50 protein-coding genes (2 of these 50 cut by a window edge) are annotated in these 56968 nt (G+C 68.2%); 23 read left to right on the top strand and 27 right to left on the bottom strand.

The window, feature by feature from the left end:
* The 10 genes from nirD to CY658_RS08340 all read left to right on the top strand — a co-directional run.
* A protein-coding gene (nirD, locus tag CY658_RS08385) for a nitrite reductase small subunit NirD (protein ID WP_101489683.1) crosses the window boundary here: on the top strand, positions 1 to 305 show its 3' portion. The gene continues 91 nt to the left of window position 1, outside the view; the window shows 305 of its 396 coding nt (coding positions 92-396); its start codon lies beyond the left edge, outside the window; the stop codon is at positions 303 to 305.
* Positions 306 to 380: 75 nt separating this feature from the next.
* Positions 381 to 3179, top strand: a complete 2799-nt coding sequence (locus tag CY658_RS08380) for a nitrate reductase (protein ID WP_101489682.1) — start codon at positions 381 to 383, stop codon at positions 3177 to 3179.
* A 47-nt stretch (positions 3180 to 3226) separates the two neighbouring features.
* Positions 3227 to 4132 carry a DNA-binding protein YbiB gene (gene ybiB / locus CY658_RS08375; RefSeq protein WP_101489681.1) on the top strand — a complete coding sequence of 302 codons (906 nt, stop codon included), beginning with the start codon at positions 3227 to 3229 and terminating at the stop codon, positions 4130 to 4132.
* Complete coding sequence (gene cobA, locus CY658_RS08370) at positions 4129 to 4932, top strand: uroporphyrinogen-III C-methyltransferase (RefSeq protein ID WP_101489680.1); 804 nt, start codon at positions 4129 to 4131, stop codon at positions 4930 to 4932. Before ybiB ends, cobA begins: the two co-directional genes overlap by 4 nt.
* A gap of 91 nt (positions 4933 to 5023) precedes the next feature.
* Positions 5024 to 6148 carry a sterol desaturase family protein gene (locus CY658_RS08365; RefSeq protein WP_101489679.1) on the top strand — a complete coding sequence of 375 codons (1125 nt, stop codon included), beginning with the start codon at positions 5024 to 5026 and terminating at the stop codon, positions 6146 to 6148.
* Positions 6149 to 6150: 2 nt separating this feature from the next.
* Entirely contained in the window at positions 6151 to 6936 is a 786-nt protein-coding gene (locus tag CY658_RS08360; protein WP_101489678.1) for a YaeF family permuted papain-like enzyme, read from the top strand.
* Positions 6933 to 8141 carry an NAD(P)/FAD-dependent oxidoreductase gene (locus CY658_RS08355; protein WP_101489677.1) on the top strand — a complete coding sequence of 403 codons (1209 nt, stop codon included), beginning with the start codon at positions 6933 to 6935 and terminating at the stop codon, positions 8139 to 8141. The genes CY658_RS08360 and CY658_RS08355 overlap by 4 nt, the downstream gene beginning before the upstream one ends.
* A gap of 110 nt (positions 8142 to 8251) precedes the next feature.
* On the top strand, positions 8252 to 8464 hold the full coding sequence (gene rpsU / locus CY658_RS08350; protein ID WP_007833691.1) for a 30S ribosomal protein S21: 213 nt from the start codon (positions 8252 to 8254) through the stop codon (positions 8462 to 8464).
* A gap of 111 nt (positions 8465 to 8575) precedes the next feature.
* Entirely contained in the window at positions 8576 to 9025 is a 450-nt protein-coding gene (locus tag CY658_RS08345) for a GatB/YqeY domain-containing protein (protein ID WP_101489676.1), read from the top strand.
* A 13-nt stretch (positions 9026 to 9038) separates the two neighbouring features.
* The gene (locus tag CY658_RS08340) at positions 9039 to 9530 is read left to right on the top strand and encodes an NUDIX domain-containing protein (RefSeq protein ID WP_101489675.1); all 492 of its coding nucleotides are present in this window, start codon (positions 9039 to 9041) and stop codon (positions 9528 to 9530) included.
* 4 nt (positions 9531 to 9534) lie between these two features.
* Here the strand turns inward: CY658_RS08340 and CY658_RS08335 are convergent, their stop codons facing one another.
* A complete protein-coding gene (locus CY658_RS08335; RefSeq protein ID WP_180838894.1) occupies positions 9535 to 10290 on the bottom strand; it encodes a sulfite exporter TauE/SafE family protein in 756 nt (251 codons plus the stop codon).
* A 101-nt stretch (positions 10291 to 10391) separates the two neighbouring features.
* Here CY658_RS08335 and CY658_RS08330 point away from each other — a divergent pair, with 101 nt between their 5' ends.
* Positions 10392 to 11303 carry a LysR family transcriptional regulator gene (locus CY658_RS08330; protein WP_101490286.1) on the top strand — a complete coding sequence of 304 codons (912 nt, stop codon included), beginning with the start codon at positions 10392 to 10394 and terminating at the stop codon, positions 11301 to 11303.
* Here the strand turns inward: CY658_RS08330 and CY658_RS08325 are convergent.
* From CY658_RS08325 to pmbA, 11 genes are all read right to left on the bottom strand, one after another.
* On the bottom strand, positions 11290 to 12288 hold the full coding sequence (locus tag CY658_RS08325) for an SDR family oxidoreductase (protein WP_101490285.1): 999 nt from the start codon (positions 12286 to 12288) through the stop codon (positions 11290 to 11292). The two genes, CY658_RS08330 and CY658_RS08325, sit on opposite strands and share 14 nt — an antisense overlap.
* Positions 12285 to 13187: a bile acid:sodium symporter family protein gene (locus CY658_RS08320; RefSeq protein ID WP_101489673.1), complete on the bottom strand. Its 903-nt coding sequence runs from the start codon at positions 13185 to 13187 to the stop codon at positions 12285 to 12287. Before CY658_RS08320 ends, CY658_RS08325 begins: the two co-directional genes overlap by 4 nt.
* A 32-nt stretch (positions 13188 to 13219) precedes the next feature.
* The gene (locus tag CY658_RS08315; RefSeq protein WP_101489672.1) at positions 13220 to 14548 is read right to left on the bottom strand and encodes a flavin-containing monooxygenase; all 1329 of its coding nucleotides are present in this window, start codon (positions 14546 to 14548) and stop codon (positions 13220 to 13222) included.
* Positions 14545 to 15378, bottom strand: coding sequence for an SDR family oxidoreductase (locus CY658_RS08310; protein WP_101489671.1), 834 nt, complete (start codon positions 15376 to 15378; stop codon positions 14545 to 14547). The genes CY658_RS08315 and CY658_RS08310 overlap by 4 nt, the downstream gene beginning before the upstream one ends.
* Positions 15379 to 15486: 108 nt before the next feature.
* Complete coding sequence (locus CY658_RS08305; protein WP_101489670.1) at positions 15487 to 16536, bottom strand: NAD(P)-dependent alcohol dehydrogenase; 1050 nt, start codon at positions 16534 to 16536, stop codon at positions 15487 to 15489.
* Positions 16537 to 16577: 41 nt separating this feature from the next.
* On the bottom strand, positions 16578 to 17684 hold the full coding sequence (locus tag CY658_RS08300) for an ABC transporter ATP-binding protein (RefSeq protein WP_101489669.1): 1107 nt from the start codon (positions 17682 to 17684) through the stop codon (positions 16578 to 16580).
* A gap of 35 nt (positions 17685 to 17719) precedes the next feature.
* Positions 17720 to 18532 carry a carbohydrate ABC transporter permease gene (locus CY658_RS08295; protein WP_101490284.1) on the bottom strand — a complete coding sequence of 271 codons (813 nt, stop codon included), beginning with the start codon at positions 18530 to 18532 and terminating at the stop codon, positions 17720 to 17722.
* 11 nt (positions 18533 to 18543) lie between these two features.
* The gene (locus CY658_RS08290) at positions 18544 to 19413 is read right to left on the bottom strand and encodes a carbohydrate ABC transporter permease (protein WP_101489668.1); all 870 of its coding nucleotides are present in this window, start codon (positions 19411 to 19413) and stop codon (positions 18544 to 18546) included.
* Between the two features lie 2 nt (positions 19414 to 19415).
* On the bottom strand, positions 19416 to 20687 hold the full coding sequence (locus CY658_RS08285; protein ID WP_101489667.1) for an ABC transporter substrate-binding protein: 1272 nt from the start codon (positions 20685 to 20687) through the stop codon (positions 19416 to 19418).
* A 175-nt stretch (positions 20688 to 20862) separates the two neighbouring features.
* Entirely contained in the window at positions 20863 to 21807 is a 945-nt protein-coding gene (locus CY658_RS08280) for a helix-turn-helix domain-containing protein (RefSeq protein WP_101489666.1), read from the bottom strand.
* 65 nt (positions 21808 to 21872) lie between these two features.
* Entirely contained in the window at positions 21873 to 23243 is a 1371-nt protein-coding gene (gene pmbA / locus CY658_RS08275) for a metalloprotease PmbA (protein ID WP_101489665.1), read from the bottom strand.
* A gap of 98 nt (positions 23244 to 23341) precedes the next feature.
* Between pmbA and yjgA the strand changes: the two genes are divergently transcribed.
* The 4 genes from yjgA (at position 23342) to CY658_RS08255 (ending at position 33728) form a co-directional block, all read left to right on the top strand.
* On the top strand, positions 23342 to 24001 hold the full coding sequence (gene yjgA / locus CY658_RS08270; RefSeq protein WP_101489664.1) for a ribosome biogenesis factor YjgA: 660 nt from the start codon (positions 23342 to 23344) through the stop codon (positions 23999 to 24001).
* 130 nt (positions 24002 to 24131) lie between these two features.
* Complete coding sequence (gene mog, locus CY658_RS08265; protein WP_101489663.1) at positions 24132 to 24722, top strand: molybdopterin adenylyltransferase; 591 nt, start codon at positions 24132 to 24134, stop codon at positions 24720 to 24722.
* A gap of 387 nt (positions 24723 to 25109) precedes the next feature.
* Positions 25110 to 29909 carry an Ig-like domain-containing protein gene (locus CY658_RS08260; protein ID WP_101489662.1) on the top strand — a complete coding sequence of 1600 codons (4800 nt, stop codon included), beginning with the start codon at positions 25110 to 25112 and terminating at the stop codon, positions 29907 to 29909.
* A gap of 303 nt (positions 29910 to 30212) precedes the next feature.
* Positions 30213 to 33728 (top strand): Ig-like domain-containing protein, encoded by a 3516-nt coding sequence (locus CY658_RS08255; protein WP_101489661.1) that lies wholly within the window; start codon positions 30213 to 30215, stop codon positions 33726 to 33728.
* Between the two features lie 100 nt (positions 33729 to 33828).
* Here CY658_RS08255 and CY658_RS08250 read toward each other — a convergent pair whose 3' ends face one another.
* The 5 genes from CY658_RS08250 to CY658_RS08230 form a co-directional block, all read right to left on the bottom strand.
* On the bottom strand, positions 33829 to 34749 hold the full coding sequence (locus CY658_RS08250; RefSeq protein ID WP_101489660.1) for a cation diffusion facilitator family transporter: 921 nt from the start codon (positions 34747 to 34749) through the stop codon (positions 33829 to 33831).
* Positions 34739 to 37957 (bottom strand): CusA/CzcA family heavy metal efflux RND transporter, encoded by a 3219-nt coding sequence (locus tag CY658_RS08245; RefSeq protein WP_101489659.1) that lies wholly within the window; start codon positions 37955 to 37957, stop codon positions 34739 to 34741. The genes CY658_RS08250 and CY658_RS08245 overlap by 11 nt, the downstream gene beginning before the upstream one ends.
* A gap of 12 nt (positions 37958 to 37969) precedes the next feature.
* Entirely contained in the window at positions 37970 to 39364 is a 1395-nt protein-coding gene (locus CY658_RS08240) for an efflux RND transporter periplasmic adaptor subunit (protein ID WP_101489658.1), read from the bottom strand.
* Positions 39365 to 39391: 27 nt separating this feature from the next.
* The gene (locus tag CY658_RS08235) at positions 39392 to 40735 is read right to left on the bottom strand and encodes a TolC family protein (protein ID WP_101489657.1); all 1344 of its coding nucleotides are present in this window, start codon (positions 40733 to 40735) and stop codon (positions 39392 to 39394) included.
* Positions 40736 to 40839: 104 nt separating this feature from the next.
* Positions 40840 to 41214, bottom strand: a complete 375-nt coding sequence (locus tag CY658_RS08230; protein ID WP_101489656.1) for a hypothetical protein — start codon at positions 41212 to 41214, stop codon at positions 40840 to 40842.
* 162 nt (positions 41215 to 41376) lie between these two features.
* On the opposite strand from CY658_RS08230, the gene CY658_RS08225 reads away from it, so the two are divergent.
* On the top strand, positions 41377 to 42054 hold the full coding sequence (locus tag CY658_RS08225) for a heavy metal response regulator transcription factor (protein ID WP_099791124.1): 678 nt from the start codon (positions 41377 to 41379) through the stop codon (positions 42052 to 42054).
* Positions 42051 to 43379, top strand: coding sequence for a heavy metal sensor histidine kinase (locus CY658_RS08220; RefSeq protein WP_101489655.1), 1329 nt, complete (start codon positions 42051 to 42053; stop codon positions 43377 to 43379). Before CY658_RS08225 ends, CY658_RS08220 begins: the two co-directional genes overlap by 4 nt.
* A 9-nt stretch (positions 43380 to 43388) precedes the next feature.
* Here CY658_RS08220 and CY658_RS08215 read toward each other — a convergent pair whose 3' ends face one another.
* Positions 43389 to 44639 carry a cation:proton antiporter gene (locus CY658_RS08215; RefSeq protein ID WP_101489654.1) on the bottom strand — a complete coding sequence of 417 codons (1251 nt, stop codon included), beginning with the start codon at positions 44637 to 44639 and terminating at the stop codon, positions 43389 to 43391.
* A gap of 39 nt (positions 44640 to 44678) precedes the next feature.
* A complete protein-coding gene (locus tag CY658_RS08210) occupies positions 44679 to 45002 on the bottom strand; it encodes a winged helix-turn-helix transcriptional regulator (protein ID WP_101489653.1) in 324 nt (107 codons plus the stop codon).
* Positions 45003 to 45113: 111 nt separating this feature from the next.
* On the opposite strand from CY658_RS08210, the gene CY658_RS08205 reads away from it, so the two are divergent.
* Positions 45114 to 45689 (top strand): carboxymuconolactone decarboxylase family protein, encoded by a 576-nt coding sequence (locus CY658_RS08205; RefSeq protein WP_257884785.1) that lies wholly within the window; start codon positions 45114 to 45116, stop codon positions 45687 to 45689.
* Positions 45690 to 45756: 67 nt separating this feature from the next.
* On the opposite strand, the gene CY658_RS32725 is transcribed toward CY658_RS08205, so the two are convergent.
* Entirely contained in the window at positions 45757 to 45978 is a 222-nt protein-coding gene (locus CY658_RS32725; RefSeq protein ID WP_180838892.1) for a hypothetical protein, read from the bottom strand.
* A 6-nt stretch (positions 45979 to 45984) separates the two neighbouring features.
* Here CY658_RS32725 and CY658_RS32720 point away from each other — a divergent pair, with 6 nt between their 5' ends.
* Positions 45985 to 46272 carry a hypothetical protein gene (locus CY658_RS32720; protein ID WP_180838891.1) on the top strand — a complete coding sequence of 96 codons (288 nt, stop codon included), beginning with the start codon at positions 45985 to 45987 and terminating at the stop codon, positions 46270 to 46272.
* An 11-nt stretch (positions 46273 to 46283) separates the two neighbouring features.
* Here the strand turns inward: CY658_RS32720 and CY658_RS08195 are convergent, their stop codons facing one another.
* Positions 46284 to 48611 carry a heavy metal translocating P-type ATPase gene (locus CY658_RS08195; RefSeq protein ID WP_101489650.1) on the bottom strand — a complete coding sequence of 776 codons (2328 nt, stop codon included), beginning with the start codon at positions 48609 to 48611 and terminating at the stop codon, positions 46284 to 46286.
* Positions 48612 to 48681: 70 nt separating this feature from the next.
* On the opposite strand from CY658_RS08195, the gene cadR reads away from it, so the two are divergent.
* The 4 genes from cadR to CY658_RS08175 all read left to right on the top strand — a co-directional run bounded on the left by cadR (position 48682) and on the right by CY658_RS08175 (position 50825).
* Positions 48682 to 49152, top strand: coding sequence for a Cd(II)/Pb(II)-responsive transcriptional regulator (gene cadR, locus CY658_RS08190; RefSeq protein WP_101489649.1), 471 nt, complete (start codon positions 48682 to 48684; stop codon positions 49150 to 49152).
* Positions 49153 to 49233: 81 nt separating this feature from the next.
* Positions 49234 to 49494 (top strand): ParD-like family protein, encoded by a 261-nt coding sequence (locus CY658_RS08185; RefSeq protein ID WP_062482851.1) that lies wholly within the window; start codon positions 49234 to 49236, stop codon positions 49492 to 49494.
* Entirely contained in the window at positions 49494 to 50285 is a 792-nt protein-coding gene (map, locus tag CY658_RS08180; RefSeq protein ID WP_101489648.1) for a type I methionyl aminopeptidase, read from the top strand. The genes CY658_RS08185 and map overlap by 1 nt, the downstream gene beginning before the upstream one ends.
* 102 nt (positions 50286 to 50387) lie before the next feature.
* A complete protein-coding gene (locus CY658_RS08175; protein ID WP_101489647.1) occupies positions 50388 to 50825 on the top strand; it encodes an SRPBCC family protein in 438 nt (145 codons plus the stop codon).
* Between the two features lie 6 nt (positions 50826 to 50831).
* Here the strand turns inward: CY658_RS08175 and CY658_RS08170 are convergent, their stop codons facing one another.
* From CY658_RS08170 to CY658_RS08145, 6 genes are all read right to left on the bottom strand, one after another.
* Positions 50832 to 51812: a Csu type fimbrial protein gene (locus CY658_RS08170; protein ID WP_101489646.1), complete on the bottom strand. Its 981-nt coding sequence runs from the start codon at positions 51810 to 51812 to the stop codon at positions 50832 to 50834.
* Positions 51800 to 54208, bottom strand: coding sequence for a fimbria/pilus outer membrane usher protein (locus CY658_RS08165; protein ID WP_101489645.1), 2409 nt, complete (start codon positions 54206 to 54208; stop codon positions 51800 to 51802). The genes CY658_RS08170 and CY658_RS08165 overlap by 13 nt, the downstream gene beginning before the upstream one ends.
* On the bottom strand, positions 54165 to 54914 hold the full coding sequence (locus CY658_RS08160; RefSeq protein ID WP_101489644.1) for a fimbrial biogenesis chaperone: 750 nt from the start codon (positions 54912 to 54914) through the stop codon (positions 54165 to 54167). Before CY658_RS08160 ends, CY658_RS08165 begins: the two co-directional genes overlap by 44 nt.
* A gap of 33 nt (positions 54915 to 54947) precedes the next feature.
* Positions 54948 to 55472, bottom strand: a complete 525-nt coding sequence (locus CY658_RS08155) for a Csu type fimbrial protein (RefSeq protein ID WP_101489643.1) — start codon at positions 55470 to 55472, stop codon at positions 54948 to 54950.
* A 379-nt stretch (positions 55473 to 55851) separates the two neighbouring features.
* Positions 55852 to 56214, bottom strand: a complete 363-nt coding sequence (locus CY658_RS08150) for a nuclear transport factor 2 family protein (protein WP_101489642.1) — start codon at positions 56212 to 56214, stop codon at positions 55852 to 55854.
* A 72-nt stretch (positions 56215 to 56286) separates the two neighbouring features.
* Positions 56287 to 56968, bottom strand: partial view of a 3-deoxy-7-phosphoheptulonate synthase gene (locus tag CY658_RS08145; RefSeq protein ID WP_101489641.1) — the 3' portion only. It continues 443 nt past the right edge of the window; 682 of the gene's 1125 nt are visible here — the last part of the coding sequence; the start codon falls outside the window, past its right edge; its stop codon occupies positions 56287 to 56289.

Genomic DNA, 56968 nt, shown 5'->3' with positions numbered 1-56968 from the left:
TGTTCCGCAATGCCGAGGACCAGGTCTTTGCGCTGCTCGACCGCTGCCCGCACAAGGGCGGTCCGTTGAGCCAGGGCATCGTGTTCGGCACCAGCGTGGCCTGCCCGCTGCACAACTGGGCCATCGGCCTGGACGACGGCTGCGCCCGCTCGCCCGACGAAGGCTGCACGCCGAAGTTCGTGGTGAAGCTCGAAGACGGCGTGGTGCACCTCGACGCCGGCGAGCTGGCCACGCATGCGCTCGACCTCGAGCGCCCAGTCGCAGGGCCGAAGGTGTTGTCCCCTCTCCCTCTGGGAGAGGGCTAGGGTGAGGGCAGCAGCGTGCGCATGAACAACGTCGTCACCATCGCCAAGGCCGCTAGCCCCCAGAGAGAGGGAGTCATGCGGGAAACGAAATCCACCTGCCCGTACTGCGGCGTGGGGTGCGGCGTCATCATCGAATCCGCCGGTGCGCAGATCACCGGCGTGCGCGGCGACCCCGACCACCCCGCGAACTTCGGCCGCCTGTGCAGCAAGGGCTCGACCCTGCACCTCACGGCCAGTGCGACCGTCACGCGCCAGACGCGCTTGCTGCAGCCGATGCAGCGTGCGGTGCGCGGCGAAGCGCCTGCGGTCGTCGGCTGGGACACCGCACTCGACAACGCCGCCGGCAAGTTCGCGCAAGTGATCCGCGACCACGGCCCCGACGCCGTCGGCTTCTACGTGTCGGGCCAGCTGCTCACCGAGGACTACTACGTCTTCAACAAGCTGGCCAAGGGCCTGGTCGGCACCAACAACATCGACACCAACTCGCGCCTGTGCATGAGCAGCGCCGTGGCCGGCTACAAGCAGACGCTGGGCGCCGACGCGCCGCCGGCCTGCTACGACGACCTGAAGCACGCCGAGTGCCTGTTCATCGTGGGCAGCAACACGGCGTGGGCGCACCCGATTCTTTTCCGACGCATCGAGGACGCGAAGGCCGCGAACCCCGCGCTGAAGATCGTCGTGGCCGACCCGCGCCGCACCGACACGGTCGAGATCGCCGACCTGTTCCTGCCGATCCAGCCCGGCACCGACGTGATGCTGTTCCACGGCATGCTGCACCTGATGCTGTGGGAAGGCTGGACCGACACCGCCTACATCGCGGCCCGCACCAACGGCTTCGATGCACTGAAGGCCACCGTGCGCGACTGCACACCCGACACGGTCGCGCAGATCTGCGGCATTCCGAAGGACGACCTGCTCGCGGCGGCGCGGATGTTCGCCACCTCGCCCGCCACGCTGAGCCTGTATTGCCAGGGCCTGAACCAGTCGTCAAGCGGCACGGCGAAGAACGCCGCGCTCATCAACCTGCACTTGGCCACGGGCCAGATCGGCAAGCCCGGCGCGGGCCCGTTCTCGCTCACGGGCCAGCCCAATGCGATGGGCGGGCGCGAAGTGGGCGGCCTCGCGAATCTGCTCAGTGCGCACCGCGACCTGGCCAACCCCGAGCACCGCGCCGAAGTGGCCGCGCTGTGGGGCGTGCCCTCAGTACCCGAGAAGCCCGGCAAGACGGCGGTCGAGATGTTCCAGGCCGCGGCCGACGGCGAGATCCGCGCGCTGTGGATCGCCTGCACCAACCCCGCCCAGTCGATGCCCGACCAGGCCACGGTGCGCCGCGCGCTCGAACGCGCCGAGTTCGTCGTGGTGCAGGAAGCCTTCGCCACCACCGCCACCTGCGCCTTTGCCGACCTGCTGCTGCCCGCCACCACCTGGGGCGAGAAGGAAGGCACCGTGACCAACAGCGAGCGCCGCATCTCGCGCGTGCGCCCGGCTGTGCCGGCGCCGGGCGAAGCGCGCAACGACTGGTCGATTGCCATGGCCTTCGCGCACCGGCTCGAACGGCAGCTGGGCCGCACGTTCACGCTGTTCCCGTACGAGAACGCCGAGTCGGTCTGGAACGAGCACCGCGAATCCACGCGCGGGCGCGACCTCGACATCACCGGCCTGAGCTACGCGATGCTCGAGAGCGCCGGCCCTCAGCAATGGCCGTTGAAGGAAGGCGACCGCACCGGCCGCGTGCGCCTGTACGAAGACGGCGTGTTCCCCACGCCCGACGGCCGCGCGCGCTTTGTCGACACGCCCTACAAGCCCGTGGCCGAAGCGCGCGAGGCACGCTTTCCCTTCTCGCTCAACACCGGCCGGCTGCGCGACCAGTGGCACGGCATGAGCCGCACCGGCACGGTCGGCAAGCTGTTCGGCCACGTGGCCGAGCCCATGGTGCAGATGAACGCGCAGGACATGGCGCGCCGCCAGATCGCAGAGGGCGACCTGGTGCATCTCACGTCCAAGCGCGGTTCGATCCTGCTGCCGGCGCGCGCCAGCGCCGAGATCGGCCTGAGCCAGGCCTTCGTCGCCATGCACTGGGGCGAGGAGTACCTGAGCGGCTGCTCGTCGACCGGCGTGCGGCTCGCGGGCATCAACGCACTCACCACACCGGCCTACTGCCCGACCTCGAAGCAGCCCGAGCTCAAGCACACGCCCGTGAAGATCCTCAAGGCCGAGCTGCCGTGGTCGCTGCTGGCCATGGCCTGGCTGCCCGCCGGTGATGCGCTCACGGCGCAGCGCGCACTGCAGCCGCTGATGGCGCTGTTCCCCTTCGCCACCTGCGTGCCGTTCGCGAGCAACGCGCCGGGCGAAGAAGAGCGCAGCGGCGTGCTCTTTCGCGCCGCCGCGCACGACGCGCCCGATGCCGCGCTGGTCGACAAGATCGAAGCCCTGCTCGGCCTGCAGACCGCCGACACGCTGCGCTACGCCGACCACCGCCGCGGCCAGCGCCGCGCCGCGCGGCTGGTGCGCCGCGCCGACGGCAGCGCCGGGCTCGAAGCCTTTTTGCTGGGCGGTGACACCAGCGCCGAAGCCTGGATCGCTACCCTGCTGCGCGAGGAACTTCCCGCGCAGAGCTACGGCCGCCTGCTGCTGTCGCCGGGCGCCCGCGCGCCGGTGGCCGTGCAGTCGCGCGGCAAGCCGGTGTGCGCCTGCTTCAACGTGACCGACCGCGCCATCGAGGCCGAGCTGGTGCGCTGCACCGGCAGCCCCGACGAGCGGCTGACGGCGCTGCAGGGAGCGCTGAAATGCGGGACGAACTGCGGGTCGTGCGTGCCGGAGTTGAAACGGATGATCCGCGTGACGCCTGCGGAGGCACTGGCCGTGGGGGCATAAGCCGACTCGCATTCCGGCATAAGCGTTGCAGGACAATCCGCCTACCCATGGGAATCAGCCACTACATCAAGGAAATCGGCCGCGGCGCGCGAGGCGCCCGTCCGCTCACGCGCGAGCAGGCCGCAGACCTGTTCGGCCAGGTGCTGGACGGCACGGTCACCGACCTGGAAATCGGCGGCTTTTGCCTCGCGATGCGCATCAAGGGCGAGACGCCCGAGGAGATGGCCGGCTTTCTCGACGCCACGCACGCGCGGCTGAACCCCGTGACGACCCGCGGCGGCCCGCTGATCGCGCTGCCCAGCTACAACGGCGCGCGCAAACTGCCGGTGCTCACGCCGCTCTTGGCGCTGCTGCTGGCGCGCGAAGGCCTGGCGGTGCTGGTGCACGGCAGCGCGAGCGAAACCTCGCGCGTACTGGCATCGAACGTGCTTTCAGCCCTGGACATGCCCCCGATGACCACGCTCACCCCGCTCGCCGCCGGCCAGGTGGGCTTTGCCCCGACCGAGTTGCTGAACCCCGCGCTCAAGCGCCTGCTCGACGTGCGCCGCGTGGTGGGTCTGCGCAACCCCGGCCACAGCGTGGTCAAGCTCCTGCGCCCGACCACCGGCCCCTGCGTGGTGGTGGCCAGCTACACGCACCCCGAATACGCCCGCACGATGGGCGAGACCTTCGAGCTCACCGGCATGACCGCCCTGCTCTCGCGCGGCCTCGAAGGCGAGGTGGTCTCCGACCCGCGCCGCACCGCGCAGATCGACGGCTTCGTGCGCGGCGTGCGCAGCGAACTCCAGGCCCAGGCCGCCGGCACCGCCGCCGACGTGCCCGGGCTGCCGAAAGAAATCGACGTCGCCACCACGGCCGAGTACACGCGGCGCGTGCTGGCCGGCGAGCTTCCCGTGCCCGAAGCCATCGCGACGCAAGTCAGGCACATCACCGAACTGGCCTCCCACGCATGAACCACGCACTTCCCCTCATCACCGGCCGCTGCACGCTGGTGGGCGCCGGCCCCGGCGACCCTGAACTGCTGACCGTCAAGGCCGTCAAGGCGATCCAGGCCGCCACGGTGCTGCTGGTCGACGACCTCGTGAACGACGCCGTGCTCCAGGCCTATGCCCGGCCCGGCGCGCGCATCGTGCACGTGGGCAAGCGCGGCGGCTGCAAGAGCACGCCGCAGGCGTTCATCGAGCGCCTCATGATCACGGCCGTGCGCGAGGGCGAGACCGTGGTCCGCCTCAAGGGCGGCGACCCGTTCATCTTCGGGCGCGGCGGCGAAGAGGTGGAGCACCTGCGCGAAGCCGGCATCGAATGCGCGGTGGTCAACGGCATCACCGCCGGCCTGGCCGCCGTGACCTCGCTGGGCGTGCCGCTCACCCACCGCGACCACGCACAGGGCGTGGTGTTCGTCACCGGCCACGCCAAGACCGGCGCGGGCGCGGGCGAAGACCCGACCGACTGGCGCGCGCTGGCCGCCACGGCACACAACGCCCGCCTCACGCTGGTGATCTACATGGGCGTCTCGGGCGCCGGCCACATCGAGCGTGAACTGCTGCACGGCCTGCCGGGCGACACGCCCGTGGCCGTGGTGCAGCACGCAAGCCTGCCGCAGCAGCGCCACCTCGTGACCACACTGCAGGGCCTGCAGGCCCGCATCGCCGATGCCGGGCTGGCCAGTCCGGCGGTGATCGTGGTCGGCGATGTGCTGCAGGGGCTGGCCGCCGCTTCGCTGCCGGCGGATGCCGGCCGCTTCGGTACATAGGTACCGGCCCCGGCCGGAAACGGCCATGGCGCCGCCCTGAGCGACGCCTAAAATCCCGCCCGATCCAACGAACAAGAAGGAAGAGGCAGGGATGCTCGACAAACTCAACGAATTCACCGAAAGCCACGGCGAGCTGCGCCGCGGGCGCGGGCTGGTCACGGGCACCATCGCCTTCAGCCTCGCGGCCCTGTGCTTTCTGGGCGTGCTGGCCTTCCACTTCCCGCAGTACCTGACGACGCCCGAGCTGCGCAAGAGCTACAACGTCGACGTGATGCGCGTCATTCTGCTGACGGCGCTGGTCATTGCGGGCGGGCTCTCGCTGGTCAACATCATCTTCAACCGCTCGCGCTGGCTGTCGTCGGCCGCGTTCCTGCTGGTGGTGGTGTCGGCGCTGCTCGGCGGGCACAAGGTGCCGGTGCACGACTTTGCCGACCACACGCCGTACATCGGCCTGGACTGGTTCATCCTCGACCTGCTGGGCTCGTCGCTGATCTTCATCTTCATCGAGAAGCTGTTTGCCTTGCGCAAAGACCAGCCGGTGTTCCGCGAAGAGTGGCAGACCGACTTCCATCACTTCGTGGTGAACCACATGATCGTGGGCTTCGTGCTGCTGGCCACCAACCTCATGGTGCACAAGCTCTTCGGCTGGGCCGCCAACGACGGCATCCGCGGCTGGGTGGGCAACCTGCCGTTCTGGGCCGGCATTTTGCTGATCATTCTGGTGGCCGACCTCGTGCAGTACTGGACGCACCGCGCGTACCACGAGGTGCCCGTGCTGTGGCGCCTGCACGCCGTGCACCACAGCGTGAAGAGCATGGACTGGATGGCGGGCTCGCGCCAGCACATCCTGGAACTGCTGATCACGCGCACGCTGGTGCTGGCGCCCATCTACGTGCTGGGCTTCAGCAAGGACGTGATCGACGCCTACATCGTGGTGGTCGGCTTCCAGGCGGTGTTCAACCACTGCAACGTGAGCGTGCGGCTCGGGCCGCTGCGCTACCTCATCGTGACGCCCAACTTCCACCACTGGCACCACAGCCAGGACCAGGAAGCGCTCGACAAGAACTACGCGGCGCACTACGCCTTCCTCGACTACCTCTTCGGCACGGCCGTGAAGACCACCAAGCTCTGGCCGGAGAAGTACGGCGTGCTGGGCGACTACGTGCCCAACGGTTTCTTCAAGCAGCTGAAGTTCCCTTTCATCTGGAAGGGATGAGCATGGCCTCCCTTCTTCGCGCTGCCGCGCTCGCGGCCGCGCTGCCACTGCTGCTTTCGGCCTGCGCCACGCGCATCGAGATGCCTTCCGAAACCTCGGGCCTGCGCCTGCGCGTGCAGAGCTCGGTGATCGCTCCCGGCAACGGCGGCGAGCTGATCGGCGCCGAGGTGCTGGAGCCCGGCGACATCCTGCTGACCTCGATTGCCACGGTGAATTCGTTCGGCATCCGCCTGGGCACCTTCTCGCCGGTGAGCCATGCCGTGCTGTACCTGGGCGACGGGCTCATCGCCGAGGCCGTGGGCACCGGCGTGCGCGCACGCCGGCTGGCCGACGTGGTCGACGAAGAGCAGATGGTCGTGGCCTTCCGCGTGCCGGGCCTTGAGTCGGCCCACATCGAGAAGATGCGCGACTGGGCGAACTCCAAGGTCGGCACCCGGTACAACACGGCCGGCGTGCTGCTGAATGCCCCCTTCGTGCTGAACCGCCGGTTGTGCGAGCTGCCGCTGATTCCTTCGGCCGTCAGCTCGTACTGCATCACCGGCATGGCGATGGTGCAGCTCGGCGCCAGCCGCAACGACCAGTTCTTCTGCTCGCAGTTCGTGCTGGAGGCCTACCGCCAGGCCGGCGCGCCGATCACCGACGCCGACCCGCGCTGGGTGAGCCCGGCCGACTTGCTCCACATGCGCGAGGGCGACGTGCCCTCGATTGCCGCCACGCAGCCGCTGCGCTACGTGGGCCACCTCAAATACAACCCGCCGCCGGTGCTGGCGGCGGACGGACCCGCTTGATCTCTTCTTCTTCCTTTGACGTCGTAGTCGTCGGTGCCGGCGCAGCCGGTCTCTTGTGCGCCGCACTGGCGGGCCAACGCGGGCTGCGCGTGCTGCTGGTCGACCACAGCGAGAAGGTCGGCGAAAAGATCCGCATCTCGGGCGGCGGCCGCGCCAACTTCACCAACCGCGACCTCGACGTGCGCGCCCCGCAGCGCCATTTCGTCGGCGACAACCCGAATTTCTGCCGCTCGGCGCTCTCGCGCTATGCGCCGCAGCAGTTCATCGACATGGTGCAGCGCCACGGCATCGCGTACCACGAGAAGCACAAGGGCCAGCTGTTCTGCGACGGCTCCTCGCAGCAGATCGTCGACATGCTGCTGGCCGAATGCGCCACCGGCAATGTCGAGCGCTGGCAGCCGTGCAAGCTCGGCGACATTTCCTTTGCCGACGGCCGCTACCAAATCAGTAGCACGCGCGGCCCGATCGACACGCCCAAGCTCGTGGTGGCGACCGGCGGCCTGTCGATTCCCCAGATTGGTGCGAGCGATTTCGGCTACCGGCTCGCCGAGCAGTTCGGCCTGCGGCTGGTCACGCCCCGCCCGGCGCTGGTGCCGTTGACCTTCGGCGGCGACGCCTGGGCGCCCTACGCCAGCCTGGCCGGGCTGGCGCTGCCGGTGCGCATCGAGACCGGCGGCAAGAAGGACAAGATGACCTTCCTGGAAGACCTGCTGTTCACGCACCGCGGCCTGTCGGGCCCGGCGGTGCTGCAGATTTCGAGCTACTGGAAGCCCGGCGCCCCGCTGACGCTGGACTTCGCGCCCGGCGTGGACGTGGCCGAATCCCTGGCCGACGCCAAGCTGCGCTCCAAGAAGCGCATTGCCAACGAACTGGCCGCGCTGGTGCCCTCGCGGCTGGCCGACGCCTGGGTCGGCGAAGACCCGGCGCTGCAGCGCCCCGTCAACGAAGCGACCGACAAGGCGCTGACGGTGCTGTCCGAGCGCATCGCCCGCTGGCAGATCACCCCCAGCGGCACCGAGGGCTACAAGAAGGCCGAGGTGACGGCGGGCGGCGTCGACACCCGCGATTTGTCGTCGCAGACCATGGAATCGAAGCAGCCGGGCCTGTATTTCATCGGCGAAGTGGTCGATGTGACGGGCTGGTTGGGCGGATACAACTTTCAGTGGGCCTGGGCGAGCGCACATGCCTGCGCAACCGCGCTATAATCGCGGGCTAACTTTTGGCCTTCCCTCAACGGCCACAAAATTGTTCAGTTGAGGAACCCCGGCTTGGGGCCTCGATCTCCCCCGGCCAAATCCATTTCAACGATTCATCAATGACCACCATCCGCGTTAAAGAAAACGAGCCCTTCGACGTCGCCCTGCGCCGCTTCAAGCGCACCATCGAAAAGCTCGGCCTGCTGACCGACCTGCGCGCCCGCGAGTTCTACGAGAAGCCGACGGCCGAGCGCAAGCGCAAGAAGGCAGCTGCGGTCAAGCGCCACTACAAGCGCGTGCGCAGCATGCAGCTCCCCAAGAAGCTGTACTAAGCAACGCCCAGGGCAGCTGGCCCCGACGAAAGTCCTCGCCAGCGCCCCGTTGCACCAGCCGCGCCAGGGAAACCTGCCGCGGCTTTTGTTTTTTCCGAAAGGTTGCGAAGAATGACTCTCAAAGAACAAATCACCGAAGACATGAAGACGGCGATGCGCGCCAAGGATTCGGAACGCCTGGGCACCATCCGCCTGCTGCTCGCGGCCCTGAAGCAGAAGGAAGTCGATGAGCGCGTGGAGCTCGACGACGCCATGGTCATCGCCATCGTCGACAAGATGGTCAAGCAGCGCAAGGACTCGATCGCCGCGTTCACCACCGGCGGTCGCATCGACCTGGCCGACAAGGAAGCCGCCGAGATCAAGGTGCTCGAGGTCTACCAGCCCCAGCGCATGAGCGCCGACGAAGTCGCCACCGCGGTGAAAGCCATCGTGGCCGAGCTCGGCGCGGCCGGCCCCGGCGACATGGGCAAGGTGATGGGCGTGGTCAAGACGCGCCTGGCCGGCAAGGCCGACATGGGCCAGGTCAGCGCCGCAGTCAAGGCCGCCCTCACGGGCGCCTGAGGCGGCCACCGCCATGAAGAACGGCAGCAGCAGCGCGCTCGGCGCCGCGCCCGTCGCCACGATCCCGAAGGCCTGCGCCTGCCTGGTCGATGCGCGGGGCCGGCTGCTGGTGTTCCGTCACCCCGAAGACGGCAACATGCAGCTGCCCAAGGGCACCATTGAGCCCGGCGAGTCGCCCGAGGCCGCCGTGCGGCGCGAGCTCCTCGAAGAATCGGGCCTGGTGTTCGCCGGCCGGCTGGAGTCGCTGGGCACGCTGGAGCGCGAATGCGAAGCCGGCGTCGAAGGCAACACGCACCGCCATCCGCAGCGCTGGCACATCTTCCTGATGCGCGACCCGCGCGACCTGCCCGAGACCTTCGAGCACATGGCCACGGGCAGCCCTGAAGAAGAAGGCCTGGTGTTCTCGTTCTATTGGCTCGAAGCCGACGCGGACATCGAAGACTTCGCCCTGCCCTACCGCCAGACCATCGAGCGCGTGCGCGAAGCCCTGCTGGCCGCCGGCTGACCGATCACATGGCGGCACGCAGCGCCATGTACGCCCCCAGCAGCGCCAGCCCGATCAGAAAGCAGCGCCGGAACACGGCCACCGGCAACCGCTGCCGCAGCCAGGTGCCCAGCACCATGCCGCCGACGGCCGGCACCAGCATCGCGACCGACCCGCCCAGCACCGCCGCCGGGTAGCTCCCGTTCGCCGCCAGCCCCAGGGCCAGCACCACGGTCGAGGTGGTGAACGAGATGCCCATCGCCTGGATCAGCCCATCACGCTGGAAACCGAGCGCTTGCAGGTACGGCACGGCCGGCACCGCGAACACGCCGGTCACGGCCGTCACCAGCCCCGTCGCAGCGCCCACCACGGGCCCGAGCCAGCGCGCCTGTGCGTCGCTCACGTGCAGTTGCCGCCCGGTCAGCCCCCACAGCGCATAGATCACCAGCGCCACGCCGAGCGCCAGCGAGGCCCAGGCCCCAGCCGGTACGCCCAGCCACCACGCCCCGGCGAGCGTGCCCACCACGACGCCGGCCTGCATGCGACCGATGCGGCGGAACACCGCGCCGAAGCTTGCGCGCGGCCCGGTCTGCCAGAGGTTGGTGACCAGCGACGGCACGATCAACAACGCCGCCGCCTGCGCGGGCGACATCCACAGCGCGAGCAGCGCCATCGCCACGGTCGGCAGGCCGAGGCCGATCACGCCCTTGATCAGGCCGGCCAGCACAAACACCGCGGCAGCCGCCGCCCACAGGCCCATCGCTTCATTGGAAATCGTCATCGCCGCGGAGTCTGCCGACCGGTGCATCGGCTGGAAATGCGGCTTTCGCGCAGCCAGCCTCAGGCACAGGCTGAGGCTGGCGTGCTACCTTGCGGCTCACCATGCGATTCGATCTGACCGACCTGCGGCTCTTTCTTCACGTCGTCGAAGCCGGCAGCCTCACGGCCGGCGCCGGCCGCTCGCACATGACGCTGGCCTCGGCCAGCCAGCGTGTGCGCGGCATGGAAGACGCGCTCGGCACGCCGCTGCTCACGCGCCACGCTCAGGGCGTGCGCCCCACCGAGGCCGGCCGCACGCTGCTGCACCATGCGCGCGTCGTGCTGCAGCAGATGGAGCGGCTGCGCGGCGAACTCGGCGAGTACGGCCAGGGCCTGAAAGGCCACGTGCGCTTCATGTGCGGCACCTCGGCGCTCACCGAGCACCTGCCCGAGGTGCTGAGCCGCTTCCTGGCCGAGCATCCGCGCATCTCGGTCGACCTCGAGGAGCGCGCCAGCCCCGACACCGTGGAAGCCCTGCGCAGCGGCCTGTGCGACATCGGCATCGTCTCCGACGCCATCGAGAGCGACGGCCTCGAATGCCACCCCTTCCGCCGCGACGACCTCGTGCTCGTGATGCCGCGCGGCCACGCGCTGGCCAGCCGGCGCCGCGTGCACCTGGCCGAAGTGGTCGACAGCGAGTTCGTCGGCCTGCCCGCCGACAGCGCGCTGCAGCAGCTGATCACCGGGCATGCGCGCGCGCTGGCCAAGCATCTGGCCTACCGCGTGCGGGTGCGCAACTTCGAAGCCGTGTGCCGCATGGTCGAGTACGGCATCGGCGTGGGCATCGTGCCGCAGACCGCAGCCGAGCGCTGCGCCCGTTCGATGAAGATCGCGCGCGCCTCGCTCGCCGACCCGTGGGCCGAACGCACGCTGATGGCCTGCGTGCGCTCGTCGGAAGACCTGCCGCTCAATGCGCGGCGCATGCTCGACTACCTGATCGCGCCACCGCCGGCAGCGGACGCTACGCGGAAGTGACCGGCCGCCCCTGCTGCGCACGCGCCGCAACGAAAGCCTCGAAGGCCTCGCGGCTGGTCTTGCGCGGCACGTAGCCGAACTGGGTCTTCAGCGCGGTGTTCAGCAGCACCGGCCGGTAGCGCAGAAAGTCGAGCTGCTCGGGCCCGTAGCGGCTCACGCCCAAGGCCGAGCCCGCAGCCAGCGCCGCCTGCAGCACGCCGGCCGGCCAGGCGATGGCGCGCTTGCCCAGGCGCGCGGCAATCTCGTGGATCGTGAGCGCGCCGTCGCCCGCGAGGTTGTAGCAACCGGGCGGCGCGCCGCCGAGCGCATGGGCGATGGCGCCGGTCACGTCTTCGTCCCACACGAACACGAAGGGGCTGTCGCTGCCGCGGATGGCGATCAGCCGTTTCTTCTCGAACAGCGCGGTGATCTGGTTGTCGACCCGCTCGCCGAGGATGGTGCCGATGCGCAGCACCGTCTGCGCCAGCGCGGGATGTTGTACGCGGCAGTCGGCCAGCATTTCTTCCACCTGCCGCTTGTGGTCGGCATAGGCGAACACTGGGTTGCCGCGCAGCGGTTGCGACTCGGTGATCCAGGCCGGGTTGTCCGCGTGGTAGCCGTAGGCCGCGCCACTCGACGACACCACGATGTGCCCCACGCCGCGCGCCACGCAGGCGTCGAGCACGTTGCGCGTGCCGCCCACGTCGACCGAATGCTCGAAGGCGCGGTTCGAGTCCTTGCCGGGCGTGACGATCGACGCGAGGTGCACCACCGTGTCGATCGCGTGTTCGGCCAGCACGTCGGCGATGCCGTCGTCGCGCACGTCCTGCTGCAGGTAGACCACGCCGGGCAACCGCCGCGCTGCGGGCACCTCGCGCACGTCGAGTGCCACCAGGGTTTCGAAGGTGCCTTGCGCGGCCAATGCGGCGAGCACGCTGCGCCCGAGAAAACCATCGCCACCGGTGATCAACACGCGTCGCGCGGACGCCTTCCAGACATCGCTCATGGCGTCGCAGGCTTGCGCCCCCACCAGCTCGCCAGCGCGAGGCCCGCGATGATGTCCCAGAAGCCCCACACGCCGGCCACCACGGCCATGCCGCCGAGCCCGCCGAAGAAGCTGAAGATCAGCACCAGCCCGAGCCCCGCGTTGCGGATGCCCACTTCGATGGACACCGCACGCCGGTCGTAGTCGCCCAGCCCCGAGAGCCGCGCGCACAGGTAACCGGTGCCGAAGGCCAGCGCGTCGTGAATGACGACCGCCAGCAGCACCAGTCCCACGTAGTCGAGAAAGTAGCGCCAGTTGCCCGCGATGGCGCCGACGATGAAAGCGATCAGCGCCAGGAAGCTCAGGATGCGCGCCGGCTTCTTGATGCGCGCCGTGAACCTCGGCAGCTGGTGCGCGCAGGCCACGCCCAGCACGAAGGGAATGCCGATGATCATCACGATGTGGCCCAGCATGTCGAGCGGGTCGAGCGCGATGGTCTTCAGCAGCACCGAGGCCGTCGGATGCAGCCCGCCCCAGAACGCGAAGTTCAGCGGCATCACCACGATGGAGAGCGCATTCGAGATCGCCGTCATCGACACCGACAGCGCCACGTTGCCGCCCGCGCGGTGCGTGAGGATCTGCGAGATGTTCCCCGGCGGGCAGCAGGCCACGAGGATCATGCCCAGCGCGATGCTCGGGCCCGGCTGCAGGATCAGCGTGAGCACGAAGGTCACGGCCGGCAGCACCACGAACTGCGCGCCGATGCCCACCGCCATCGCGCCAGGCATGCGCGCGACGCGCTTGAAGTCGTCGATGCGCGTGTCCAGCGCAATGCCGAACATCAGGAAGCCCAGCACCACGTTGAGCAGCACCAGCGAGGCCGGGTTGAAGTGCAGGCGGATCTCGTCGACAGGCAGCATGCGGAGAACCTCGTGAAGAAGGAATCGATCGATCAGTCAGCCAACGCAGCTGCGGCCTGGCGCACGGCCGCGCGGTAGGTGTCCTTGTGGACGTAGTACGCCATGCGCTCCAGCTGCAGGTACTTGAAGCCGCCCGACAGATCGGGCGGCGGCCCCTGCACTGCTGTACGCAAGGCCACAGCTTTGGGCGAGCCCGCTGCGTGTGCGCGGAAGTAGCGCGCCAGCAGCTCGGCCTGTTCGTAGCGCCCCTGCCAGCCGATGCCGCTCGCCTCGATCATGCCGAGCACGCCCAGCGTCTCGAAGCGCGGCGAAAAGATGTTGAGGTACAGGCGCGGCGCCATGCCCTGCCAGTTGAGCAACTCGCGGTCGATGAACGGGTAGTGCAGCGCGTAGCCCGTGGCCGTGAGGATCAGGTCGTAGTCGCGCGCGCTGCCGTCCTTGAAATGCACGGTGCGCCCCGCGAGCCGCGCGATGTCGGCGCGCACGCCGATGTCGCCATGGCCGACGTGGTGCAGCACCAGCGAGTTCACCACCGGGTGCGACTCGTACATCTTGTAGTCGGGCTTCGGAAAGCCGAAGCGCACCGGGTCGCCGGTGAACCACTGCAGCACGGTGGCATCGACCTTCTGCTTGAGCCACGGCGGCAGCGGGCGCTTGCCGCCCAGCGTGTCGGCCGGCTTGCCGAACACGTACTTGGGCACGAAGTAGTAGCCGCGCCGCACCGAGATGTCGACGCTCTGCGCGTAGTGCACCGCATCGACCGCGATGTCGCAGCCCGAGTTGCCCGCGCCGACGATCAGCACGCGCTTGTCCTTGAAGAGCTCGGCGTGCTTGTAGCTGCTGGTGTGCAGCAACTCGCCGTCGAAGTGGCCTTCGAACTGCGGATGCTTGGGCTCCGAGAGCGTGCCGTTGGCAATCACCACGCCCTTGTACTCGTCGGTCTCGACCGTGCCGTCGGGCGCCTCGACGCTCACGCGCCAGCGCGTGTCGGGCGCGTCGCTCACCGGCTCCACGCGCAGCACGCGCGTGCCGAAGCGAAAGTGCGCGCGCAGGCCGAAGCGGTCGGCAAAGTCGCTGAAGTAGCGGCGCAGCTCGCGGTGGCTCGGGTAGTCGGCCACGGTGTCGGCCATCGGGAACTCGGCAAACTCGGTCGTGCGCTTGCTCGAGATCAGGTGGGCCGAGTGGTAGACCGTGGAGCGCGGGTTGTCGATGTCCCAGAGGCCGCCCACGTCGCTGTGCGCCTCGAAGCCCTGGAACGGAACGCCGAGCTTCTGCAGATTGCGGGCGCCCGCGAGGCCCGAGGGGCCGGCGCCGATGAGAGCGATCTGTTCGTGCGTGGGAACGGTGGCGGAAGGCGTCATCGGCGGGGAGGTTCTTTCTCTTTCTGGGAATTCAAACCGGGGATGGCGGTGGCACCCGCCTCGCCCACGCGCGGCTTGCGCGGCTGGCCACGCAACAGGCGGTCATGCAACGGCGCGGGCAACAGGTCGAGCGCTTTCGACAGCCACCCGATGCGCCGCGGCAGCACGATCTTTTCGCGCCGCACGGCCAAGCCCGCCAGCAGCTGGCGCGCCGCCGCGTCAGCTTCGAGCAGCCCCGGCATCGCGAAGCGGTTGCCGGCCGTGAGCGCGGTGCGGATGTAGCCCGGGCTCACCGTGTGCACCGTGAGCCCCGTGCCGCGCAGTTCGGCTCGCAGGCTTTCGAGGTAACGGATCAGACCGCCCTTGCTCGCGCAGTAGGCGCCGTTGCCCGGCATGCCGTGCCAGCCCGCGATGCTGGCCACGCCGACGAGCGCCCCGCGGCCCTGCTCGCGCATCGGCTGCACGAAAGGCTGGAAGGTGGTGGCCGCGCCGAGCAGGTTGATCTCGAGCATGCGGCGGAACACGGCGAGGTCGTCGGCCTCGGCGGTGTCGTAGCCGCCGGCCACGCCCGCGTTGGCGATCACGAGGTCGGGTGGGCCGAAGCGCCGCATCCAGTCGGCGGCCATCGCCTGCATGGCGGGGCCGTCGGACACGTCGGGCGTGTAGACCTTGCAGCGCGCCTCGGCCGGCGCGGCGAGCGCCGCGAGGCGCTCGGTGTCGAGCCCCACCAGCGCCACGCGCGCGCCCTGGCCGATCAGCTCACGCGCCAGCGCCTGCCCGAGGCCGCCGCAGGCACCGGTGAGAACGACATTGCGAAACGGCAAGAGCATGGGCAAGGGAGCGCGCAAGGCTGCGAGTGGCAAAACGCAGCCACTTTAGCTGCGCCCTGCCGCTGCAATCCCCAGCGTTTCCCCTTGCCCCGTGCCCTCGCGGGGCGTTCAGGCCGCTTCGGCGGCGGGAAATTCGATCTGGATCTTCACATCCGTGACGCGCCCGGCCGCGGCTTCTTCGAACGCGGCGATGCCGTCCTCGAACGCGAAGGTGCGCGAGATGAAGGGCTTCACATCGACCTGCCCCGACGCGATGAGCGCCAGCGCGCGCGGGAAGATGTTGGCGTAGCGGAACACCGACTCGATGCGCGCCTCTTTCGCCTGGATCGCCACGATGTCGAAAGCCACCTTGGCGGCGGGTATGCCCACCAGCACGAGGCAGCCGCCGGGGCACAGCAGGTCGAACACGTTGTCGAAGGCGCGCGTGCTGCCGCTGGCTTCGAAGACCACGTTCGCGCCCCAGCCGTCGGTCAGTGCCTGCACGGTGTCGGCGAGGCTCGTGCTGCGCACGTCGACCGTCGTCACCGCCGGGTTGTCGGCGAACAGCGCCAGCTTCTCGGGCACGAGGTCGGCCAGGATCACGCGCGCCGCGCCGCCCGCGAGCGCAGCCAGCGCCGTCATCGCGCCGATGGTGCCGGCGCCGATGACCACCGCCACGTCGCCCGGCTTCAGCGCCGCCTTCTTCGCGGCCTGCAGGCCGATGGCCAGCGGCTCGACGATGGCGCCTTCGCCGAAGCTCACGTTGTCGGGCAGGCGGAAGGTGAAGGCCGCCGGGTGCACCACGTAGGGCGTGAGGCAGCCGTGGATCGGCGGCGTGGCCCAGAAGCGCACCGCAGGGTCGAGGTTGTAGAAGCCTTCGCGCACGGCGCGCGAGTCCATGTCGGGAACACCGGGCTCCATGCAGACGCGGTCGCCGGGCTTCAGGTGCGTGACTTCCGCGCCCACCTCTGCCACCACGCCCGAGGCCTCGTGCCCGAGGATCATGGGCGCATCGACAACATAGGGGCCGATGCCGCCGTGCTGGTAGTAGTGAACATCGCTGCCGCACACACCCACGGTGTGCATGCGGATCTTCACATCGCGCGGGCCGACGTGCAGCGCCACGTCGATGTCGCGCAGCGTGATCTCGTGCGCCTTTTCCAGAACCAGTGCTTTCATTGAATCTTTCCGGGAGGTGTGTGTGAAGGGGGTGCTGCAACTCAGTGCAGCGCAGGGTCCGAACGCAGCAGCGAGGCGCCCGTCGCGATATCGAACAGGTGCACCTGCTGCGCATCGGCGACCACCTGCAGGCGCTCGCCCAAGCGCGGGCTGCCCGCGGAGGGCAGGAGCACGGCGATTTCTTCGTTGCCCTGGCCGATGCTCACGAGCACTTCGTTGCCGAGGTATTCGACGAGCAGCACCTCGCCCGCGAAGCCGCCCTCGCGCCCGCCGTCGGTGTCGATGTGCAGGTGCGCGGGGCGCACGCCCAGCGTCACGCGCTCGCGGCCGTCGAGCGCAAAGCGGCGCGCGTCCACGCGCACCGAGCCGCCACCGCCGCGCAGCTCGCACCGGCCGTCGTCCAGGTAGTTCACCGCCATCTCCATCAGGTTCATCGGCGGTGTGCCGATGAAGCCGGCCACGAAGGCCGAGCGCGGGCGCTCGAAGATTTCCTGCGGCGAACCGACCTGCTCGATGCGCCCGTCGCGCAGCAGCACGATGCGGTCGGCCAGCGTCATGGCCTCGTGCTGGTCGTGCGTGACGTACACGGTGGTGGTCTTCAGCGTCTGGTGCAGCTTCGCGATCTCGATGCGCATGTGGTTGCGCAGCTTGGCGTCCAGGTTCGACAAGGGCTCATCGAACAAAAACACCTTCGGCGTCTTGATCATGGCGCGCGCAATCGCCACGCGCTGCTGCTGGCCGCCCGACAGCTCGGTCGGCTTGCGCTCGAGGTAACGCTCCAGGCCCAGCGTGTCCGACACCTCGCGCACGCGCAGGTCGATCTCGTGCCTGGGCACCTTCTGGCGCTTGAGGCCGAAGGCGATGTTGTCGCGCACCGTCATGTGCGGGTACAGCGCGTAGTTCTGGAACACCATCGCGATGCCGCGCTCCTGCGGCGGCAGGTCGTTCACGCGTTGGCCGCCGATGTGCAGGTCGCCGCCGCTGATGTCTTCCAGGCCCGCGAGCATGCGCAGGATGGTCGACTTGCCGCAGCCCGAAGGGCCGAGGAACACGACGAACTCGTTCTGCGCGACTTCCAGGTCGAATTCGTGAACGACCTGTGTTTCCCCGTAGCGCTTGATGAGGTGGTGACAGCGTATTGCAGACATTTTTTGTTCTGGAGAGAAAGGAGTGGCGGCGGCGCTCATGCAGCCTCCCGCTTGCGCTTGAACGCGGCATTGAGAAAGCCACTGAGCACGCCCACCATGAGCAGCGGCGGCAGCGACAGCAGGATGACCGAGGCGTTCAAGATGCCCCACGGCACATCGCGCCCGAGCTGGCTGAGTTCCGACGCCACGATGGGCAGCGTCTTGGCCTCCGAGGTCGTGAGCATCAGCGCGATGAGGAACTCGTTCCACACCAGCACGAAGCCGAAGGCGATGGCACCCACCAGCGAGCGCGCGGCAATCGGCAGCGCGATGCGAAAGAAGATCGCGTACGGCCCGTAGCCGTCGACCCGGCCGGCCTCTTCCACTTCTTTGGGCACCGCCTTGAAGGCCGGAATGGCAAGCCAGATCACGGTCGACAGCGTGAGCAGCGTGTAGGTGGCGATGAGCGCGACGCGCGTGTCGTACAGCTCCAGCTGCAGCCAGATCACCATGAGCGGAATCGCCACTGCCACCGGTGGCAAAAAGCGCATCGACAGCACGAAGAACTGGATGTCGTTGCCCCAGCGCAGCGGGTAGCGCGCCAGCGCGTAAGCGGCGGGCAGGCCCAGCAGCGCGCCGATGATCACCGCCGCGCCGACCACCACGATCGAATTGACCAGCCCCGCGCCCACGGCCTCGCGGTTCAGCACGTAGAGGTAGTTGTCGAGCGTGGGCGTGAAGAAGAACTTCGGCACCGACGAGACGATGTCGACCCGGTTCTTGAACGAGTTGAGAAAGGTCCACAGCACGGGCACGAATGCCGAGAGCCCGGCTGCGATGAGTGCCAGCCGCGCCAGCAAGGTTCCGATGGCAAAGTTCTTCATGACGGCTTGGTCCATTTCCAGATGTAGGTGAACGCGACCGTCGAGGCGACCATCATCAGCACCGCCATGCTCGACGCGTACGAGATGCGGCCCGACTCGATGAAGCCCTGCGAGAAGGCGTACATGTCGAGCGTCTCGGTCGAAATGCCGGGGCCGCCGCGCGTCATCACGTAGATGAGGTCGAAGGCGCGCAACGACTCGACCATCTTCACGAAGGTCAGGCTGATGAGCGGCGCCTTCAGCATCGGCAGCGCCACGTAGGCATACACCTCCCACGTCTTCGCGTGGTCCAGGCGCGCGGCCTCGAAGGGCTGCGGCGGCAAGGTCTCGAGCAGCTTCAGCACGATGACGGCGAAGAACAGGCCCCACTGCCACACGTCGACGAAGGCCACCGTCAGCAGCGCCAGCACCGGGTCGGCGAACAGGTCGAGCGGCTCGCCGGTGATCGCCTTGTACGGCCAGGTCACGAGGCCGAACAGCGGGTGGAAGGCGAACTTCCAGACGAAGGCCGCCGACACGCGCGGCAGCAGCACCGGCACGATGAACAGCATCGACAGCACCTGGCGCCAGCGCGGCGTGGCGCAGCGGTGCATGAGCGTGCCCATGAGCACGGCCAGCGCCATGGTGGCGCTGACGGTCAGCACCTCCCACACCAGCGACACGCGCACCGAGTTCAGAAAGCGCCGGTCCGAGAACAGCTGCACGTAGTTGCTGAACCAGACCCAGGCCGTGTCGGTCTGGCCCAGCTCGCGGTCCTGCAGCGAGATGGCGATGGCGAACACCGTCGGCACCAGCGCCAGGACTGCCAGCACGAGCAGCCCCGGCCCGATGAACACGGCCGGCAGCCGTGTTTTGTGGGAACGCATGCTCACTTCTTGCGACGCGCGATCAGTTGCTTGGCGTAGGCGTCGAGTTCGTCGAGCCCGCCCTGGATGTCGGTGCGCGAACCGGTGATCAGCTCTTCCAGAATGATGCCCCAGCGGTCGCCCAGGTCGGGCCAGGCCGGGTCTTGCCAGAAGTTCACGGCCGTGACCTTGCCGGTGTCGGCCAGCGCCTTGCCCAGGTCGGCGCCGTAGCGCTTGGCGAAGGCCGGGCTGCCCAGCACGCTGGTGCGGTTGAGTTCGCCGAACTGGCCTTCCGCCAGCCGGCGCTGCTCGTTCTCCTTGGACGTGGCCCAGGCGATGAACAGGCCCGCGCACTTCTTCGCCTCTTCGGTCTTGTTGGCGCGCGCGCCGATGGCCAGGCCGTGGCCGTAGCCACCGCCGGTGAGCGGCGTGGGCGGCACGGCGTAGGCGATCTTGCCGACCACGGTCGACATCTTGGGGTCGAGCGCGTTGCCCGCGAGCGGCGTCGATTCGACCAAAATCGCGACCTTGCCGGCCAGGAAGGCGCCGGTGGATTCGTCCCATCCGCCCGTCTTGGTGCCGGGCGCGGAGTACTTGAAGAGATCGAGGTAGGTCTGCGTCGCCTTCACGGCGGCGGGCGAGTTGAAGACCGGCTTGTCGCCATCGAACCACTGGCCGCCATAGCCGCGGAAGAACGGCATCCAGCGCCACACGTTGGCCCCCGAGCCGCGCTGGCCGCGCAGGGCCACGCCGTAGACGCCGTGGGCCGGGTCGTTGAGCTTCTTCACGGCCGCCACAAACTCGTCGAGCGTGGCCGGCGGCTTGATGCCCGCCTTCTCGAGCAAATCTTTGCGGTAGACCATGAGGTCGCCGCCGCCCGTGAGGGGCGCGAACCAGGTCTGGCCCGCGAAGCTCGCGACCTTCTGGCGGCCGACATCGAAGTCGGCGTAGTCGTAGCTGGCCGGGTAGTACGGCGTGAGCGGCACGATCCACTTCGACTGGACGAACTGCGCCACGTTGGCCTCGTCCACGTAGTACACGTGGTACTTGCCGACCGTGGACGCATCGGCGCGCGACTTGGCGCGGCGATCGTTCTCGTTGAGGTTGTCCACGCTGAACGAGGCACCGCTCAAGCGCTTGAACTCGTCCTTCGACTTTTCGAGCAGCGTCAGGCCTTCACGCGGCTGCGACAGGACGCGCACGTCCTCCTTGCAGACCTGGGCCAGCGCGGCGGGCGCCAGCGTGGCGAGCGCCAGCGCGAGGCCGGCCAGACGGGACGTGGGGGGAAGCGGCATGTCGTGTCTCCTTCGTTGTCGGTGCAAATTGCCGGCGAAATGTCGGCAAATGCAACGAAACGAAGGTTAGGCGGCCGGTCCGGCGAGCCGCGTACATGCCCACCGGGCACCTGATACTTTGACGCCAAGCCCTCTCGGGGTTTAGCCCGAGAGGCAAACTCGTATCAGGGCAGGATCAGGCGGCCAGCGGCGTGTTGTGCGCGCTGCGCAGGCCGAAACGGCCCTGCGCCTGCTGCCTGTAAGCCGAGGGCGTCATGCCCTTGAGCTGCAGGAAGCGGCGGTTGAAGTTGGCCAGGTTCGCAAAACCCACCTCGTAGCAGATCTCGCTCACCAGGCGGTCGGACACCTGCAGCATCTCGCAGGCCTTGGTGATGCGCAGCCGCGTGACGAAGTCGGTGAAGGTGCTGCCCATGTGCTTGTGGAAGTAGCGCGAGAAGCTGCTTTCGGCCATGTTGGCGATGGCGGACACGGCGGGCAGCGACAGCTCTTCGGCCAGGTGGGCGTGCAGGTGGTCGAGCACGCGGCGCATGCGGGTGTTGGCCGTGGGGTCTTCGTCGGTGGGCTCGGCGTTGCTGGAAATCTGGCGCCAGTCGCTCCAGTTCGCGAGTTCGTGCAGCAGGCCGATGAACTCCGACAGCCGGGCCATGCCCTCCTGCTTCTGCACGCGTTTGAAGCGCTCGCGCACGATCTCGCCGATACCGAAGAACTCGATGCCCAGCCTGGCGCGGTCGAGCATCGGCAGCACGGTTTCGAGTTCGGGGAACAGGTCGACGCCCTTGCGCAGCGGCTCGTCGCGGAAATGGATCACCATGCTGCGGTTCGGCACGCCCTCGGGCGGCACGTCGTGCGAGATCCAGGTGTGGGGCAAGCGCGCGCCCACCAGGGCCACGTAGCCGGGCTCGAAATGGCCGATGTGGTTGCCGACGAAGGCGTCGCCGCTGGTGCGGTTGATGCACTGCAGCTCGAACTCGTCGTGGTAATGCCAGCAGTCGAAGGGCCAGGGCACGCCGTGCTGCAGGCAACGCACCGAGCTGCTGCCCGCCGGCTCGAAGCCCAGGCGCGGGTCACGCAAGAGTTCGTGCTCGAGAGCCGGCTTGCGCACGGCGCTGTTTTTGCTCATGTCCAGTCCCCCTGTATTTGAAATGGGAGGCCGTCGAGCCAGCACCGTTGCCGGGGCGGCGCCTGTCAGGCGCCGGCCACCTTCATGCGGTTGACAAGGATCGACCCCGTGGTTTTTGCGCCGAAAGTGTAAGCATCTGCGCCAATCGCCTCGATTCCCATCAGCATGTCGCGCAAATTGCCGGCAATTGTGATTTCTTCCACCGGAAAGGCGATGCGGCCCTTTTCCACCCAGAACCCGCTCGCGCCGCGCGAGTAGTCGCCGGTCACGTAGTTCACGCCCTGCCCCATCAGCTCGATGACGAACAGGCCCGTGCCGAGCTTGGCGAGCATGGCGTCGAGGTCGTCGCCGTGCTTCGTGAGGCGCGAGCTCAGCGTCAGGTTGTGCGAGCCGCCGGCGTTGCCGGTGGTTTTCATGCCCAGCTTGCGTGCCGAGTAGGTCGAGAGAAAGTAGCCTTCGAGGCGGCCGGCATCGACCACCTTGCGGGCGCGGGTGACCACGCCTTCGTCGTCGAAGGGCGAGCTGCCCTTGCCGCGCATCACGTGCGGGTCTTCGGCAATGTCGACGTGCTTGGGCAGCACCGGCTTGCCCAGCGAATCGAGCAGGAAGGTGCTCTTGCGGTACAGCGCCCCGCCGCTCACGGCCTGCACCAGCCCGCCCAGCAGGCCCACGGCCAACGGCGACTCGAACAGCACCGGGCATTCGACCGTCTTGATCTTGCGCGACTTCAGGCGGCTCAGCGCCCGTTCGGCGGCGTAGCGGCCCACGGCCTGCGGGCTGGCGAGTTCGTCGGCCGAGCGCATCGAGCTGTACCAGGCGTCGCGCTGCATGCCGTCGCCCTTGCCGGCGATGGGCGCCACCGAAATCGAGTGCCGCGAGCTCGCGTAGCCGCCGCGGAAGCCGTGCGTGTGGGCGCTGAAGAAGTGGCTCTGCTGCGCCGAGACGCCGGCGCCTTCGCTGTTGGTGATGCGCTTGTCGGTCGACAGCGCCGCCGCCTCGCACTCCAGCGCCATGGCCGCGGCCTGCTCGCTGGTCACGGCCCAGGGGTGGAACAGGTCGAGCTCGGGGTGGACCTTGGCGATGTCTGCCTCGTCGGGCAGGCCGCTCACCGGGTCTTCGGCCGTGAATCGGGCGATGTCGAAGGCGGCTGCGGCGGTCTGCTGGATGGCCGCCTCGGAGAAGTCGGAGGTGCTGGCGTTGCCGCGGCGGTGGCCCACGTAGACCGTGATGCCCAGCGACTTGTCGCGGTTGCGCTCGACATTCTCGAGTTCGCCCTTGCGCACCGAGACGCTCAGGCCGCAGCCCTCGGAGGCCTCGGCGCCGGCGTCGGTGGCTCCGAGCTTTTTGGCGTGGGCCAGGGCCGAATCGACCAGGTTTTCGAAGAAGGAACGGCTGTAGGCGAAGCCAGAATCGGCGCGCGAGGATGATGTCGTCATGTGGTGGCTATGATACTTGCGCCCCCTGTTTCACGTTTTCCCTTCCGCGCCCCCTGTGCGCGTTGCAGCGCCGCACGGCGCAGCCCAGAATCCACCCCATGTCCCGCAAACCCAAAAAAGGCTATTTCGTCCGTGGCCACTTCGTTGCCGAAGGCAGCGAACTCGACCTTGAGCTCAAGCGCGAGCTCAAGGGCGGCACCGACGAAGCCAGCCGTACCGAACTCAAGCGCGAGAGCGACGAACTACAAAAGCTCGGCGAGGAGCTGCTCGGCCTGCGCGCGGCCCTGTTCGATGCGCTGCCGCTGGGCGAAAAGCTCGTCGATGCCATCACCGAGGCCAAGCGCATCACCAATTTCGAGGGCAAACGCCGCCAGATGCAGTTCATCGGCAAGCTGATGCGCAAGCTCGACGAGCCCACGCTCGAGGCCGTCAAGCTCGCGCTGGTCGAGCAGAACACCGTGCCGGCCGCCGAAGCCGCCGCGCTGCACGAGGCCGAACGCTGGCGCGAACGCCTCATCGCCGACGACGACGCCCTCGGCGGCTGGATCGAAACCCACCCCGCCACCGACTCGCAACAACTGCGCGCCCTCGTGCGCCAGGCCCGCAAGGACCTGAAGTCCGGCCCCGCCGGCGAAGCGCCGCGCCAGGGCAAGGCGTATCGCGAGATCTTCCAGCTCGTGCGCGCGCAGCTGGCGGTGCATGGCGGCGCCGACCACGCCGAAGCGGCTGCGGCGCAGGACCGCGAAGAAGACGCATGAGCCCGCGGCCTCTGCCTTTCTCCCGCCCCTCCCGGGCGAGGGCCGGGGTGGGGGCAAGCGGCGTATCCATCGGGCGCTCTGCCCGCCCCCATCCCAACCTTCCCCCAGCGGGGGAAGGAGCAAGAACACCATGAGCGCACCTGACTCCGTCCGCATCGGCATCGTCTCCATCAGCGACCGCGCCTCCAGCGGCACCTACGAAGACAAGGGCCTGCCCGCGCTCAAGGAGTGGCTGGGCCGGGCGCTGAAAAACCCCCTCGAGTTCGAAGCCCGCCTGATCCCCGACGAGACCGCGCGCATCAGCGCCACGCTCATCGAGCTGGTCGACGCCGGCTGCTCGCTCGTGCTCACCACCGGCGGCACCGGCCCCGCGCTGCGCGACGTGACGCCCGAGGCCACGCTGGCCGTGGCCCACAAGGAAATGCCCGGCTTCGGCGAACAGATGCGCCAGATCAGCCTGCGCTTCGTACCGACCGCCATCCTCTCGCGGCAAGTGGCGGTCATCCGCGACCAGAGCCTCATCATCAACCTGCCGGGCCAGCCCAAGTCGATCGCCGAGACGCTCGAAGGGCTGAAGGACGCCGACGGCACGCAGATCGTGCCCGGCATCTTTGCTGCCGTGCCCTACTGCATCGACCTCATCGGCGGGCCGTACCTCGAGACCGACGACACGGTCTGCAAGGCCTTCCGGCCCAAGTCGGCCATTCGCGCCGCGCGCTGAGGCGCATCCGTCGCCGCCGGCTCTCGCGCGGCGACAAGCACTGACTCCCCCTTGAATCGCTGACGCGCGACGGTGCGTCCGCGCACGCGCCGGACGCTTTGCGCCTTCGCCACTGCGGTGGAAGCAACGGCACCTTCTTGCGCCTTGCGGCACCTGCGCGCGCGCCCTGAAAGCGGCGCCGCCATTGTCTTTGTGCCGCCACCAAAGACTTTGTTTGCGCTTTCGGTGCAAACCTGTGCCTTCCCCCCTCTTTTGGGACTCGTCCGATGGCCGCGCTCAGCCGCGCTTCCTAGAGTGCCCGATCCCCCCGACCGCTTGATCGAACAGCGTGCATCCCCACGCGCCGACGCGGTTCCATTTCCAGTCCAGAGAACAGCAATCACATCCATGGCTTCCCAGCAAACGAACGTCGTTGCCGACGACAAGAACACCAGTGCGGCAGCAAGTGCCGGCGCGTCGACCTTCGCCGTGCAGCCTCCCGCAATGGGCGACGTCTTCGATAACGCAGGCGACATCCTGGGCACCCTCGTGGCAGGTGCCATCAGCGATGACCGCCAGCCCGACTTCCACGGCCAGGGCACGCCCGGCGACACCATCCTCATCAAGGACAACGGCATCGACATCGGCAGGACCACCGTGGGCACCGACGGCCAATGGAGCTTCACGCCTTCGTCCGACTTGGCGGAAGGCCTTCATGCCATCACGCTCGTCGCGCGCGACACGGCCGGCAACGAGAGCCTGCCGTCGGCGGCGTTCAACTTCGAGATCGACGTCACCCCGCCCGACGCCAGCCAGCTGTCCATCACCGGCATCCTGGACGCCGTGGGCGGCATCACGGGCAACGTGATCGCGGGCGGCACCACCGACGACGCACGGCCGCTGATCAGCGGTGCCAGCTCGGGCGTGCCCGGCCACACGGTCATCGTGACGATCCGGGACGCCAACGGCCAGCGCGAACTGGGCCATGCCGTGATTGGCGAGAACGGCAACTGGACGCTGCAGGTCGACACGCCCCTGGCGGCAGGCATGAACATGTTCCGGGTCTTCGAGCGGGACGCGGCCGGCAACGAGACCGCACTGACCGCACCGTACCGCGTGACCGTCGACACCAGCAGCATCGCCGCACCCGTCATCCAGAGCGTGCAGGACGACGTGGGCACGACGGAAATGCTGCAGCAAGGCGCGGTGACCAACGACACCCGGCCCACCTTCGCGGGCACGGCGCAGGCCGGCGCCACCGTCAAGTTCTACGACGGCGCCATCCAGATCGGCGAGGTCGTAGCCGACGCCAGCGGCAAGTGGCATTTCACACCCGAAGCCAGTCTGGCCGACGGCGCGCACACCGTCACCGCGACGGCCACCAACCTGCTGGGCCAGACCAGCGATGCCAGCGCTGCCTGGAACTTCACGGTCGATACCGTGGCGCCAGCGGCACCGACCATCGTCTCGGTGGCTGACGACGTGGGCAGCACCGTGACCGCCGACATGGCGGCCGGCACCCTGACCGACGACGCCAGGCCCGGCTTCAAGGGCAAGGCCGAAGCCAACAGCACCGTGGTCATCTACGACAAGGGCGTGGAGATCGACCGCGTGCAAGCCAACGCCTCGGGCGACTGGGCCTACACCCCGGCCACGCCGCTGGCCGATGGCACACACAGCATCACCGTGGCCGCGATCGATGTTGCGGGCAACGTCAGCGCGCAGTCCGCGGCCTTCGGCTTCACCGTGGACACGGTGGCGCCGGGCGTGCCGACCCTCGTGTCGGTGACCGACGACGTGGCCCCGCAGATCGGCAACGTGGCCAAAGGCGGCTTCACCAACGACACCCGGCCCACGCTGGCCGGCAAGGCCGAAGCGGGCAGCACCGTGGTCATCTACGACAAGGGCGTGAAGCTCGATACGGTGCTGGCCGATGCCTCGGGCAACTGGAGCTACACGCCGGCCGCGGCGCTGAGCGAGGGTGCACACAGCATCACCGTGGCGGCCATGGACAAGGCCGGCAACACCAGCGCGCAATCTGCCGCCGTCGGCTTCACCGTGGACACGGTGGCGCCGAACGCCGTGCCGGTCATCGTGTCGGTGACCGACGACGTGGGTCCCGTGACGGGCAATCTGGGCAACGGCGCGACCACCGACGACACCCGGCCCGCCTTCGCCGGCACGGCAACCGCGAACGCCACCGTGGTCATCTTCGACAAGGGCGTGGAGATCGCCCGGGTGAAGGCCGATGCCTTGGGCAAGTGGGCATACACGCCGGCCACGGCGTTCAGCGAAGGCGCACACAGCGTCGCTGTCGCACACACCGACGGTGCAGGGAACATCGGTGCGAAGTCGCCGGCATTCGCCTTGACCGTGGCCACGGCCGCGCCGACAGTGCCGACCCTTGTGTCTGTGACCGACGACGTGGCCCCGCAGATCGGCAATGTGGCCAAGGACGGCTTCACCAACGACACCCGCCCCGCGCTGGCCGGCAAGGCCGACGCGGGCAGCACCGTGACGATCTACGACAAGGGCGTGAAGCTGGACTCGGTGCTGGCCGATGCCTCGGGCAACTGGAGCTACACACCGGCCACGGCGCTGGCCCAGGGCGTGCACACCATCACCGTGGCGGCGACGAACCAGGCGGGCATCACCAGCGCACCGTCTGCCGCCTTCGGCTTCACCGTGGACTCGGTGGCGCCGACCGTCCCCACCCTCGTGTCGGTGACCGACGACGTGGCCCCGCAGATCGGCAACGTGGTCAAGGACGGCTTCACCAACGACACACGGCCCACGCTCGCCGGCAAGGCCGAGGCCGGCAGCACCGTGACGATCTACGACAAGGGCGTGAAGCTGGGCACCGCGCTGGCCGATGCCTCGGGCAACTGGAGCTACACGCCCACAACCGCACTGAGCCAGGGTGTGCACAGCATCACCGTGGCCGCGACGGACAAGGCGGACAACACCAGCGCGTCGTCGGATGCGTTCGCCTTCACCGTGGACACGACGGCGCCCACGCAGATCGCCACCCTCACCGACATGGGCAAGGACAGCGGCACGAGCGCCAGCGACTTCCTGACCAACGACGGCAGCGCCGGGCGCCTCCTGCGCGGCACGCTGTCGGCGCCGCTGGCCGCCGGCGACACCCTGCAGGTGTCGACCGACGGCGGCACCACCTGGAAGCCGGCCATCGTTGCAGGCAACAAGTGGAGCGCGCAGGACGACAACAGCCACGCCAGCAGCTGGACGGTGCAGACGCGCGTGACCGATGCGGCAGGCAACGTGGGCCCGGTGAACTCGCAAGCCATTGCGCTGGACACCACCGCACCCAACGCCCCGAACTCGATGTCGATCAGCGGCGCGCAGGCGACCGTGACGTTCGACAAGGCCAACGCCCAAGTCGGCGGCCAGATCAGCCTGACCAGCGGTGAGAAGCGCTACGACCACGTACTGACGGCGGCCGACGTGGCGGCCGGCCGCGTGGTCGTCAATGCGCCCTTCGCACTGGGAAGCCAGACCAACGTCGGCCTTGTGGACAAGGCCGGCAACGTGTCTGCCGAGTCCCTCCGGCAGTCGTCTTACCTGGAAAACTTCAACGCCATCACCGGCGCGATCAACTTGCCGACGGGCGCTTCCTACAAGCTCGGGAGCCTGACCTTCCAGAGCCTGTCCTCGAGCGGCGGCTCGGTCAACGGCTTGACATATCCGCAAGGTCTGTATTCCAGCAACTACACCCCCCACATGATCCAGAAGCCGTATTCGAACGCGCTCTGGATCGCAGGCAGCATGCGGGTGTCGCTGGACAGCAGCCTGAGCCTGAGTGCCAACAAACTCAGCTTCTACATGGGGGACAACAACAACTACGCCTCCATCCGCCTGTACGCCAACGACGGCAGCCTGCTGCACAGCGCCACCATCTCGCCCCTGAGCGGCACCGTGACCATCGACGTCTCGACGAGCGGAAAGTCGTTCTCCAGGTTTGAGATCACCACCTACCACAACGCAGGACAAAGAGGCAACGACCAGCTGTGGATCGACAACATCGAGATCTCCAGCAGCGCCAAGGTCTCCTCGAGCGGCGTGTTCACGCTCGCGCCCGACACCGCGGCCGTGCTGCATGGCGATGCGGGCAACAACGTCTTCCTCGTGGGCGCCGTGGCCGATTTCAATGACTCGGGCATCGCCGGCAAGGGCGGCCTCGACACCCTGAAGCTGACCGGCACCGGCCAGACACTCGACCTGACCGCCCTCGCGGGCAAGGTCAGCTCCATCGAAATCGTCGACCTCACCGGCACAGGCAACAACACGCTGAAGCTGTCGCTGACCGACGTGATGGAAAACGGCGCCAAGGACCAGTTCGTGGCCAACGGCCGCGTGCAGATGATGGTCAAGGGCAATGCCGGCGACAAGGTCACGCTGACCGACCTGCTGCCCGATGGCACCGACCCGGGCGACTGGATCAAGAAAGCCAACGTCACGGTGTCGGGCGTGGTGTACGAGGTGTATCAACACTCGGGCTTCGGCGCGGAGCTGCTCGTGCAGCAGGGCGTGACGGTCACGCTGCAGAACAAGGCCGCCACGTTCAGCAGCATGGCCCTCGAGGTTGATGCGGATGTGCTCGATGTGCATTCGGGCTACGGCGCCGAAGTGCTCAGCCATGCCACGCAAGCCTTCACCGAAGGCGACGACACGCTCATCGCCAGGCTCGGCTTCGCAGACCGCTTGGGCGGCGGTGCCGGTAACGACACAATCACGCACATCGGCACAGGCGACGTGGCACACGGCGGCGCAGGTGACGACACGGTCCGCATCCACAGCGGCGACTTCGAGCGCATCGACGGCGGCCTGGGCATCGACACCCTGGTGATGGACGGCAAGGCCATGCGCATCGACCTGTCGGCCTTCGGCCTGAACGTTCAAGGCTTCGAGAAGTTCGACCTGGGCGCGGGCGGCAACACGCTGGCACTGAGCACGAGCGACGTGCTGGCCGGCGGCGTGCGCGACATGGTCACGGCCGATGGCAAGGTGCAGATGCTGGTGAACGGCGCCAACGGTGACGTCGATCTGCTCGGCGGCAGCGCCGGTGACAACGGCTGGACCAGCGGCGGCAACGCCATGGTCGGCGGCGTGACGTACAGCGTGTACACCAACCTCGCCGGCACAGCCGAGCTGCTGGTGGAAGACAAGGTGCACGTGACGATTCTGTAAGCCGCAACCAAAGCACACGGCGCAATCCACGCCGTGTGCAGCAACAACACCCCACGCGACAGCCGCCCCCGTGCAGCTGTCGCGTTTTTCTTTGGCTGGCCGAAAACCACCTGGCGCCGCCACAACCGGCCCCCTTGCACTTTCGGCGCCGGCCTATCCCCTTGCGAGCGATTTTCAGAATCGTCCGATGGCCTCGCGTGCCTGCGTTCTCTACAGTTTTCGGACCCCTCCCCGTCGGATCACCCAGCGTGCATTCGCTCGTCGATCCGGTCTTGTTTTCTCCCTCCAGAACATAGGAAATTCATGGACTCAGAGCACACGAACGTCGTTGTCGACGACGAAAAAAACATCCCGCACGCGGGCACTTTGGCGCTGCCAGAGCCCCCCGCGTTAAATGGCGCCCTCGACAACGCCGGCGACATTCAGACACCGATCACTTCGGGGGGCGTCACCGACGACCGCCAGCCCGAATTCCACGGCCAGGGCACGCCGGGCGACACCGTCTTCATCAAGGACAACGGCGAAGAGATCGGCGAGGTTTTGGTGGGAGCAGACGGCACCTGGCGCTTCACGCCGTCCACCGACCTGGACGACGGCCTGCACGCCATCACCCTCGTCGCGCAGTCGCCCGGCGGCGAGCCGAGCGAGCCCTCGCCCGCGTTCCACTTCGAGATCGACGTGACCCCGCCGGACGCCAGCCAGCTGTGTGTCACCGGCGTCATGGACAACGTGGGCGGCGTCATCGGCAACGTGAGTCCGGGCGAGAGCACCGACGACGCGCGCCCTCTGCTCAGCGGCATCAGCAACGGTGTACCCGGGCATACCGTCACCGTGATGGTTCGCGACAGCACCGGCACGCACGAGCTGGGCTTGGCCACCATCGGCGAGAACGGCGACTGGACCTTCCAGATCGACACGCCCCTGGCCGAAGGCGCCAACACCTTCATGCTCGTGGAGCGCGATGCCGCAGGCAACGAGACCGCGCCGACCGACCGCTACACCGTGGTGGTCAACACCGGCACGCCGAGCGCCCCCGTCATCGACAGCGTGTTCGACGACGTGGGTGCGCCGCACATGCTGCAACCCGGCGAGACCACCAACGACGCCAGGCCGACCCTCTCGGGCACCGCACAGGCCAACCACACCGTCAAGTTCTACGACGGCAGCACGTACCTGGGCGAGGTCCTGGCCGACGAGAACGGCAAGTGGCGCTTCACGCCCACAGCCAATCTGGCCGACGGTGCGCACGGCATCACCGCCACGTCCACCAGCCCGCTGGGCCAGACCGGCGACGCCAGCGCCCCCTGGAACTTCGCGGTCGACACCGTGGCCGTGAGCGCCAAGACCGTGCTCGACCTGGCAACCGAAAGCGACAACGGCATCAGTTCGAGCGACAACATCACCGGCGTGGTCAACCCGATCGTCAAGGGTGCGGTGACGGGCCTGAACGCAGCGGACGCGGCGGAAGTCGCGGCCGGCAAGGTCACGGCCACCCTGTTCGACGACACCAACAACAACGGCATCCTGGATGCAGGCGAAACGGTGTTCGGCAACGGCATCCGGCTCACGGCCAGCGGTGGCACTGCAAACTTCAGCTACACCCTGCCGCTGATGAAGGACGGCACGTACCGGCTGAAGGCAGTGCTGGTCGACGCGGCGGGCAACCAGTCGGCCGCCGGCCTGCTGGACGACAGCGCCGCGGCGAAGCTGGTGATCGACCACAACACGCCGACGACGGGGACCGGCACGGTGGCGTACGGCGGCCTGGGCTGGGACATGGTCAGCGCGGGCGACTTCAACGGCGACGGCTTCGAGGACTTTCTGGTGTCCGCGCCTTACACGCAATACGGCCACACGCCGTGGGGCCTGTCGAACGCGTACTTGCTGTATGGCGGCGTGAACGGCCTGCCGCAGTTGGCCGACATGTCGGCGTTGACCAGCACACAGGGCATCAAGTTCTCGCTGACGGGGATCGGTGCCGACATCGGAAAGATCGGCATCAACCTGAACGGCCTGGGCGACATCAACGGCGACGGCTATGCCGACATCGTGATTGCCGGCCACCTGGAAGACGGCGGCTATGTGATCTTCGGGCGCCCCACGGGCGACGCATCGATCAACCTGTCGAGCATGTGGAGCCAACCGACGACGGACGGCTTCCGCGTGGGCTGGGGCAGCGGCTGGACCGCGGATGCCGTCGCTGGCGGTGACGTCAACGGCGATGGCTATGCGGACTTCATCGTGACCGACTCCGCCTCGAACCGGGTCTACGTTCTCTACGGTCACGACGGCATGGCGGACTCGTCCGCCTGGCAGAACCTGCGGTTGGGCGTGGACGGCCTGTACGACAACGTCACCGGCAAGAAGCTGCCCGACAGCGCCTACACCGTGATCAACAACGTGGGCGCCGACCAGGGCACCAGCTTCGGCGACCACCTGAACAGGGTCGGCGACGTGAACGGCGACGGCTACGACGACTACGTGATCACCTACCCGGACGCGAACGCTGCCGACGGAACCGTGGATGCCGGTGCCGCCTACCTCGTGTTCGGCAAGGCCGGCAGCCAGCCGACCCTGCTGTCTATCAAGGACATCGCCAACTTCGGCATCAAGATCAGCGGCACCGAGTTTGGCGAAATGCTCGGCGACATCATTCACGACCACGGTGACAACGCGCACGGCGATGCGTTCTTCGGCTCGAGCAACACCATTGCTTCCATCGGCGACCTCAACGGCGACGGCATCGGCGACTTCGTCATCGGCTCGCCGCTGTGGGGCGACAACCAGACCGCCAACGGCTTTGCGCCCGGGCGTGCCTACGTGGTCTTCGGCAAGCAGGGCGGATGGAACGACTTCAGCCTGAAGAGCCTCGACGGCGGCAACGGCTTCACGCTCTCCGCGAGCCAGACGGGCGTCGATGCCCTGCTGGGCAACGGCGTGCGCGGTGCGGGCGACGTCAACGGCGACGGGTATGACGACTTCCTGATCGGCGCCCCCAATGCGGACGGTGGCGGCAAGACCGACAACGGCGCGGTGTACCTCGTGTACGGCAAGGCAGGCGGCACCTTCAGCGCCCACATGGACCTGGACGCGATGGTCGCCGCGGGCGATGCGAAGAAATGGATGGGCACGAACAGCCAGGACTTCATGGGCACCAACAGCGCCATCGGCGACTGGAACGGCGACGGCCTGCACGACATCGCGATCTCGGCCTGGGAAAGCGATCAGGGCGCCATTGACGGCGGCGGCTATCAGGTCTACTGGGGCGACGCGAACCACCTGACCCAGGGGTTCAGCGTGAACGACGACACCCTCGCGGCCCGACTCGGTTTCGCCGACCGGCTCAGCGGCGGTGCCGGCAACGACACCATCACCCAAGTGGGCACCGATGACGTCGCCTACGGCGGCGCGGGCCACGACACCATCGCCATCGCCAGCGGGGACTTCTCGCGCGTCGACGGCGGCCTGGGCATCGACACGCTGGTGATGGACGGCAAGGCCATGCACATCGACCTGTCGGCCTTCGGCCTGAAGGTGCAGGGCTTCGAGAAGTTCGATCTCGGGTCCGGCGACAACACCCTTTCCTTGCGCGCGAGCGATGTGCTGGCCGGCGGCGTGCGCGACATGGTCACGGCCGATGGCAAGGTGCAGATGCTGGTCAACGGCGCCAACGGTGACGTCGATCTGCTCGGCGGCAGCGATGGCTGGACCCAAGGCGGCAACACCACGGTGGGGGATGTGACGTACAGCGTCTACACCAACCTCGCAGGAACCGCCGAGCTGCTGGTCGAGGACAAGGTCCACGTGACGATCATGTAAGCCAAGCCACCGGCGCGACCCGCGCCGTGTGCAACGCAAAACGCGACAACCGCCCCGTGCGACTGTCGCGTTTTTCTTTGGTGGCTTGCCTGCGCTTTCGTCAGCCCGCAGCAGTCACCGCAGGCCCGAACCCATGCCCCTTCCCCGCCTGCTCGCAAGGCACCCGCTCCACCTGCACCGTCGAATGGTGAATGTCGAAGCGCTCCGCCAGCAGCGCACGCAACCGCAGCATCAGCGCCGCGAGGTCGCCCACCTCGGGCGTGCACACCACATGCACGCTCAGGCTCACCTTGGCGCTGGACAGTGCCCACACATGCAGGTCGTGCAGGCTGGCAACGCCCTCCTCGGCCTTCAGCGCACGCTCGACTTCGGGCAGGTCGACCTCGTCGGGCACGCCTTCGAGCAGCACGTTGAGGCTTTCGCGCAGCAGGCGCCAGGTGCGCGGCAGCACCCACAGGCCGATGGCGACGGCGATCACCGAATCGACCCAGGCCCAGCCGGTGAAACGGATGACGAGCGCGCCGACGATCACGCCGACGGAGCCGAGCATGTCGGCCCACACCTCCAGGTACGCGCCCTTCACGTTGAGGCTCTTGTCCTTGCCGCTGGCCAGCAGGCGCATGCCGATGAGGTTGACGACCAGGCCGCCCACCGCCACCCACAGCATCGTCATCGACTGGATCTCGGCCGGCTGCGAGATGCGCCGGTACGCCTCGTAGAGCACATAGATCGCCACGAAGAACAGCAGCACCGCATTGACCACGGCCGCCAGGATCTCGAAGCGGTGGTAGCCGAAGGTGCGCCGCTTGTCCGCCGGTCGCTTGCCGAGCCAGATGGCGGCCAGCGAGATGGCCAGCGCCACGGTGTCGGTGGCCATGTGGGCCGCGTCGGACAGCAGCGCGAGGCTGCCCGACACCAGCCCGCCGATCACCTCGGCGACGAGGTAGGTCGAGGTCAGCAGCAGCGCCCAGCGCAGCGCCTTTTCATTGCCACCTACGCCATGTGAATGCTCATGGGCCATGGAAACCTCGCAGTGCGGGATCGAGCGGCGCGCCGTGTTGCTGCTCCGCGTTGGCATCCTGCACCTCGTCTTCATCGCGCCGGTGCGCGATGCGGTACAGCAGTGGCAACACCAGCAGCGTCAGCGCGGTCGACGACAGGATACCGCCGATGACCACGGTGGCCAGCGGGCGCTGCACCTCGGCGCCCGTGCCGGTGGCGATGGCCATGGGCACGAAGCCCAGCGAGGCCACCAGCGCGGTCATGAGCACCGGGCGCAGCCGCGTGAGCGCGCCTTCGCGAATGGCCTCGTCCAGCGGCAGGCCGCCTTCGCGCAGGTTGCGGATGAAGGAGATCATCACCAGCCCGTTGAGCACGGCCACGCCCGACAGCGCAATGAAGCCCACGGCCGCCGAGATCGACAGCGGAATGCCGCGCATCCACAGCGCCACGATGCCGCCCGTGAGCGCAAACGGAATGCCGGTGAACACCAGCAGGCCGTCCTTCAGGTTGCCGAACATCGCGAACAGCAGCGTGAACACCAGCAGCAGCGACACCGGCACCACCACCTGCAGGCGCTGCGTGGCCGAGGCCAGGTTTTCGTACTGGCCGCCCCACACGGTCCAGTAGCCCGGCGGAATGCGCACGGCGCGCATGGCCTCTTCGGCCTCGGTCACGAAGGAGCCGAGGTCGCGCCCGCGCACATTGGCGCTGACGACGATGCGGCGCTTGCCGTCTTCGCGGCTGACCTGGTTGGGGCCGGGCGCGAGGTCGAGCGTGGCCACTTCGCCCAATGGGATGAAGCTGGTGCGCAGGCCCTCGCCGCCCGCGCCCCCCGCGCCCTTCGGCAGCGCGATCGGCAGCCGGCGAATGGCTTCCAGGTCGGTGCGCAGGGTCTCGGGCAGCCGCACGATGATGTCGAAGCGGCGGTCGCCGTCGAACAGCGTGCCGGCTTCGCGCCCGCCCACGGCGGTGGAAATGGCGTCCTGCACATCGCCCACGTTGAGGCCGTAGCGTGCGGTCTTCTGGCGGTCGATGTTCACGGTGAGCATCGGCAGGCCGGTGGTCTGCTCCACCTTCACCTCGGCGGCGCCGGGCACCTTGCCCAGCGCAGCCGACACCTGGGCGGCCGTCTGGTTGAGCACGTCCATGTCGTCGCCGAAGATCTTCACGGCCACGTCGCTGCGCACGCCCGAGATCAGCTCGTTGAAGCGCAGCTGGATGGGCTGCGAGAACTCGTAGTTGTTGCCCGGCAGCTTCTCGACCTCTTCCTGCACGGCAGCCAGCAGTTCATCGCGCGTACGTTTGGGCTTGGGCCACTCGCTCTCGGGCTTGAGCATGATGTAGCCGTCGGAGATGTTCGGCGGCATCGGGTCGGACGCGATCTCGGCCGTGCCGGTGCGCGCGAACACGCGCTCGATCTCGGGGAACTTGTCTTTCAGCGTGCGCTCGAGCTGCTTCTGCATCTCGACCGACTGCGTGAGGCTGGTGCCCGGAATGCGCAGCGCCTGGATCGCGAAGTCGCCCTCGCTCAGGCTGGGCACGAACTCGGTGCCCAGGCGCGTGGCCAGCAGGCCCGACAGCACCACCGCCACCACGGCCGTGGTGATGACCAGCGGCTTGGCATTCATCGCACGCGACAGCAGCGGCGCGTAGCCGCGCTTGGCCCACAGCATGAGGCGGTTTTCCTTCTCGGCGACCTTGTTGCCGATGAACAGCGCCACGGCGGCCGGGATGAAGGTGATCGACAGGATCATTGCGCCCAGCAGCGCAATCACCACGGTGAAGGCCATCGGGTGGAACAGCTTGCCCTCGACGCCGGTGAGCGCAAAGATCGGCAGGTACACGATCATGATGATCAGCTGGCCGAACAGCAGCGGCCGGCGCGCCTCCTGCGAGGCCGCGAACACTTCATGGAAACGCTCGTTGCGCGTGAGCGCCCTGCCGTGTTTCTCCTGCGCATGTGCGAGGCGCCGCACGCAGTTCTCCACGATCACCACGGCGCCGTCGATGATGATGCCGAAGTCGAGCGCGCCCAGGCTCATGAGGTTGGCGCTGACCTTCTGGTTCACCATGCCGGTGAAGGTGAAGAGCATCGACAGCGGGATCACCGTCGCGGTGATGATGGCCGCGCGGATGTTGCCCAGGAACAGGAACAGGATGGCTACCACCAGCACCGCGCCCTCGAAGAGGTTCTTCTTCACGGTGGCGATGGCCTTGTCGACCAGCACGGTGCGGTCGTACACCGTCACGGCCTTCACGCCCGCGGGCAGCGTGCGGTTGATCTCCTGCATCTTCTTGTCGACCGCCTGCGAGACGGTGCGGCTGTTCTCGCCGATGAGCATGAACACCGTGCCCAGCACGACCTCGCGGCCGTTGTCGGTGGCGGCGCCGGTGCGCAGCTCCTGGCCGATGCCGACCTCGGCCACGTCGGACACGCGCAGCGGAATGCCGCCGGCGTTGCCCAAAATCACGTTGCCGATGTCTTCCACCGACTTCACCTGCCCCGGTGCGCGAATGAGGTACTGCTCGCCGCGCTTCTCGATGTAGCCCGCGCCCACGTTGGCGTTGTTGCGCTCCAGCGCGGTGACCAGGTCGGTCATGGTGAGGCCGTGCGCCAGCAGCTTCGCGGGGTCGGGTGCGATCTGGAACTCCTTGGCGTAGCCGCCGATGGAGTTGATCTCGGTCACGCCCGGCACGTTGCGCAGCTGCGGCTTGATGATCCAGTCTTGAATCTCTCGCAGGTCGGTCGGCGTGTAGGGCTTGCCGTCGGCCTTCTTCGCGCCCTCTTCCGTCTCGACGGTCCACAGGTAGATCTCGCCCAGGCCGGTGGAGATGGGCCCGATCACCGGCGACACGCCGGGCGGCATGCTCTCGCGCGCCGACTGGATGCGTTCGTTGACGAGCTGCCGCGCAAAGTAGATGTCGGTGCCGTCCTTGAAGATCACCGTGACCTGCGACAGGCCGTAGCGCGACAGCGAGCGCGTCTGCTGCAGGCCCGGCAGGCCGGCCATGACGGTTTCGATGGGGTACGTAACACGCTGCTCGGCTTCGAGCGGCGAGTAGCCGGGCGCGGACGTGTTGATCTGCACCTGCACGTTGGTGATGTCGGGCACGGCGTCGATCGGCAGCTTCTGGTAGCTGAAGACGCCGAGCGCCGCCATGCCGAGCACGGCGAGCAGGATGAGCCAGCGCTGCTCAATGGAGAAACGGATGATGCGTTCGAACATGGGGCGACGTCCTCAGTGGGTGTGCGTGGCAGAGCTCTTGCCCTGCTGCGACTTCACGACGAAGCTGCCGCTGGCCGCATAGGCCGCGCCGGGCTTCAGTCCGCCCACGATCTCGATGCGCTGGCCGTCGCTGCGGCCGGTCTTCACGTGCTGCGGCAGGAAGCCGCCGGGCACGCGCAGAAACACGGTGGGCTGGTCGTCCACGGTCTGCACCGCTTCGGCCGACACGGTGACGGGTGCATCGGCCTCCGACGCCACCAGCTCCACGTTCACGAACAGGCCCGGGCGCCAGGTGCGCTGCGGGTTGGTGAGCGTGACGCGCGCGGTGGCGGTGCGCGTCTGCGCCCCCAACAGCGAGCCCACATACGACACGGTGCCGCGCGCGGCCTGCTCGAAGGAACCCGCGCGGATGGTCACGGCCTCGCCGACGCGCACCAGGTTCAGGCTGCTGGCGGGCACGCTGATCTCGGCCCACACGGTCGACAGATCGGAAATGGTGAACACGTTGACCGCCTCGCCCACCGATTCGCCGAGCGAGATGTGCTTTTCGACCACCATGCCGTCGAAGGGTGCGCGCAGCTCGTAGCGGCCCAGTGCCGACGAGCCAGGCGTGGCGCCCAGCGCCAGCAGCTTCTGGTTGGCGTTGGCGACGGCGATCTGCGCCTCCTGCATGGCCTGTTCGGCCTGCAGGTAGTCCTGCTGCGGGGAGATCTTTTCTTCCCACAGTTTCTTCTCGCGGTCGTGGGTGGTGCGCGCCAGCGCCAGCCGGCGCTGCGCGGTCTGCAGTTCGCTGCGCTGCTCCGAGAGCGCGGGGCTGGAGATCACGGCCAGCACCTGGCCGCGCTTGACTTCCTGGCCCAGGTTGGCCGACACGCTGTCGACCACGCCCGCCACACGCGGCACCACGTGGGCCGTGCGGTCTTCGTTGAACTTGATCTCGCCGGGCAGCTGCAGCGAGGTCTTGATGCGCGCCGGGCCGACGCTGTCGATCGCGATGCCGGCGGCCTTGACCTGTTCGTCGGTGAAGGGGATCTTTTCTTCGTCTTCCTTGTGGGCGTTGGCGGCGGCCTTCTGCGGCTCTGCCGATGCGGGCGTTTCCTTGCCAGCATCCTTGCCTGCTTCCTTGCCGGCGTCCTTGCCCTCTTCCGCGTGGTGTTCCTTGTCACCATGGCCTTCGTCGTGCGAATGGCCGTGGTCGTCTTCCTTGCCCTTGGCGTGGCCCTTGTCTTCCTCGTGGTGCTCGCCGTCGGCATGGCCGGCGGACTCCGAGTGGCCGTCCCCCGCGGGCTTGGACGGCGCGGTGCGCAGGATGAGCGCGCCGGCGATGAGGCCGGCGAGCAGCACGGCGGCAATGGCGATCCACTGCTTGCGGCCGGAGGAAGGGGTGCGGTTGTGTGGTGTGGTCATGGTCGGAATTCGGTTCAGGTTGTGGCGTCAGCGCACGTTCGCGGAGGGGTCGTCGCCCTCGGTGCCCAGCAGGCGGTCGAGTTCGCCGGCCGCGCGGTGCGCGTCGGCCAGCGCGACGAGGTACTGGTTGCGCACCTGGAACAGCGTGCGCTGCGCGTCGAGCGCCTCGAGAAAGCTGAACTTGCCCAGCTCGAAGCCCTTGGTGGCGGCGCGGTAGGCGGTCTCGGCGCCGGGCAGTGCGTCGCGCTGCAGCGTCTCGGCGGTGGCGCGCGCGGAGCGCAGGCGCTCGCTGGCCTGCGCCACGTCGGCGCCCAGTTGCAGCTCGGCGGCGGCGAGCTCGTCGCGCGCCTTGTCTTCGCGGCTCAGTGCCTCGGTGATGTTGCCGCGGTTGGTGTCGAAGATCGGCAGCGGCACCGACAGGCCCACCACCACCTGGTTGCGACGGCTGCTGCTCACGGCATCGCCCTCGCCTTCCGACGCGGGCACGCGCTTCACGCCGAGCGACACGGTCACATCGGGAATGCGCCGGGCCTGCTCCAGTTCGCTCAGCGCGCGGCGGCGCTCGACCTCGAGCCGGGCCTGGCGCAGCACGGGCGCATCAGGCAGGCGGCGCGCCACCTCGGGCGCGGCAGCTTGCGCGGGCAGCTGGTCGACCGCGCCTTCCACCTGCGTGAAGCGCGGCGCCGGGTTGCCCCACAGCGCGGCCAGCAGCTGGCGCGACGCGCGCAGCGTGCCTTCGGCCTGCAGCAGTTCGACGCGGATGCCGGCCTCGGCCACGCGCGCCTTGGTTTCTTCGAGCGGAGACACCTTGCCGGCCGCCACGCGGTTGGCCGCGGCGCGGGTGGCGATCTGCGCGAGCCCCACCGAGTCTTGTGCCAGCCGCAGGCGCTCCTGCGCGGTCAGCACGTCGAAGAAGGCGGTGACGGCCGACGCACGCAGTTCGGCGCGCCGCGCCGACAGCGCCGACGCCGCCTGGTCGCGCGCACGCTCGGCCGCCGTCACGCGCGCGGCGCGCTTGCCGCCGAGCTCGATGGGCTGGCTCAGCTGCAGCGTGGTCGTGCGGTTGTTGCGGCGCACGTCCTCCAGCTGCGTGTCGAGCGTGGGGTTGGGCCAGGCACCGGCCTGCACCACGGCGCCATCGGCGGCGGCCTGCTCATGGCGCGCGGCCGACAGGCCCGGGTTGGCCTGCAGCGCCAGCGCGACGGCGGCGCGCAGCGTCAGCGGGCCTTCGGGCTCCAGCGTGCGGGCGGATGCCGACAGGGACGACGAGGGACCGGCCGCGTTCTGTGGGGTCTGCGGTGCGACCTGCTGTGAAAAGGCCGGGGGTACCGCCAAGGCCAACACGGCCAGCGGCACGAAAAGCGTGCGCATCGAATTCTCCTGGGTTGCAAAACAACGGACGGACGAATTCGGCGAGAAGCGCTCAGCTGATGGTTGAAATCAGAAAAGAGAAAAGGTGCGGTGCTCTCGCCGAATCAGGCGGCGAGAAGCCAGTCGGGGCGCACCGGCACTTCGGCGATGTGCGAGGCGAAGCGTTCGGTGGAAGCGGCGCGCAGCGTCTGCGTGGCGACGGGCGCTTCGGCCGGCAGCGCGGTGGCGGTGTCCGCATGCTGGGCCTGCCCGAAGTGGGCGACGATGCAATGGCCGACCGCCGCGTTGGGCTGGCGGGTGCTGTCTTTCTTGGCGCCGTCGCCCGCATGGGTGCGATCGGTGCCGCGCGGCTCGTCCTCGTGGTGGCCCCAGTGGCCGCCCCGCGTATCGCCTTCGTGCAGGCAATAGGCTGCCGATGCCGCCCAGCTGTACTGGAAAGGCAAGAGGAACAGCAGGAAAATCAAAAGCCAGCGGCGCATGTTTGACAAAAGTATATCGACGGCGCGTGATGCGCTGAGCGACAAAAGCCCTGCGAACCGAGGGCCCGGCGCACTGTACGACGCCATGTCGGCGCTTTGTCTTTCAATAGGATTACTAAATCGTAACCAGCCTCCCGAGAGGCATTGGGTACGATCCGTACCATGCGAATTCTTGTCATCGAAGACGAACCCAAACTGGGCGACTACCTCAAAAAAGGGCTGGAGGAGAACGGCTACGTCGTCGACATTGCCCGCGATGGCATCGAAGGCCGCTACCTCGCCACCGAAGGCGAATACGCGCTGGTGCTGCTCGACGTGATGCTCCCCGGCATCGACGGCTTTGCCGTGCTGCAAGCCATTCGCCGCACGAAGAACGTGCCCGTGCTGGTGCTCACCGCGCGCGACAAGGTCGAAGACCGCGTGCAGGGCCTGCAGCAAGGCGCCGACGACTACCTGGTGAAGCCTTTCTCTTTCTCGGAGCTGCTGGCGCGCGTGCAGGCGCTGCTGCGGCGCGGCAAGACGCAGGAGCCGACGGTGCTGCGCCTGGCCGACCTGGAGCTCGACCTCGTGAGCCGCAAGTGCGTGCGCAACCGTACGCGGCTGGACCTCACGGCCAAGGAGTTCACGCTGCTCGTGGTGCTGCTGCGCCGGCGCGGGCAGATCTTGTCGCGCTCCACGCTCGCCGAGCAGGTGTGGGACATGAACTTCGACAGCGACACCAACGTGGTCGAGGTGGCCATTCGCCGCCTGCGCAGCAAGATCGACGACCCCTTCGACGTGAAGCTGCTGCACACCGTTCGCGGCATGGGCTACGTGCTCGAGGATCGCTCCTGGGCATGAGCCCGAAGCCGCATTCGATCCAGAGCCGGCTCTCGTTCTGGTTCGCCGCACAGACGCTGTTCGGCCTGAGCATCGTCTGCCTGGCGATCTACTTCGTCACGGCCTGGAGCTTCGGCGCCAAGCAGCGCGATGCGCTCGACCAGAAGACGGTGCTCGTCGAGCACCTGCTGAAAGAGGCCGAGAAAGGCGGCGACCTGGTCTTTCTGCGGCACAAGCTCAACGACTTCTTCTCGATGCAGGACGACGTGACGCTGACGATTGCGAACGCGGGTCACGAACTCTTCCAGTCCGTGCCCCCGCCGCAGGGCCGCTGGCTGCGGCGAACCATCGTCGTGCCCTGGCAGAACGCCAACTTCCACACCAACCTGTCGGTGCAGGTCGGCGTGAACATCGCGCAAGACACCCGGCTGCTTGAACGACTCGCGTGGACGCTGCTGGGCGCCGTGGTGCTCGGCACGGCGCTGGTGTCGCTCACCGGCACGTGGCTGGTGCGGCGCGGGCTGCGGCCCTTGAAGGTGCTGGCCGAACGCACCGCGGCCATCACGCCCGACCATGTCCACCAGCCCATCGACCCCGGCGCCTTCGCGGAAGAGCTGCGCCCGTGGATCACGCAGTTCAACGCGCTGCTGGCGCGCGTGCAGCGCGCCTACGTGCAGCTGGAGTCGTTCAATGCCGACGTGGCGCACGAGCTGCGCACGCCGCTGGCCAACCTGCTCGGGTCCACCGAAGTCGCGCTGACGCGTCCGCGCAGCAACGAGGAACTGCAAGGCGTGCTGGCCTCCAACCTCGAGGAGATGGGGCGGCTCTCGGGCATCGTGACCGACATGCTGTTTCTCTCCAAAGCCGACCGCGGCACCTCGGCGCGCTCAAAGGCGCAGGTGAACCTGGCAGACCAGGCGCGCGACGTGATCGATTTCTACGACGCCATGCTCGACGAAGCCGGCCTGCGCGCCGAGGTGCATGGCGAGGCCGTGGCCGAGGCGGATGCGGGGTTGATCCGGCGTGCCCTGTTCAACCTCCTGGGCAACGCGATCCGTTTTGCCGAACCGGCTTCGACGGTGCGCATCGAGATTGCGGCGGGCCCTGGCGGCGAACACAACACCATCGCCGTGGTCAACCGCGGTGCGGCCATCGACCCCGAGGCATTGCCGCGCCTGTTCGAGCGCTTCTACCGCGCGGCCCAGGCGCGCGACGGCTCCACGCGCCACCATGGGCTGGGCCTGTCGATCGTCGAAGCGATCGCGCGCATGCATGGCGGCGAGGTGTTCGCGTCGAGCCAGAGCGGCGAGACGCGCATCGGGTTCAGCATGCGCCGCAACGGCTGAAGCGCGAGCTCAGGGCTCGGCGTGCGCCGTCTCGGCGGGCCGGGCCTTGCGGCCGATGCACAGCGTCATCAGCGGCCCGGTCATCGCGGTGGTGGCGAGCGCCATCACCAGCAGCATCGTGAACAGCTCGGGGCCGATCAGGCCGACGTCGAGGCCGATCTTCATGACGATGAGTTCCATCAGCCCGCGCGCGTTCATCAGCGAGCCGGTGGCCAGGCTGTCGCGCCAGCTGTAGCCCGCGATGCGCGCGCCCGCTGCGCCGCCCGCGATCTTGCCTACGGTGGCCACGCCCACGATCAGCAGCATCGCACCCAGGCTCGCGCCCGAGAACGCGTTGGCCGTGGTGCCCAGCCCCGCGAGCGCGAAGAACAGCGGCATCAGCACGACGATGGAGATGGGTTCGATACGCTCGCTCAACGAGCGCAGCAGGCGGTCGTCGCGCGGCAGGCAGGCGCCGAACAGGAAGGCGCCAAACACCGCATGCAGGTGCAGCCATTCGGTCAGCAGCGCGCACAGCAAGAGGCCAATCATGAGCGAGGCCATCAGCGTGGTCGACGGCTCGCCGTCGGGCGCCTTCACGCGCAGCAGCCACGCAAAGGCCGGCTTCAGCCCGAAGAACAGGAAGGCCAGCAGCACCACCACGCCGACCGAGGTCTTGAGCAGGCCGGCATAGCCCTCGCCCGCGCCGATGGTCGCGACCACGAAGGCCAGCAGGATCCACGCGAACACATCGACCACCGCCGCCGCGCTCAGCGAGAGCTGGCCGAAGGGCGTGCGCGTCATGCCGCGGTCTTTCAGGATGCGCGCCATCACCGGAAAGGCCGTGATCGACAGCGCCGCTGCCATGAACAGCGCAAAGGGCCAGAAGCCCACGCCGGCCGGCGCGAGCGTGGGGTGCAGCATCGGCGAGATCGCGATGCCCAGCACCACCGGCACCGCCACGCTCAGCACGCCCACCGCCCCGGCCGCCTTGAGTTGGGCGCGCATGTTGCGCGTGGCCCGCAGCTCCAGGCCGACGACGAACATGAACAACACGAGCCCCACCGTCGCCAGCGACGACAGCCCCTGCAGCGACTCCTTGGCGAACAGCTGCACATGCAGCGACGGAAACAAGGTGCCCATGACGGCCGGCCCGAGCATCAGCCCCGCCGCCATCTCGCCCACCACGCTCGGCTGCCCCACATGGCGCAGCACCCAGCCGCACAGGCGCGCGGTGGTGAGGATGACGACGAGTTGCAGCAGGAGGGTGGTGACGGACATGGGCGGGAAAACCGTGAGGGCGAAAGAACTCGCTCGATGTTAGTTCGACGCTCCGGGCTCGATCCACCGGTCGGCCCACTGGTTGAGCGGCGTCAGCCGCTTGACGAGCTCGCCGCCCGCCTCGGTGAGCACGTAGCCCGCATCGGACAGCGTGACGATGCCGGCCGCGCGCAGCTCCTTGAGCCGGTCGTTCAGCACCGAAGGCGACATCTGGTCGGCATGCTCGCGCAGCACGCGAAAACTCTGCGGCTGGCCATCGCGCAGCTCCCACAAAAGGCGCAGCGTGCCCTTGCGGCCCAGCTGCTCGAGTAGCCGCATGATGGGTCGGCGCGGGGCGGGGGCGGGGGCCTCGGTGTCGTCCATGTGTCTTCCTTGTCGAAGCGAGGCCTTGCGCTACGGATTTCGTAGCCATAGACTGCATTGGTCGCTACGCATTCCGTAGCGATTTCACCGCATTCTATGAAAGGAATCACCGTGCCTTCCACTGCCCTGCCCATCCCGACCCCGAGGATCGCGCCGCTCCAGCCGCCCTACCCCGATGCCATCGGCACGCTGCTCACGCGCATGACGCCGCCGCAGGCGCCCGAGGTGCTGTCGCTCTTCAAGGTGCTGGCCGTGAACCCCGCGCTGGCCGAGCGCACGCTCGACCTCGGCCGCTACCTGCTGGGCCGCCACGCCGCCATCGACCTGCGCGACCGCGAACTGGTCATCCTGCGGGTCTGCGCGCGCTGCGGCGCCGAGTACGAATGGGGCGTGCACTGGACCGGCTTTGCAGACGCCGCCGGATTGGGCGAAGCCGAGCGGCGCGCGACGGCGTCGATGGATGGCGACCTTGCACAGCTGGCGCCGAAAGACGCATTGCTGATCGCAATGGTCGACCAGCTGCACGACACCGGCACCATCGACGATGCGCTGTGGGAGGCGCTGAACGCGCACTGGAGCCACGCGCAACTCATCGAGCTGATGATGCTCGCGGGGTGGTACCACGCGGTGAGCTATGTGTGCAATGCGGCGCGGGTGCCGCTGGAGACGTGGGCGGCGCGCTGGTAGGCCCGAGTCCCTTGTGATGCATGCTAAAAGGCCCGCTCCGCACTGACCTTTCTTTCAGGAAATGCTCTCACACGACGACCTCCAGAAGCTTCAGGATTGGCAACCCATTGCTCCAGCGTGCGGGCGTGAGGGCGACTTCTACAACAGGGTCGTGGTTCCCCTGGTATCCCAACTCCAGGCGCTGCCTTGCTCTCAGGTTCTGACGTTCGCCAACGGCGGCCTCTCCACCTACGCAGCCGTATTCGTCCACGCTCGGTGCGGCGACAACGGAGAAGTCGAAGGCCTTCACGTCTGCATGAGCCTGCTGGGTCCTTTTGCCGCGATTGGGCGGCAAACCGCAGGCATCAGCAAAACTGATTTCTCCTATAGCGGACTGGAACCCGACGAACTCTTGGTTTCGGAGGACTCTGTATCGGAGTTTGAGCGCTCCGTCTTTTCACTCGTCGAGGCCGCAGGCTACGACGTGCTCTCTCCAGAGCAAGCGAAAAAGCAACTCCCTGAAGACATCACACCCTACGAGTATTGCCTCGGCAGGGAGCCTTGGGATCGCGTCTTTCACCTGCTCTTCTCCAACACGGACTGATTCGCTCCGCGCTATGCCTGCTTCTCGGTCCGCATCAACCGCAATCCGTTCGCCACCACCAGCAGGCTCGCCCCCATGTCGGCGAACACCGCCATCCACATGGTTGCGCTGCCGAACACCGCGAGCACGAAGAACACGCCCTTGATGCCGAGTGCGAGGGTGATGTTCTGCCACAGCACGGCATGCGCACGGCGCGACAGGCGGATGGTTTCGGGGATGCGGCGCAGGTCGTCGTTCATGATGACCACGTCGGCCGCTTCCATCGCGGTGTCGGTGCCGGCGCCGCCCATGGCGAAGCCGATGTCGGCCTTGGCCAATGCCGGGGCGTCGTTGATGCCGTCGCCGGTCATCGCGACGGCGCCGTAGCGCTGCTGCATCGCCTGGATGGCGTCGAGCTTTTCTTCGGGCAACAAGTTGCCGCGCACGTCGTCGATGCCGGCGTGCGCGCCGATGGTCTTCGCGGTGGCGGTGTTGTCGCCGGTGAGCATCACGGGCGTCACGCCCAGTGCGCGCAGCTCGGCCACGGCGGCTTGCGACGAAGGCTTGATGGTGTCGGCCACCGCGAACAGCGCGAGCACCGAGGTGTCCGATGCGAGCAGCGTCACGGTGCGGCCCGCCTCTTCGTGCCGCTTGAGTTCGGCTTCGAGTTCCGGCGAGCACAGGCCGCGCTCTTCGATCAACCGGTGGTTGCCCAGCACGTAGCTCTGTCCCGCGTGCGTGGCCTGCACGCCGCGTCCGGGCAGCGCGGTGAAGTCGCCGACTTCCTCGACCGCCCCACCCAGGCCTTGGGCGATGGCCTTCGACACCGGGTGGTCGGAACGGCCGGCGATGTTGGCGGCCAGTGCGTAAACCGCGCCTTCATCGCCACCCGCCTTGTCGATCAGTACCGACTCGACCAGCTTGGGCTTGCCTTCGGTGATGGTGCCGGTCTTGTCGAGCGCCACGGCCTTGAGCTTGCGCGCCTCTTCGAGGTAGGTGCCGCCCTTGATGAGAATGCCGCGCCGCGCGGCCGAGGCCAGCGCGCTCACGACCGTCACGGGCGTGGAGATGACCAGCGCGCACGGGCAGGCGATGACCAGCAGCACCAGCGCCTTGTAGATGGCTTGCACCCAGGTCCAGTTCATGAGCCACGGCGTGAGCACAGCGACGGCCAGTGCCAGCACGAAGACGGTGGGCGTGTAGATGGCGGCGAACTTGTCGACGAAGCGCTGTGTGGGCGCGCGCGAACCCTGCGCCTCTTCGACCGCGTGGGTGATGCGCGCGAGCGTGGTGTTGGCCGCCACGGCCGTCACGCGGAACACCAGCGCGCCGGTCTGGTTGATGGTGCCGGCAAACACCGCATCGCCCGCGGCCTTGTCGACCGGAATGCTCTCGCCCGTGACCGGCGCCTGGTCGATGGCACTGGCGCCTTCGAGCACCACGCCGTCCAGCGGCACGCGCTCGCCGGGACGGATGCGCGCGACGGCATCGAGCGCCACCGCGTCGGCGCGCACGGTCTGCCAGCTGCCGTCGGGCTGCCGCACCTCGGCCTGTTCGGGCGCGAGCGCGAGCAGGCTCTGGATGGCGTTGCGCGCACGGTCGACGGCGCGGGCCTCGATGAGTTCGGCAATGGCGTACAGCGCCATCACCATCGCGGCCTCGGGCCACTGGCCGATGATGAAGGCGCCCGTGACGGCGACGGCCATCAGTGCATTGATGTTGAGGCGCCCGCGCACCAGCGCGGCAAAACCCTTCTTGTAGGTGTCGAGGCCGGCCAGCGCGATGGCCGCGAGCGCGAGCCCCATCTCGGCGGCCATGAAGCCCACGCCGTCGAGCGCGAGGAAGGACACGGTCTCGGCCGCGATGGCCAGCACCAGCGCGGCGACGAGGCGTGCGAGGCCGGTCGACATGCCGGCAAAGCGCGCGGGCTCCGCCTTCTGCGCGCCCGACGCAGCCACGGGCTCGGGCTTGAAGCCGGCCTGGCGGATGGCTTCGAGCGCGGCGGGCAGCGCGCCGTCTTCGGTCGTGAGGGCCAGCGTGCGTTCGCCCAAGCGAAAGCGCAGGCCCTTCACGCCCGCGACGGACTCGAGGGCGCGGCGGATTTCGGACTCTTCCACCGCGCAGTCCATGGTGGGAATGCGAAACAGCACGGCGCCCTTCGGCAGATCGGCGGGCTCGGCAGACGCCGGGGTGCTCCCGCACACGGGGCTGCCGCAGCAGGCCGTTTCCTGTGCTGCGGGGGCGTGGGCATGCGCGTGATCGTGCGCATGGTCGTGTCCATGGCTGTGCCCGTGGTCATGGTCGTGGTCATGCGGCGCTGCACGCGGCACCGGCTGATTCAGGGTGTTCTGATTCGTCATGCATTCATTGGAAACCCTGAAGCAGGTGTAGAGTCAACCGTTGATTGCCACTTCCTTGAGATGCCGCATCATGAAAATCGGTGAACTGGCCAAGGCCACGAACACGCCGGTCGAAACCATCCGGTACTACGAACGCGAGCAGCTGCTGCCCGCGCCCGCGCGCACCGACGGCAACTACCGCATCTATGACGACGAGCACACCCAGCGGCTGGGCTTCATCCGCCGCTGCCGCTCGCTGGACATGACGCTCGACGAAATCCGCAGCCTGCTGAAATTCCGCGATGCGCCGCAGGACGACTGCGGCGAAGTGAACCAGCTGCTGGACGACCACATCGGCCACGTGGCCTCGCGCATCGCCGAGCTGAAGACGTTGGAAAAGCAGCTGAAGGCGCTGCGCCTGCAGTGCGGCGGCCCCGAATCGGCGAGCGCCTGCGGCATCCTGCAGGAGCTGGACACCGCTGTACTCACGCCCGAGCCCTTCGGCCAGCACGCCGGCCACGTGCACGGCACGCTGCACGGCGCCTCTGCCAAGCGCGCCTGACGCCAGGGCCTTCGGCCCCTGCAACGATCGACCATATGAAATGCATATAATCCGTATACGTTTCATATAGAGAGGTTGCCCATGGGCATCGTCAAGATTTCGGACCTGATGCACGAGAACCTGCGTGTGGCGGGCAACGCCCTCAGCCGGTCGATCAATGCACAGGCAGAGCACTGGATGCGGGTCGGCATGCTGACCGAGATGCACCCCGACCTGGACTACCGGGAGGTCTGTCAGCTGCTGATACAGGCCGAGCTTTCGGGCGGCCTGGACATTGCCGCGACGGTCACTGCGGCGCCACCCGGCAAGCCTCGCGCTCCCGCGAACGGCAAGCAGCACTGATGGCACACGACGTTCCCCTCCGGTCGGCCGAAGAACTGGTGATGGCGCGGCGGGCCGCCCAGCTGGCCGCGGAGGTCCTGGCCATGATCGAGCCCCACGTCGTGCCCGGTGTGAGCACCGATGCGCTCGACCGCCTCTGCCACGACCACATCGTGAAGGTGCAAGGCGCCGTTCCCGCCAACGTGGGCTACCTGGGCTATCCGAAGACCATCCTCACCTCGGTCAACCAGGTGGTGTGCCACGGCATCCCCTCGCCCGACAAGATCCTGAAGAAGGGCGACATCGTCAACATCGATGTCGCGGTCAACAAGGACGGCTGGTTCGGCGACACCAGCCGCATGTTCTTCGTCGGCGAACCCGGCGTGCTGGCGCGGCGCCTGGTGGAGACGACGTACGAAGCCATGTGCGCCGGCATCCGGCAGGTGAAGCCCGGCGCGACGCTGGGCGATGTGGGCCACGCCATCCAGTCGGTTGCCCAGCGCGAGCATTTCAGCGTGGTGCGCGAGTACTGCGGACACGGCATCGGCCAGATCTACCACGACGAACCGCAGGTGTTGCACTTCGGGCGGCGCGGCGCGGGCCTCGTGCTGGAGCCGGGCATGGTCTTCACCATCGAGCCGATGCTCAATGCGGGCCGCGCCGAAACGAAGCAGCTGGCCGACGGGTGGACCGTCGTGACGAAGGACCGGTCGCTGTCCGCGCAGTGGGAGCACATGGTGGCGGTGACGGCCGACGGGTACGAGGTGCTGACGGCCTGGCCAGGCGGTACGGGAGCCTACGCGCCGGTTTGAAGCCCCAGGGCTGGCGCCTCAATGCCCCTCGTCGCCGAGGCTGCATCGCAGGTTCTGCCGGACGCAGTGCATTAGGCTTCGCGCCTACTCCTGACCCTCCTCATGCACATCGAAGAACGCATCCACATCGCAGTCCCGCCCACGGTCATCGACCACATCTGGAGCGAGGTCGACCAATGGCATCTGTGGGACCCGGACACCAAGCAGGCCCGGCTCAACGGTCCCTTCGCTGTGGGAACCAAGGGGCGGATCGTTCCCAGCAAAGGCATGGGCGTGCCGATGGCCGTCACGGAGCGCACCGAGGGCCGATCGTTCACCGTCGAAGGCCACATCCCGCTGTTCCGCATGCACTTCGAGCACACGGTGTCGCCGGTCGCCGGCGGCTCGGAAGTCGCGCACCGCGTGTGGTTCACGGGGGGCCTGGCCTTCCTGTTCGGGCCCGGCGTTGCCAAGCAACTTCGCAAGGGGCTGCCTCGGACCATGCAGTCGCTGAAGGCCTATGCGGAGCAGCGCCACGCGCCGCTTCGCACCGACGCCTGACGGGCTCTAGTACGTCACCGTGACGGTGACCGTGTCGCTGTAGCTGCCCGGCGTCACATTGGTCTGGGCCGGCACCCGCCCATAGACCGGGATGGCGCTGCCGGGGTTGCCGCTGCCGTCGACCGTGTCGGTGCCGGCGGTGTTGCCCCAGCGCAGCGAGCGCGCGGCATCGCGGTACAGCTCGTACTGGATGTAGTCACCCCCAGCACCTGCAGCGCCTGCCATGCGCCGCTGTGTTCCCGCCACGTTCGCGCCATTGCTCAGCCCCACCTTCCAGGCGGTGCTCGGCGGGCAGGCCATCGTGATGGCGGCCGTGCCGTTGACCGCGGACGCCAGCGAGTTGGCACTGCCGAAGTCCAGGTCGGTGGCCGCCACGCTGACGGTGCATGCATTGGAATAGGTGGCCGTGACCTGCGTGTAGAAGGTCGTCCTGCCGACGTACTTGGCCGAAGTCGCGGTGCAACTGTCGGGCGCATTGCCGCTCTTCATGCCCCAGACGACCTCGGAGTTGTAGATGTTGGACTGGTAGCTGCCCGCCACCAGCGATTGCCCCGACGGCACGCGGCCATAGAGCGGGATGTTCAACGCGACGTTGCCGCCGCTGGCCGGCAGCACGAACGAGCCCCCCGCGCTGGCATAAGTGCCGCCGCCCGGCGGCGGGCCGACGATGCCGCTGCGGGCCGCGTCGGCGTAGATGTTGTAGGCCATCTGCGCGCCGTTCCAGTTGGTCATGTAGCGCGGGGCGTAGCCGGCGATCTCGCTGCCCTGGTAAACGTACACGCAGTAGTTCATGTACATCACCTGGCCGGTGTCGTTCTGGCAGGTAAAGCCGACCGTGGCGGTGGTGTCCACCGCCGATGAAGCCGTGACGGTGCCGAAGGCGAAGCTCGGCTGGGTGGCGACCCAGCAGCTCGGGTCGGCATGCGCCGCGCCCATGGCCAGCAGCCACGCGGACACCAGCGCCAGCACAAATCTCAACGTACGCATGTCAACCGCTCTTTCTGCAAACCACCGCCCTCGGGGCGCCGCCAATCGAACTGCGCCTGGCACATCGCGCCATCGGGCGTGCGGACGGCCAGCGTGTTGCGCACATCCAGCGTGTCCAGGTACACCCAGCCGTCATAGCCCACCACCGCACCGCTGCCGCCCTGCGCGTTCACCTGCACCCGGCTGCCCAGCGGCAAGGGCTGGCCCTGCGCGTCCAACAGTGCCACGTGGGCGGCCCGCACGGGCGTGATGCTGAAACGCGCCCGCGCGCCCGACCGGCCGGCGGGGGTGACCAGGGCCTCGGCGCGCTCGATGCGCACGTCGGCGGGCAGGTCCATCGGGTCGATCGCGAGCTTGTTGTTCTGGTAGGCGTTCACCGGCACGACCAGCAGCAGCCCGCTCGAATTCGTCTGCCCCACCGGGCGATTCTCGAGCTTCACGGGCACGCCGGCCACGCCGTCGGTGTCCACCACCGCAAAGGCGTCGTCGATGCGCCGCGCGGCCAGCACGCCGCCGCCCATCAGCACCAGCGCACCGCTGGCGCCCGCATAGGCGTAGCGGCTGGCACGGCCGCCACCCATCTCGCTCACCCCGGCCTGCACGCGACCGTAGGGACCCAGGTAGTTGACTTCGGCCTGCCCGCCCGGCGCACCGCCGCCCGCACGCGCGGTGGCACGCCAGCCCCAGCCACCGTCGCCGAGGGGGGACTGCTGCGCGCTGACGGTGCCGACCGTGCCCTGGTCGCCGCTGCGCTGCACGCTGGCGCTCACGCTGGTCTGCGCGTCCCACGACCAGCTCAGGCTGACGAAGACGCCGCGGTCGCTGCGCTTGTCCAGGTTCTGGTTCATGCCCACGGAGACCGAGGACGCGCGCCCGATCGAACGGAACCAGTTCACGCTGGCGTAGCGCGACGCGCTCTGCGCCATCGGGCGCAAATAGAGGTAGCTGACGCTGACGTTGCCCAGGCTGCCCATGTCGTAGCCCACGCTCGCGCTGGCGCTGCCCTTGGCCGGGGCCGAGCCGTAGGCGGTCGCCACATCGCGGTAGTCGCCCTGGGTGCGCGTGCCGTTCAGGCCGACCGACAGGCGCTCCTGGCGCCACAGGTAGCCCAGGCTGGTCTGCGTGCCGCTGCGGCTGCCGCCGGGGGTGTCGGCGTCGTGCCGGCTGCCCGCCAGCGCCCCCGACAGCGTGCCCGCGGCGCCCAGTTGCCACACGCCTCCGGCGCCGGCCAGTGCCAGTCCGCGTGTCACTTCGCCATGGGCCTCCATCGTGAAGCTGTCGCTGAGGCCCCGGCGCCAGGTGCCGGTCAGCACCGGCTGCTTGCCGTAGTCGAAGGAGCGCAGGCCGTAGTTGCGGCGCACCACGCCCAAGTCGACGGTCCAATCGGTCAGCCCGGGCGCCAGCAGGCGGTTGCTGTCGAAGAGCGAAAAGCTCAGCGTGGCGGCGCGGCCCAGCGCGTCGGTCACCACCACCTGCGCCGTGCCCGTGCTGTTGATGCGCGGCAGCGCGTTGAGCTGGAAGGGCCCCGCCGGCACCTGGCCGCTGTACTGGCGGATGCCGTCGATGAACAGCTCCACGTCTGAAGGCATCGTGGCCGAGCCGATGAAGCTGGGCAGCGGTGCGGTCTGCCGGTAGGGCTGCAGACCGAAGTCACGCGACAGCTGGATGCCGCCGATGCGCGTGGCGCGCGACCAGGGCACGGCGCCGGTGAGCGTGTCGCCCACGCGCAGGGTGAGCATCTTGTCGGGGAAGGCCATGCTCCAGGTGCTGTCCATGCGCACGGACTGGTCCTTCGAGCCACTGTGGTCGCGCGTGCGCTGCATCAGCCAGGTGGTGCTGAGCACGCTGGCGCCGCGGAACGCGCGCAGCTCGCCGAAGGCGCTCAGGCTGCTGCTGCCGCCCGCGCCCCGGGTGCCATAGAGGTCGTAGTTCAGCAGCAGGCCGGTGGATGTGCTCAGGGGCTGCGCGGTGACTGCCGCCTGCCCCACCGTGGCCGTGGGCAGGCTCAGCATCGCCAGCGGCGCGGTCAGGGCCAGTTGCTGGCGCGCGGCATCGTAGGCCACCACCAGTTCAGGCCGATCGCGCAGGGGCAGCCATTCCGCGCCACTGTCGGGCAGGGAGAAACTCAGTTCGCGCAGCACCGCGCGGGAGGCCCACAAGGCCCCGGCCTCCAGGCGAAACGGGTGCAGCCCGCGCGCCATGCCGTTGAGACTGACCTCCAGGTACAGCGTCATGGCACCCGGCACGGCCTGGGCGGCGGGCGCTGCCAGGGCGGGGAGCGCGGTCAGGGCCAGCACCAGCGGGGCCAACGCAAACGGGGCCAGCCAGGCCCTCGCAGCGCATCGGGCCCGCTCAGCGCGCCAGCGGCGCGAGGTCGGCGGCTGTTGTTCTGCCATCGATCATGACCTGCCAGCGGCCCGCGCCCGACACGGCGGCGGGCGGCGTCTTCAGCGGCCAGCGCATGGTGGCGCCAGGCAGCACATAGCCCAGCAAGCCGTTGTAGGCGCTGACGGCACGACCGTCCGCGCCGGTGAATACAAGATCCGCCAGCTGGGCATGCACCCCGCCGCTGTTGCTGACTTCCAGCACGGCCTTGCCGCCCTCGCTGCGCAGGCTCCAGCGCAACTGCGCGGGGGCCGGCTCCACGCCTGCCGGAGAAACGAAGATGGGCAGCGAGTGCCGCATCACGAAGTTCAGGCTGCTCTTCTTGCCGTCCGTCGCCGCGCCCGCCGCCTGGGGCACGGGCAATTCATCCACCAGCACGCGGTAGGCCTCTTCGGCCGCACCCGCGGGCGGCGGGCCGTTGCGGATCACGCGCACCAGTTGCCGTCCGTCGATGGGCAGTTGCAGCATGGGCGGGCTGACGATCAGTCCTTCCGCCGGCTCCATGCGGTCCTGCCCGTCCACCTGCGTCCATCGGAACACGCGGATCTGCGCGTCCAGCGGCGCCGGCCCCGTGTTGCTCAGCCAGAGCCCGTCGGCCTGCCGCGTCGGCGCCAGCGTCAGGGTGACAGGCGAGACCTGCAGGCCGGCCGCCTGGACCGCACCGCCGCACAGCAGGCATGCGCCCCACAGTCCCCCGATGGCAAGTGCACGTCTCACGATTCAGCTCTGGCTCGGTGATTCAGCGCTGGCTCAGTACGTGACCGTCACCGTCACGGTGTCGGCGTAGCTGTCGGGCGTGAAATTGGCGTTGGTGTTCTTGGCGTAGACCGTGTGCGTGATCGCTGCACCCGTGCCCGAGCCGCCCACGACATTGGCGCCGGTGCCGATGGTGTTGCCCCACACGGTGGTGTTGCCCGGGTTGGAGTACAGCGCGTAGGGCACCTTGTCGGTGTTGGTGGCCGAGTTGGCGACGGACGACATGGCACCCGTGCCGTCGGTCGTTCCGCCGTTGGTGCTCGAAGGCGCCAGGCCGACGGTGTAGGGCGTGGTCTTGGAGCAGGTGACCGAAATGGTGTTGCTGCCCGTCTGGTTGGTCGCCGTGGGCAGCACGGAGGTGCCCAGGTTGATGTCGGAGGCGGTACCGGCCGTCACCGAGCAACTCTTGACGATGGTCATCTTGACCTGAAAGCTCGCCGTGGCCGTCTCGGCCAGGGCCGAACCGGATGCGAGAACGAGGGTGGCGGTGGCCGCCGCGGCGACTGCGAGCTTGAACATGAAGGCACTCCAAATGTAATCATTAAGACCTGACTGGTCGGTATTTTGTAATCCTTTTGACTACAAAGTGGCGCAAGGATGCCTCACAACCGGCCTGTTTGCCCTCAGATCCACGGAGTCGCAGCCCAAGTTTCGTGATGTAGTTCTCGTAACAATTGGAAAACTGTTTGCTTTGTTTACATTTTGCCAACAGTTCAAGTGTCGCCTGCCCGCCCGGAATGGGTGCCGTGGTGCGGTCGACGCCCGTTGCCGGGACGAAGTCGCGGTCGGGATGTCGGGCGCGCTGTGTCCGGCCACCGGTGATGCGGTGGCGAGGGGGTGCGAAGTGCTGACGGCCGGGGGCCGGGCGGAGCGGGCTTGTGCGCCGGTCTGACGGCGATCAGCCGCCTTCCAGCGGCGCCTCGATGACGAAGGCGTGCAGCCCGGCCATCCGGCCCTCACGAAAGCGCCACACGTCGCAGTGCGCATGGCGGGTGGCCTTCCCGCCCTCGTCTTTCAGCGTGATCTCGCCGAGGGCCGTGACGAAGTCACCCTCGGCGATCAGGTGATGGACCTCGAAGCGGGGCGGCTCCGTGTACGCAGTCGCCATCCACTGGCGCACGGCTTCCTTGCCGTGGAGGGTTCGGTCGCCCACGAAGGTCCATTGGGTGTCCTCGGCGCAGAACGCGAGGAATCCTTCGTAGTCGCCCTGGGTGATGGCTGCGTTGGCCTTTTCCAGAACGGCTTTGTGTGTTGCTGACATGCGGAGCTCTCCGGTAGAGGCCCGCGTACGCCATGCACCGGCGCCTCGAGAACCAGTAAGCGCCCCGCGGCCTCAGGCCTTTGTCAGCCGCCGCCGCGTCTTGACCGCCGACGCCAGCCCCTCGAGCACCGGCACCGTCTGCGCAAAGCCGATGCACGCGTCGGTGATCGACACGCCGTGCTTCAGCGGCACGCCGGGCTTCAGGTCCTGCCGGCCTTCCTCGAGATGGCTCTCGATCATGATCCCCGTGATGCGCCGCTCGCCGCCCGCGATCTGCGCGGCCACGTCTTCGGCGACCACGATCTGCCGCTGGTGCTGCTTGCTGCTGTTGCCGTGCGAGACATCGATCATCACTTGCGGGCGCAGGCCGTTGGCCAGCAGCGCCTCGCAGCTCGACGCCACATCGGCCGCCGAATAGTTGGGCGCCTTGCCGCCGCGCAGGATCACGTGGCAGTCGTCGTTGCCGCGCGTCTCGAAGATCGCGGCCATGCCCATCTTGGTCATGCCCATGAAGGCGTGCGGCGCGCGGGCCGCGAGGATGGCGTCGGCCGCCACCTTCACGCTGCCGTCGGTGCCGTTCTTGAAACCGACCGGGCAGCTCAGGCCCGACGCCAGCTGCCGATGGCTCTGGCTTTCGGTGGTGCGCGCGCCAATGGCACCCCAGGCAATCAGGTCGGCAATGAACTGCGGGCTCAGCAGGTCGAGAAACTCAGTGCCGGTCGGCAGGCCCAGCGTGGTCAGCTCCAGCAGCAGG

Source organism: Variovorax sp. RO1, from assembly GCF_002849325.1.
In the GTDB taxonomy this organism is placed as follows: domain Bacteria; phylum Pseudomonadota; class Gammaproteobacteria; order Burkholderiales; family Burkholderiaceae_C; genus Variovorax.
This window is presented reverse-complemented; position numbering and strand designations above follow the sequence as displayed.

Bases quoted from the DNA above. Each gene is read 5' to 3' on its own strand.
- CY658_RS08260 (WP_101489662.1), top strand. From the start codon at position 25,110: ATGGCTTCCCAGCAAACGAACGTCGTTGCCGACGACAAGAACACCAGT.
- CY658_RS08195 (WP_101489650.1), bottom strand. From the start codon at position 48,611: ATGACGAATCAGAACACCCTGAATCAGCCGGTGCCGCGTGCAGCGCCG.
- CY658_RS32720 (WP_180838891.1), top strand. From the start codon at position 45,985: ATGAGCCTGCTGGGTCCTTTTGCCGCGATTGGGCGGCAAACCGCAGGC.
- CY658_RS08230 (WP_101489656.1), bottom strand. From the start codon at position 41,214: ATGCGCCGCTGGCTTTTGATTTTCCTGCTGTTCCTCTTGCCTTTCCAG.
- CY658_RS08340 (WP_101489675.1), top strand. From the start codon at position 9,039: ATGAAGAACGGCAGCAGCAGCGCGCTCGGCGCCGCGCCCGTCGCCACG.
- yjgA (WP_101489664.1), top strand. From the start codon at position 23,342: ATGTCCCGCAAACCCAAAAAAGGCTATTTCGTCCGTGGCCACTTCGTT.
- CY658_RS08280 (WP_101489666.1), bottom strand. From the start codon at position 21,807: ATGAGCAAAAACAGCGCCGTGCGCAAGCCGGCTCTCGAGCACGAACTC.
- CY658_RS08285 (WP_101489667.1), bottom strand. From the start codon at position 20,687: ATGCCGCTTCCCCCCACGTCCCGTCTGGCCGGCCTCGCGCTGGCGCTC.
- CY658_RS08305 (WP_101489670.1), bottom strand. From the start codon at position 16,536: ATGAAAGCACTGGTTCTGGAAAAGGCGCACGAGATCACGCTGCGCGAC.
- CY658_RS08150 (WP_101489642.1), bottom strand. From the start codon at position 56,214: ATGTCAGCAACACACAAAGCCGTTCTGGAAAAGGCCAACGCAGCCATC.
- cadR (WP_101489649.1), top strand. From the start codon at position 48,682: ATGAAAATCGGTGAACTGGCCAAGGCCACGAACACGCCGGTCGAAACC.
- map (WP_101489648.1), top strand. From the start codon at position 49,494: ATGGCACACGACGTTCCCCTCCGGTCGGCCGAAGAACTGGTGATGGCG.
- CY658_RS08225 (WP_099791124.1), top strand. From the start codon at position 41,377: ATGCGAATTCTTGTCATCGAAGACGAACCCAAACTGGGCGACTACCTC.
- CY658_RS08165 (WP_101489645.1), bottom strand. From the start codon at position 54,208: ATGGCAGAACAACAGCCGCCGACCTCGCGCCGCTGGCGCGCTGAGCGG.
- CY658_RS08335 (WP_180838894.1), bottom strand. From the start codon at position 10,290: ATGACGATTTCCAATGAAGCGATGGGCCTGTGGGCGGCGGCTGCCGCG.
- CY658_RS08360 (WP_101489678.1), top strand. From the start codon at position 6,151: ATGGCCTCCCTTCTTCGCGCTGCCGCGCTCGCGGCCGCGCTGCCACTG.
- CY658_RS08380 (WP_101489682.1), top strand. From the start codon at position 381: ATGCGGGAAACGAAATCCACCTGCCCGTACTGCGGCGTGGGGTGCGGC.
- CY658_RS08210 (WP_101489653.1), bottom strand. From the start codon at position 45,002: ATGGACGACACCGAGGCCCCCGCCCCCGCCCCGCGCCGACCCATCATG.
- cobA (WP_101489680.1), top strand. From the start codon at position 4,129: ATGAACCACGCACTTCCCCTCATCACCGGCCGCTGCACGCTGGTGGGC.
- CY658_RS08330 (WP_101490286.1), top strand. From the start codon at position 10,392: ATGCGATTCGATCTGACCGACCTGCGGCTCTTTCTTCACGTCGTCGAA.
- pmbA (WP_101489665.1), bottom strand. From the start codon at position 23,243: ATGACGACATCATCCTCGCGCGCCGATTCTGGCTTCGCCTACAGCCGT.
- CY658_RS08155 (WP_101489643.1), bottom strand. From the start codon at position 55,472: ATGTTCAAGCTCGCAGTCGCCGCGGCGGCCACCGCCACCCTCGTTCTC.
- CY658_RS08255 (WP_101489661.1), top strand. From the start codon at position 30,213: ATGGACTCAGAGCACACGAACGTCGTTGTCGACGACGAAAAAAACATC.
- CY658_RS08235 (WP_101489657.1), bottom strand. From the start codon at position 40,735: ATGCGCACGCTTTTCGTGCCGCTGGCCGTGTTGGCCTTGGCGGTACCC.
- CY658_RS08345 (WP_101489676.1), top strand. From the start codon at position 8,576: ATGACTCTCAAAGAACAAATCACCGAAGACATGAAGACGGCGATGCGC.
- rpsU (WP_007833691.1), top strand. From the start codon at position 8,252: ATGACCACCATCCGCGTTAAAGAAAACGAGCCCTTCGACGTCGCCCTG.
- mog (WP_101489663.1), top strand. From the start codon at position 24,132: ATGAGCGCACCTGACTCCGTCCGCATCGGCATCGTCTCCATCAGCGAC.
- CY658_RS08365 (WP_101489679.1), top strand. From the start codon at position 5,024: ATGCTCGACAAACTCAACGAATTCACCGAAAGCCACGGCGAGCTGCGC.
- ybiB (WP_101489681.1), top strand. From the start codon at position 3,227: ATGGGAATCAGCCACTACATCAAGGAAATCGGCCGCGGCGCGCGAGGC.
- CY658_RS08325 (WP_101490285.1), bottom strand. From the start codon at position 12,288: ATGAGCGATGTCTGGAAGGCGTCCGCGCGACGCGTGTTGATCACCGGT.
- CY658_RS08185 (WP_062482851.1), top strand. From the start codon at position 49,234: ATGGGCATCGTCAAGATTTCGGACCTGATGCACGAGAACCTGCGTGTG.
- CY658_RS08170 (WP_101489646.1), bottom strand. From the start codon at position 51,812: ATGCGTACGTTGAGATTTGTGCTGGCGCTGGTGTCCGCGTGGCTGCTG.
- CY658_RS08250 (WP_101489660.1), bottom strand. From the start codon at position 34,749: ATGGCCCATGAGCATTCACATGGCGTAGGTGGCAATGAAAAGGCGCTG.
- CY658_RS08215 (WP_101489654.1), bottom strand. From the start codon at position 44,639: ATGTCCGTCACCACCCTCCTGCTGCAACTCGTCGTCATCCTCACCACC.
- CY658_RS08245 (WP_101489659.1), bottom strand. From the start codon at position 37,957: ATGTTCGAACGCATCATCCGTTTCTCCATTGAGCAGCGCTGGCTCATC.
- CY658_RS08300 (WP_101489669.1), bottom strand. From the start codon at position 17,684: ATGTCTGCAATACGCTGTCACCACCTCATCAAGCGCTACGGGGAAACA.
- CY658_RS08220 (WP_101489655.1), top strand. From the start codon at position 42,051: ATGAGCCCGAAGCCGCATTCGATCCAGAGCCGGCTCTCGTTCTGGTTC.
- CY658_RS08320 (WP_101489673.1), bottom strand. From the start codon at position 13,187: ATGCTGCCTGTCGACGAGATCCGCCTGCACTTCAACCCGGCCTCGCTG.
- CY658_RS08175 (WP_101489647.1), top strand. From the start codon at position 50,388: ATGCACATCGAAGAACGCATCCACATCGCAGTCCCGCCCACGGTCATC.
- CY658_RS08310 (WP_101489671.1), bottom strand. From the start codon at position 15,378: ATGCTCTTGCCGTTTCGCAATGTCGTTCTCACCGGTGCCTGCGGCGGC.
- CY658_RS08290 (WP_101489668.1), bottom strand. From the start codon at position 19,413: ATGCGTTCCCACAAAACACGGCTGCCGGCCGTGTTCATCGGGCCGGGG.
- CY658_RS08315 (WP_101489672.1), bottom strand. From the start codon at position 14,548: ATGACGCCTTCCGCCACCGTTCCCACGCACGAACAGATCGCTCTCATC.
- CY658_RS08240 (WP_101489658.1), bottom strand. From the start codon at position 39,364: ATGACCACACCACACAACCGCACCCCTTCCTCCGGCCGCAAGCAGTGG.